This is a genomic window from Taklimakanibacter deserti, assembly GCA_003574785.1.
In genome coordinates this window covers 1-53,225 of record QORU01000028.1, presented here as the reverse complement: position 1 = coordinate 53,225, position 53,225 = coordinate 1, and the positions used below count along the sequence as shown (strand labels likewise).

Sequence of the window (53,225 nt, the reverse complement as noted above, 5' to 3'; positions counted from 1 at the left end):
GGCCTCGATTACGCTTGATGCGATCACCGCCGACAACATCGTCAATGCGGCGGAAGCCGGCGGCACGGTGGCCGTCACCGGCACGGTGGGTGGCGACGTCCAGGACGGCGACACCGTCACGCTGACGATCAACGGCGCGACCTATACCGGTCCTGTTTCGAGCGGCGCTTTCAGCATCGATGTGCCGGGCTCGGCCCTGGCTGCGGACGACAACGTGACCGTCGATGCCAGCGTCACCACTACGGACATAGCCGGCAACAGCACCACGGCGAATGACACCCAGATCTACAGCGTCGACACGACGCCGCCTCCGGCCTCGATTACCCTGGCGCCGATCACCGCCGACAACATCGTCAATGCGGCTGAGGTTGGCGGCACGGTTGCCGTGACCGGCACGGTGGGTGGCGATGTCCAGGACGGCGATACGGTCACTCTGACGATCAACGGCGCGACCTATACCGGCCCTGTCTCGGGCGGCGGCTTCAGCATCGATGTGCCGGGCTCGGCGCTTGTGGCAGACGAGGACGTCACGGTCGATGCCAGCGTCACCACCAACGACACCGCCGGCAACAGCACCACCGCCAACGACAGCCAGAGCTACACTGTAGAGAATTCAACAATCATCGACTTGAGCACCTTATCGCATACGCAGGGCTTTATCATCCAGGGCGATGCAGCGGGTGACTTCGCAGGCGGGAGCGTGTCTTCGGCGGGCGATGTCAATGGCGACGGTTTCGACGACCTGATCGTCGGGGCGCTGCTTGGCGATGATGGCGGCTATAATGCCGGCGAGGCCTATGTGGTGTTCGGCAACGCGTCGGGCTTCGGCACCGTCGATCTCGCCGGCCTGACCGCTTCCCAGGGTTTCATCATCCAGGGCGATGCGGCAAATGACTATGCGGGCTTCAGCGTGTCTTCTGCGGGCGATGTCAATGGCGACGGTTTCGACGACCTGATCGTCGGGGCACCTTATGGCGATGATGGCGGCGGCTATGCCGGAGAGGCCTATGTGGTGTTCGGCAAGGCGTCGGGCTTCGGCATCGTCGATCTCACCAGCCTTACCGCCACCCAGGGCTTCATCATCCAGGGCGATGTTGCATCTGACCGGGCGGGCTGGAGCGTGTCCTCGGCGGGCGATGTCAATGGCGACGGCTTCGACGACTTGATCGTCGGGGCACCCTTTGGCGATGATGGCGGCAACTTGGCCGGCGAGGCCTATGTCGTGTTCGGCAAGGCGTCGGGCCTCGGCACCGTCGATCTCACGACCCTCACCGCCACCCAGGGCTTCATCATCCAGGGCGATGCGGCAAATGACCTGGCAGGCAGGAGCGTATCTTCGGCGGGTGATGTCAATGGCGACGGGTTCGACGACCTGATTGTCGGGGCACCCTTTGGCGACGATGGCGCCACCGATGCCGGCGAGGCATATGTGGTGTTCGGCAAGGCGTCGGGCTTCGGCACCGTCGATCTCACCAGCCTTACCGCCGCCCAGGGCTTTATCATACAGGGCGATGCGGCATATGACCAAGCGAGCTTCAGCGTGTCTTCGGCGGGCGATGTCAATGGCGACGGTTTCGACGATCTGATCGTCGGGGCGTATCGTGGCGATGATGGCGACTATAATGCCGGCGAGGCCTATGTGGTGTTCGGCATGGGATCGGGCTTCGGCACCGTCGATCTCGCCGCCCTGACCGGCGCCCAGGGCTTCATCATCCAGGGCGATGCGGCCGATGACAGGGCGGGCTGGAGCGTGTCCTCGGCGGGCGATGTCAATGGCGACGGTTTCGACGACCTGATCGTCGGGGCGCCCTTTGGCAATGACGGCGGCTATGATGCCGGCGAGGCCTATGTGGTGTTCGGCAAGGGGTCGGGCTTCGGCACCGTCGATCTCGCCAGCCTCACCGCCACCCAGGGCATCATCATCCAGGGCGATGCGGCCTTTGACCGGGCGGGCTTCAGCGTGTCTTCTGCGGGCGATGTCAATGGCGACGGTTTCGACGACCTGATCGTCGGCGCGCGGTATGGCGACAACGGCGGTGGTAATGCCGGCGAGGCCTATGTGGTGCTGGGCGGCGCCTTCGGCCTTGACTCGACGCCGGTCATCACGACCGGCACGGTCGCCGCGGAAATGCTCATCGGCGGTCTCGGGAACGACACGCTGACGGGCGGGGGCGGCGCCGATGTTCTGCGCGGTGGCGCTGGAAATGACATTCTCGGTGTTTCGGATCTTAGTTTCGCCGATGTCGACGGTGGCACCGGCATCGACACTCTGCGCCTCGACGGCGCCAGCTTGGCGCTCGATTTGTCGACTACCCTTCCGGCCGAGGTCACCTCCATCGAGACGATCGACCTCGCCGGCAGCGGCGACAACACGCTGACGGTGGACAAGCTCGGCGTGCTCGACATAACGGAGGAAAGAAGCAGCGGCACTGCAATCCTGACCGTGCGTGGCAACAGTGGCGATAGCGTCAATGTCGCCGACAGCGGATGGTTCTATCAGGGCGGCATTAGCGATGGCGGCGTTAGCTTCGAGCGCTACGTGAATGGCGCGGCCGAGCTCAGGATCGAGAATGGCGTAACGGCGAACTTTGCGCGGACTATCGATCTCACCGGTATTTCCAGCAATCTCAGCTTCATCATCCAGGGCGATACCGCCGTTGACCACGCGGGATTCTCGGTATCCTCTGCGGGTGACGTCAATGGCGATGGCTTCGACGATGTGATTGTCGGAGCGCGGTTGGGTGACGATGGTGGCACCGATGCCGGCGAAGCCTATGTGGTTTTCGGCAAGGCCTCGGGTTTTGGCACGATTGATCTTTCCAGCCTCGCCTCTGCCGAAGGGTTCATAATCCAGGGCGATGTCGCTGGTGACGAGGCGGGCTGGAGCGTCTCCTCGGCGGGTGACGTCAATGGCGATGGCTTCGATGACGTGATCGTCGGGGCATGGCTTGGCGATGACGGCGGGAGCAATGCGGGCGAGGCCTATGTCGTGTTCGGCAAGGGGACCGGCTTTGGCACGATTGACCTGACCGGCCTCACCTCAGGCCAGGGTTTCATAATCCAGGGTGACGCGTCCAATGACTGGGCGGGCTTTAGCGTCTCTGAGGCGGGCGATGTCAATGGCGACGGTTTCGATGACCTGATCGTCGGGGCGCCTCATGGCAACGGTGGTGGCTTCTATGCCGGCGAGGCCTATGTGATTTTCGGCAAGTCTTCGGGCTTCGGCACGATTGATCTTGCCAGCCTGGCCCCTGCCGCGGGTTTCGTCATCCAGGGTGATGTCTCTTTGGACCAGGCCGGCGTGAGAGTCTCCTCGGCGGGTGACGTCAATGGCGACGGCTTCGACGATCTGATCGTCGGGGCACACGGGGGCGATGACGGCGGCAACTACGCCGGCGAGGCCTATGTGGTGTTCGGGGGGGCAAGCCCGGTGAACGTCGATCTCACCGGCCTCTCCGTCGCCCAGGGCTTCATCATCCAGGGCGATGCGGCGGGTGACCAGGCGGGTTACTCGGTATCCTCGGCCGGTGATGTCAATGGTGATGGCTTTGACGATCTGATCGTCGGAGCACGACTGGGTGACGACGGCGGCGCCGACGCCGGCGAGGCCTATGTGGTTTTCGGCAAGGCGTCCGGCTTTGGCACGATAGACCTTTCCGCCCTCACCGCGAGCCAGGGCTTCATCATCCAGGGCGATGAGGCGGGTGACTTCGCGGGCGCCAGTGTCTCCTCGGCGGGTGACGTCAATGGCGATGGCTTCGATGACGTGATCGTCGGCGTGCCTTACGGTGATGGCGGGGGCGCTTATGCGGGCGAGGCCTATGTGGTCTTCGGCAAGGCATCGGGCTTCGGCACGATCGATCTTACCAGCCTCACCTCGGCCCAAGGCTTCATCATTCAGGGTGATGTGGACAATGACCATGCAGGCATTAGCGTTTCGTCGGCCGGCGACGTCAATCGCGATGGTTTCGATGACCTGATCGTCGGAGCACGATTTGGCGATGATGGCGGCACCAACGCCGGCGAGGCCTATGTGGTGCTCGGAGGCGCTTTCGGCCATGGCTCGACACCCGTCACCACAGCCGGCACGACCGCCTCCGAAATGCTCATCGGCGGTCTCGGCGATGACACCCTGACGGGCGGCGGCGGTGCCGACGTGCTGCGCGGTGGGGCCGGCAGTGATGTATTGGGCGTCTCGGATCTGAGCTTTGCCGATGTCGATGGTGGCACCGGTATCGACACGCTGCGCCTCGATGGTGCCGGCCTGTCGCTCGACCTGGCGGCGACCCTTCCGGCCGAGATCACCTCCATCGAGAAGATCGACCTCACCGGGAGCGGCAACAACACGCTGACTGTCGACAAGCTCAGCGTCCTCGACATCACCGAGGAGAGAACCGACGGCACAGGTGTTCTGACCGTACTGGGCAATGCCGGCGATGTAGTCGATGTTGCCGATGCAGGCTGGTTCTATCAGGGGAGCATCAGCGATGGCGGCGTGACCTTCGAGCGCTACGCCAACGGCGCGGCCGAACTTCGCGTCGAGAACGGCGTGACGGCGAATTTCGCGCGCACCATCGATCTCTCGGGCCTGCCTGCTTCGCAAGGCTTCGTCATCCAGGGCGACGCGACGGATGACCGGGCGGGATGGAGCGTGTCCTCGGCGGGCGATGTCAATGGCGACGGCTTCGACGACCTGATCGTCGGAGCGCCCCTTGGCGATGATGGCGGCACCAATGCCGGCGAAGCCTATGTGGTGTTCGGCAAGGCGGCGGGCTTCAGCACCGTCGATCTCACCGGCCTCACCGCTGCCCAGGGCTTCATCATCCAGGGCGATATGGCGGCAGACTATTCGGGATGGAGCGTGTCCTCGGCGGGCGATGTCAATGGCGACGGCTTCGATGACTTGATCACCGGGGCATTCCGTGGCGACGATGGCGGCACCGATGCCGGCGAGGCCTATGTGGTGTTCGGCAAGGCGGTGGGCTTCGGCACCGTCGATCTCACCGGCCTCACCGCTGCCCAGGGCTTTATCATCCAGGGCGATGCGGCGACTGACCTGGCGGGCATCAGCGTGTCTTCGGCGGGCGACGTCAATGGCGACGGCTTCGACGACCTGATCGTCGGAGCGTTCTTTGGCGACGACGGCGGCACCGATGCCGGCGAGGCCTATGTGGTGTTCGGCAAGGCGTCGGGCTTCGGCACCGTCGATCTCACCGGCCTCACCGCTGCCCAGGGCTTCATCATCCAGGGCGATGCGGCGACTGACCTGGCGGGCAACAGCGTGTCATCGGCCGGCGACGTCAATGGCGACGGTTTCGACGATCTGATCGTCGGGGCGACCCATGGCGACGATGGCGGCAACTCGGCCGGCGAGGCCTATGTGGTGTTCGGCAAGGCGTCGAGCTTCGGCACCGTCGATCTCGGCAGCCTCACCGCCGCCGAGGGTTTCATCATCCAGGGCGATGCGGCGGGTGACCAGGCGGGCATCAGCGTGTCCTCTGCGGGCGATGTCAATGGCGACGGTCTCGACGACCTGATCGTGGGGGCGCTATTTGGCGATGATGGCGGCAGCGAGGCGGGTGAGGCCTATGTGGTGTTCGGCAAGGCGTCGGGCTTCGGCACCATCGATCTGACCGGCCTCACGTCCGCCCAGGGCTTCATCATCCAGGGCGATGCGGCAAATGACCGGGCGGGCTACGGCGTGTCCTCGGCGGGCGATGTAAATGGCGACGGCTTCGACGACCTGATCGTCGGGGCGGCCGGTGGCGATGATGGCGGCACCGATGCCGGCGAGGCCTATGTGGTGTTCGGCAAGGCATCCGGCTTCGGCACCGTCGATCTAACCACCCTCACCGCTGCCCAGGGCTTCATCATCCAGGGCGATACGGCAAATGACCAGGCGGGCTTCAGCGTGTCCTCCGCGGGCGATGTCAATAACGACGGCTTCGACGACCTGATCGTCGGGGCGTACTTTGGCGATGATGGCGGCACCAACGCCGGCGAGGCTTATGTGGTGCTCGGCGGGGCACTTGGCCTCGGCTCGACGCCCGTCACAACAACTGGCGGCATTGCTGCGGAGATGCTCATCGGCGGTCTCGGCAATGACACCCTGACGGGCGGCGGCGGTGCCGACGTGCTGCGCGGTGGGGCCGGCGATGACATTCTCGCCATCACCGGCACGGACTTCGCCGATATCGACGGCGGCGCCGGCTTCGACACGCTCCGCATCGACAGCGCCAATGACACGTTCGACTTCTCGGCCATCTTGCCGGCCAGGGTGTCGAGCATCGAGGCGATCGATCTCGGCGCCGGCGGCAACAACAGCCTGATGCTGAATGCGCTCGACGTGTTCGACCTTTCGGACGACACCCAGGGCGGCCTCACCGGCTTCACCATTCACGGCGATGCGAGCGACAGCGTCGCGACCCTTGACAGCGGCTGGGCCAGCACCGGCACCGTCACCATCGGCGCCAACAGCTACACCGTCTTCCAGAACGGCCAGGCCCAGCTTATCATCGACACCGACATCAACAGCGCCGGGATTCTCGCGTGAGTGACAGAAAGCTCCAACCTGCATCCGTGAGCGACGACCGGCAGACGGTAGATACCGTGGCGAAAGGCGATCCCATTTTCGCCGTCAATGCCTCGCGCGGTTTCGCCGCCTGGCTCAAGCAGCACAAGGCAAGCCTCGCCGTCACCACCTACCAGGTCGGCAAGCTCCTGATGTTCGGGGTGAAGGCCGACGGGCAGCTCTGGGTCTTCAACCGCAATATCGGCCGCTGCCTCGGCCTCGCCGTGAAGGGCAACGAGCTCTGGGCCACGGCCGACACCCAGATCTTCAAATTCGTCGATGCGATGGAGCCGGGCCAGCGCAGCAGCGAAGGCCACGACGCGCTCTATGTCCCGCAGATGAGTTTCTTCACGGGCGATCTCGACATTCACGATCTCGCCCTCCTGCCCGACGGCATCCCCTTGTTCGTCAACACCTTGTTCAACGGCCTCGCGCGGCCGAGCGCCACCCACAGCTTCGTGCCCGTGTGGCAGCCGTCCTTCATCACCAGGCTCGCCGCCGAGGACCGCTGCCATCTCAACGGCCTGGCGCTCAAGGACGGCAAGCCCGCTTTCGTGACGGCGGTGGCCAGGAGCGATACCTTCGATGGCTGGCGCGACCAGCGCCAGAATGGCGGCATCGTCATCGACGTGGCATCGGGCGAGGTCGTCTGTTCGGGCCTCTCCATGCCGCATTCGCCGCGCTGGCATGGCGGCAAACTATGGCTGCTCAATTCCGGCACCGGGGAATTGGGGACGGTCGATCTGGCCGCCGGCCGGTTCGAGGCGCTGTGCTTCTGCCCCGGCTATTTGCGCGGCCTCGATTTCATCGGCGATATCGCGGTCGTCGGCCTGTCCAAGCCGCGCGACAACAAGACCTTCTCCGGTCTGGCGCTCGATCAGCAGCTCGCCGACCGCAAGATGGAGCCGCGCTGCGGCCTCTATTTCATCGACACGAAATCCGGCAGCGTCGTCCATTCCCTGACCATGGAGGGCGTGGTGAGCGAGCTCTATGATGTCGCCGTGCTGCGGGGGAAAACGCAGCCCGCGGCCATCGGCCCGCTCGGGCCTGAGCTTAAGCGGACGATCTCGATCGGCGGCGATCGTTCCGGCCAGACGTCGTGACTCTGTCGCTGTTCCGCATAGGGGACCTTTTCTTTCTCTTGACATCGTGGGCCAAAGAGTGATTTGGAAAATATCAGAGTTGAAACCTGTGCCCAGAGTTCATGGCTGGACTTGATCCGGCCATAGCCGCTGCCGGGCACATTGCTTTTGTAATTCCCTGTTCTGGCTCTTGCGAAGATCCGAGAACCGGGCTCTCTCCCCAGAAAGAACCGTCACGTGACCAGCACGCTTTGCCAAAGCCCGGCGCTCGGCCGCATCATCGCGCCATGGGCGGCGAAGATCGTCGCGCTCTTTGCCGTCATCGTCGCAACCATCGTGGCCAATGCTGAAAATGTCGGCAACACCTTGCGTGAGCTTGGCACCTGTTGCCGGAAGGCCGGACGGCGGCTTCCGGCGCTGTGCCCGGGGCCGTCTCGCCCGATGACGCCGAAGCTCGAGATCATGGGCCGGCATGCCGCTCTGCTGCGTCACGGGCAAGGCTTCCTGGCGCCTTCGGCAAGCGCGCTCCATGTCCATGCGCGCAAACGCTCACCCGAAGTCGAGAGGGACGCGGACCCTCGAAGGGCCTGAGGCTCACGATACGGGAAGCGAGCGGCAGGCATGCCCTCACGTAAAAGGCTCGCGCAGGCTGCGCCCGTTGTGAGTTCCTGTGAGCAAACGGAACATTGGGCCGCCGTTGTAGAAATAATACGTCAGCGCATCGTCCGGGGCTGGAATACAGGTGAGCGCTGGAAGCTCTTCGGCACAGGAGTTCCCACAAAGGAGGCGGCGAAGCGACGGTGCCGCTCATTCAACAGGACCATTTGGGCAAGGGTGCATCGCAATATTGTTGCCTTTACGTCAAATCTGTTGTTGATTGGAACTATGAGGCGGGGAAACACAAGAAAGAGATCCAAACCCAATTTGCGGGACTGGGCAGGCCGAAGCGCGCGGGTCTTGCTCCTTGGATCGCTGACGGCGCTTTCGGGCTGCATGGTCGGACCCGACTGGATGAAACCAAACGCGCCTGTTGCAGCGCAGTGGCTTGAAGCGCGCAACCGCACCGTGAACACGAGGCGCCAGGAATATGTCGACTGGTGGACGGTATTCAACGACAAGACGCTGAACCGGTTGGTGCAAGAGGCCTTCGAGCAGAACCTGACGCTCAGGATCGCAGGAGTGCGCGTCCTGGAAGCGAGAGCGCAGCTGGGCCTGGTCGTCGGTGAGTTCTATCCCCAGCAGCAGCAGGCCGTCGGCGAGCTCAACTACAATAAGGATCCGACCTCGTCTCTCGGCCTGTTGCCCAAATACTGGAAAGTCTCGCTCGGCGCGCGGATCGCTTGGGAGCTGGATTTCTGGGGCAAGTTCCGCCGCGCCATCCAGTCCGCCGACGCGGCATTCCTCGAAAGTGTGGCGAATTACGATGACGTGATCGTCTCTCTCATTGGCGACGTCGCCACGACCTATGTCGCCATCCGCACGATCGAGCGGGAAATCGCCATCGCTTATGACAATATCCGCAAGCAGAAGGATGCCCTGGCCATAGCCCAGGCAAGGTACAAGGGCGGCGCTGTCGCGGAGCGCGATGTCTTCCAGGCCAAGAACGTCCTCTATGCTACCGAAGCGTCGATACCGCAGCTGACGCTGCAGCTGCAGCAGGCACGAAACGCCTTGAGCCTGCTGCTCGGCCTTCCGCCGCAACGGCTCGACACGTTGATCGCAGGCCGCCGCCCCATTCCGACCGCGCCGAAGGAAGTGGCTGTCGGCATCCCGGCCGATCTCCTGCGCCGCCGGCCGGATGTCCGTGCCGCGGAGCTTGCCGCAGCCGCGCAGAGTGCCCAGATCGGAATTGCCAAGGCCGATCTCTACCCGTCCTTCACGTTGCTGGGTACTATCGGCACCTCGGCGACGACGCTTGGCAACAACAATCTGGGCAATCTCTTCACCAACAACAGCATTGCCTATTCGGTCGGCCCGTCCTTCCAGTGGAATATCCTGAACTATGGGCAGATCACCAACAATGTGCGCATGCAGGACGCGCGCCTTCAGGCGCTGCTGCTGAACTACCAGAATACCGTGCTGAAGGCGCAAAAGGAGGTCGAGGACGGGCTGGCGCAGTTTCTTCAATCGCGGGCCCAGGCCCAGCTCCTGAGGAAGAGTGTCGCGGCCGCCAATGGCGCGCTCAGGATCGCCATGACCCAGTACCAGGGCGGCATCGCCGACTTTACCACCGTGCTGCTGGCGGAGCAGAATCTTTACGAGGCCCAGATAAACCTCACCGAAGCCACGGGCGATGTCGCTACGGGGCTGATCGCGGTCTACCGCAGTCTGGGCGGGGGCTGGCAGATCAGGCAAGGTCATGACTTCGTGCCGCCGGCAACGCGCGAGGCCATGGCCGACCGGACCGACTGGGGACCGGGCGGCAGCGACTCGGTTCTCTTGCGCCCGGGGGCTCCGGGACTGCCATCGTCGAAAAAGGCCAACAAGGTGAAGATCCCACCGCCCGATTGGTGATCGTGAGTGAGAAGCATCTTGACGAAATCGACTATGCGGCCTGATCGGGTAAACCGGTCCGGATCGGGCATATCCGCGCATGTCCTTGCCTGCCTGATGATGGCCGCGGCGCTGGCGGCATGCGACGAAAAGCAGGCAACCGCACCACCACCGCCGCCCAAGGTTTCCGTGGCGACGCCGCGGGTCGAGACCGTCATCGACTATTTCGAGTTCACCGGCAACACGGTGGCGAGCAACACCGTCAAGCTCGTGGCGCGGGTCGAGGGCTATCTCCAGGAGAACCACTTCAAGGATGGCGCGCCGGTCAAGAAGGATGATCTCCTCGTCTCGATCCAGGACGATCAGTACAAGGCGCAGCTGCAGCAAGCTCAAGCCCAGGTCCTGGCCGCGAAAGCGGCCCTCGTGCACGCCGAGACGGAGCTGAAGCGCTATTCCGATCTCTTCAAGCAGCATGCCGCGCCGCAGACCGACGTCGACCGCTGGCAATATGAGAAGGACAAGTCTGCGGCCGATCTCCTGTCGGCCGAGGCGCAAGTCGTCATTGCCGAGCTCAATCTCGGCTACACGAAGGTCAAGGCGCCGTTCGACGGCCGCATGGGCACCCATCTCGTCGATCCGGGAAATGTGGTCGGCGCCACGGGTCAGACGGAGCTCGCCGAGATCAACCAGATCGACCCGATCTATGTCTACTTCACCATCAACGAGCGCGACCTGCTTAAGATCGTGGCCGATGAAAGAGCCAAGGATCCAGCCAATACGACACCTGTCGTGGAGAGGAACATCCCCCTGGAGTACGCCCTCCTGAACGAGGACACCTACTCCCACAGCGGCCGTCTCGACTTCGCCTCGATCAGCGCGTCGCCCACCAGCGGCACGCTTACCTTGCGTGGCATCTTTGCCAACCCGCACGGTGCCGTGCTGCCCGGCCTGTTCGTGAGGGTGCGGGCGCCTGCCGGGAAGCCCGCGGATGCGCTGCTCGTTCCGGGCGATGCCATCAGCTTCGACCAGCAAGGATCCTATGTGCTGGTCGTCGGCGCGGACAATGTGGTGGCGCGGAAGGGGGTCACGACCGGCGCGCAAAGAGGCAAGGACGTCGTCGTGAAGGACGGCCTCACCCGCGACGACCTGGTGATCATCGAGGGGGCGCTCCAGGCGATCCCCGGGCGCAAGGTCGATCCGCAGCAGGTGCAAAGCGCGCCCGACTCGGCGGACGCGACGAACTCGCAAGGCGGCTGAGGCGAGGCGGGGCTCCGAGGATGTCCAGATTCTTCATCGAACGACCCATCCTCGCCAATGTCCTGGCGATCATCATCGTACTGCTCGGCGTGGTGAGCATGCTCAGATTGCCGATCTCGGAATATCCGGAAATCGTGCCGCCGACCATTCAGGTGGCGGCCAACTATCCCGGCGCCAGCGCCGACGTCGTCGCCGCGACCGTCGGCATACCGCTCGAGCATGCCGTGAACGGCGTCGAGAACTCGCTTTACATGCAATCGACGAGCGGCAGCGACGGCAGCTACATCCTCACTCTCACCTTTGCGGTCGGAACCGACCTCAACACCTCGATCTCGCTCGTCCAGAATGCCGTCAACGGGGCGCTGTCGCAACTGCCGCAGCAGGCGCAGGTGCAAGGCGTCACGGTCCAGAAGGTCAGCACCAATGTGCTGCTGATCGGCAGCCTTTATTCCGACGACGACCGCTTCAGCGAAACCTTTCTCAGCAACTACGCCATCATCAACCTGCAAAGCCCGCTCGCGCGCCTGCCGGGCGTGGGCCAGGTGCAGATCCTCGGCGCCGGCCCCTACAGCATGCGGGTCTGGCTCGATCCGGAAAAGCTCAAGGCCTATGGGCTGACGGTATCGAATGTCCAGAATGCGATCCAGGACCAGAACACTCAAGTTGCCGCCGGCCAGCTCGGCGGGCCGCCGGTCTCTTCCGATCAGATCTTTCAGTTCACCGTCAATGCGCTCGGCCGCCTTTCCGATGTCGAACAGTTCGAGGACATCATCGTCAAAAGCGATCCGCCGCAGGCGACCGTGAAGGAGCCCGGCCAGGCCAGCGACCAGTCGGCGAGCGTCATCCGCATTCGCGACATCGGCCGCGTCGATCTCAGCCAGCAAAGCTTTTCCACCTTTTCGGGTCTGAGCGGCAAGAAGGCGGCGCAGATCAACATCTACACCACCCCCGGCGCCAACGCGCTCGCGGTGGCGAGCGAAGTGAAGAAGCTCATGGACAGCATGAGCGAGAAGTTTCCGGAAGCCCTGCGCTACACCGCGCTGCTCGACAGCTCGGTGTTCATCGAGGATTCCATCCACGGCGTCTACAAGGCATTGATCGAGGCCGGAATACTCGTGCTGATCGTCATCATGGTGTTCCTGCAGAACTTGCGGGCCATGCTGGTGCCGGCGGCGACAGTACCGGTGACGATCATCGGCGCCTTTACCGCCATGGCGCTCTTAGGGTTCACCGTCAATCTGATGACGCTCTTCGCGCTCATCCTGGCCATCGGCATCGTGGTCGACGATGCCATCGTCGTCGTCGAGAATTCCTCGCACTATATCGAGCAGGGACAAAGACCTAAGGATGCTGTCATCAAGGCGATGTCCGAGCTCACCGGGCCGATCATGAGCGTCACTCTGGTGCTGACCGCGGTGTTCGTGCCGGCGTCCTTCCTGCCCGGCATCACCGGACAGATGTTCCGGCAATTCGCCCTGGTCATCGCCGCGACCGCCATCATCAGCGCCATCTCGGCCTTGACCTTGAGCCCCGCGCAATGCGCGCTTTATCTGCGCCCCCACAGCGACAAGAAGCCCAATTGGTTCTATCGCGGTTTCAACCGCGTCTACCAGGCGATCGAAGGCGTCTATATGGGCGTGGTGCGCTTCATGGTGCGCCGTCCGCGCATGATGGTCCTGGTTTTCGTCGGCGCGGTCGCGGCGGCCGGCACGCTGCTCGCGCGTCATCCCACGGCCTTCCTGCCGACCGAGGATCAGGGCTATTGCATCGTTGTCGCGAAGCTTCCCGATGGAGCATCGCAATCGCGCGTGCGTGAGGTTGCCGCAAGCCTCGATGCGATCTTCAAGGAGACACCCGGCGTCAAGGGCTGGGTGACGAGCGGTGGTTTCTCGGCGCTCGATTCGGCCAATCTCGCGACCGTCGTGACGGTCTATGTCATGTACGAGGACTGGGCGAAGCGCCCGGCTGGTCTCACTCAAGATAAGATCGTGGCGGATCTCGAGACGCGGCTGCTCGCGGTTCGCAAAGCCACCACGGAAGTGCTGATTCCGCCGCCGATCCCGGGGCTCGGCTCGGCCGGCGGCTTCCAGCTGATGCTCGAAGACCGCACCGGCGTCGGCCTCGCGGAGCTGGAAAAGACGGCCGATGCGATCTTCGCCAAGGCCAATGCCGATCCGAAGCTCGAAGGGGTGTCGACGACCTTCAGCGCCACCAGCCCGCAGATCTATATCGATATCGACCGGACTATGGCGCGCTCGCTCGGCGTATCCGTCAACAACGTGTTCGAGGCGCTCGAGACCTATCTGGGCTCGGCCTATGTCAATCTCTTCACCAAATTCAATCAGAGTTTTCAGGTCAGGCTGCAAGCCGATGCCGACTACCGGCGCCAGCTCTCCGACATCACCAGGATTACGGTCGCCAACGAGCAAGGCGCCATGGTGCCCTTGGGCTCTCTCATCAAGGTGCGCGACGTCTTGGGTTCCGAGCTGCTCACGCGCTACAATCTCTATCCCACCATACCGGTGGTAGGTTCGGGCGCTCCGGGTGTCAGCTCCGGAGAGGCGCTCGACATCATGGACGGGATCGTCGCGGCGAATCTGCCGCTCGGTGTCGGCTATGACTGGACCGCGTTGTCCTATCAGCAGAAGCTCATCGGCAATCAGGCCTATCTCATCTTCGCCCTGTCGATCGTGCTGGTGTTCCTGGTGCTCGCCGCCCAGTATGAGAGCTGGGTCGATCCGGCCGCCGTGGTGCTGACGGTCCCGATGGCGCTCGTCGGCGTCATTGCCGCGCTCATGGTTCGCGCCTTTCCGACCGATCTCTACACCCAGATCGGGCTCGTGCTGATGATCGCGCTGGCCGCCAAGAACGCCATCCTGATCGTCGAATTCGCTCGCCAGCTCAAGGGCGAAGGCATGTCGGTCGTCGATGCCGCGGTCGAGGCGACCCGCCGGCGGTTCCGTCCCATTCTCATGACCTCTTTCGCCTTCATCCTGGGCGTCGTGCCGCTGATGACCGCCACGGGCGCCGGTGCCGCAAGCCAGCAATCTCTCGGCACCGTCGTCTTCGGCGGCATGCTGGCTTCGACGCTGATCGCCATCCCCTTCGTATCGGTCTTCTTCGTGGCGGTGCATGGCGGCGGGAAGCGGCGGAGGCTCGGACGCTGGGCGCCTCAGGGGCCCCATGAGGGGAAGGCCGAGGCGTTGAGATGAATGTCTAAGTTCTTCATCGAGCGGCCGATCTTTGCGAATGTAATCGCCATCATCATCGTGCTGCTCGGCGCCGTCTGCCTGTTCAATCTGCCGGTCGCGCAATATCCCAACATCGTGCCGCCGACCATCCAGGTCACCACCAGCTACACCGGAGCGAGCACCGATGTGATCGCCAGCACCGTCGGCATCCCGATCGAGCAGGCGGTCAACGGGGTCGAGCATTCGGTCTATATGCAGTCGTCGAGCGGCAGCGACGGCAGCTACACGCTCACCGTCACCTTCGAGATCGGGACCGACCTCAATACCTCGCTCGCCCTCGTGCAGAACGCCGTCAACGCGGCGCTGCCGCAATTGCCGCAGCCGGTGCGCGCGCAAGGGGTCAACGTCAAGAAAGTATCGACGAACATCCTGCTGATCCAAAGCCTCTACAGCGACGACGACCGCTATGACGACAAGTTCCTGAGCAACTACGCGGTCATCAATCTGCAATATCCGCTCGGGCGTCTGCCGGGTGTCGGCCAGGTCACCGTCTTCGGCGCCGGTCCCTACAGCATGCGCATCTGGCTCGATCCCGATCTCTTGAAGACCTATGGAATCTCGGTAGCCGAGGTCCAGCAGGCGATAGAGGAGCAGAACATTCAAGTCGCCGCGGGCAGCATCGGCGGCGCGCCGTCCCCCGACGGCCAGCTCTATCGGCTCACCATCAATACGCTGGGCCGGCTCTCCGACATCGCCGGGTTCGAGGACATCATCGTCAAGAGCCTGCCGCCATCGACCGAGGGCGAAGAGGTTGCGGCGGATCAATATCGCCAGACCGCGGCACTGGTCAGGATCAGGGACATCGCCAAGGTCGAGCTCGACCAGCAGGTCTATACGATATTCTCCACGGTGAACGGCCGAAAGGCGGCCAATGTGGCGATCTTCGCCCTGCCCGGCGCCAATGCGCTCGAAGTCGCGGGCAGCGTGCGCTCGCTGATGGACGAGGCGTCGAAGACCTTTCCCGAAGGTCTCAAATATTCATCGGTCTACGACACGACGCTGTTCATCAACCAGTCGATCAATGCCGTCTATTCGACGCTGCTCGAGGCCGGCGTGCTGGTGCTCATCGTCATCATCATTTTCCTGCAGAACATCCGGGCGATGTTCATACCGGCGCTGACGGTGCCGGTGACCATTATCGGCGCTTTCTCGGCCATGGCGCTCATGGGGTTCAGCGTCAATCTGATGACGCTGTTCGCGCTCATCCTGGCCATCGGCATCGTGGTCGATGATGCGATCATCATCGTCGAGAACACGTCGCACTATATCGAGCAGGGGATGACGCCGAAGGACGCCACCATCACCGCCATGCGCGAGCTCACCGGGCCCATCATCGGCGTGACCCTGGTCCTCGTTTCGGTGTTCCTGCCGGCGTCGTTCATGCCGGGCATCACCGGCCAGATGTTTCGCCAGTTCGCTCTCGTCATGGCGGCGACGGCCATGATCAGCGCGCTCAACGCCTTGACGCTGAACCCCGCGCAATGCGCGCTGCTGCTCCGGCCGCGCAAGCAGGGCCGTCCCAACATCCTGTTTCGCGGCTTCAATGCGGCCTATGGCAGGATCGAGGCCCTCTATGTGGTGCTGGTGCGCTGGATGACGGGCCATTGCCGCTCCATGGCCTGCCTGTTCTTCGTCCTGGTCGGTCTCGGCGTGTTCGGGCTCATGAAATATCCATCGACCCTCATGCCGCTCGAGGATCAGGGCTATTGCATCGTGACCGCAAGGCTGCCGCCCGGCGCCGCGCAGCGGCGCGTGGGAGAGGTCTCGGCCGAGCTCGACAAGATCTACAAGGACATACCCGGCCTCAAGGGCTGGGTGACGATCGGCGGCTATTCCGCGCTCGATTCGGCAAAACTCTCGAACGTATTGACGACTTTCGTCATCTACGAGGATTGGGGCAAACGCCCCAAGGGCGTCACCCAGCTCACCATCATGGCGAGCCTGCAGGAGCGGGTGAAACAGATTCAGTCGGCCACTGTCGCGGTGCTGCCGCCCTCGCCCATACCGGGTCTCGGCGCCGCCTTCGGCTTTTCGATGGTGGTCGAGGACCGCGGCGGCCGCGGCATAACCACTCTCGACAAGACCGTTCAAGCCATGGTGAACGACGCCACGAGCCAGCCCGACCTCCTGCGCACCGGCTTCACGACCTTCAGCGCCAGGAGCCCGCAGCTCTTTCTCGACATCGACCGCAACATGGCGCGATCGCTCGGTGTTCCGGTCAACAACGTATTCGAGGCGGTGCAGATCTATATCGGCTCGGCCTATGTCAACATGTTCAACATGTTCAATCAGAGCTATCAGGTCAGAATTCAGGCGGGCGGCGACTACCGCCGTCAGATCCCCGATATCGGCCATCTGACGGCGCCCAATCAATCGGGCCAGATGGTGCCCTTGGGCTCGTTCGTCTCGGTCCGCCAGGTTCTGGGTGCGGAGCTCCTGACCCGCTACAATCTCTATCCCGCAGCGACCATCATCGGCGTCCCGACGATCAAGCACAGTACCGGCGAGGCGATGGGCATCATGCGCGAGATTGCGGCGCGCACGCTGCCGCAAGGCATGGATACCGACTGGACCGGCGTCTCTTATCAGGAAGAGCTCGTCGGCAATTCCATGTTCATCATCTTTGGTCTGTCGATCACGCTCGTGTTCCTGGTGCTCTCCGCCCAGTATGAGAGCTGGACCGATCCCGTCGCGGTGATCCTGGTCGTGCCGATATCGCTGGTCGGGATCATCATCGCGCTCGCCGCCAAGAAGCTGCCGGTCGACCTCTATACGCAGATCGGCCTCGTGCTGATGGTGGCGCTGGCGGCGAAGAATGCGATTCTGATCGTCGAGTTTGCCCGCGAGCTGACGGAGCAGGGCTCATCGCCGCGCGATGCCGCGATCGAAGCCACGCGCCGGCGGTTCCGCCCCATCCTCATGACCTCTTTCGCCTTCATCCTGGGGGTGGTGCCGCTGATGACGGCCGATGGCGCAGGGGCTGCGAGCCAGCAGTCGATCGGGGCCGTCGTCTTCGGCGGAATGCTGGCCTCGACATTGATCGCGATCCCCTTCGTGCCGGTCTTCTATGTCGCCATTCACGCCATTGCCGGCAGGGCGCGACGCTCCGTGCGAACCGCCGCTTGAAATCCGTTAACGGTCGTCAGCCGGCTTGCGCGGCCTTGTCGGCACGCGGCGGCTTCGTCTTGATGGCGGCGAGCCCAAGCCCCGCGACGATGAAGGCCGCTCCGGCGAGGTCATAGCCATGCAGGCTCTCGCCGAGGAGCAAATAGGCGAGGACGGCGATGAAGATGGTCTGCAGATAGAGCATCATGCTGGCGCGGCCGGCGCCGAGCGACTCGACGCTGTGATTGTAGAGATAATACATCAGCGCGCCGCCGGGGCCTGCCACATAGGCGAGCGCCAGCAGGCCATTCGTCTCGAGGGCCGAATGCTTGCCGGAAAGGAGCTCCCACAGGAAGAAGGGCAAAGCGGTGAGCGCGCCCGCCGCCAGCAGGAGCACCAGCAGCGGCATGAGCTCGAGGCCGAATTTGGCCCGGCGCAGCAGCACCGTATAGATGGCAAAGCACAATGCGCCGGCGACGATGAACAGTTCGCCGAGATTGAACTCGAGCCTGAGCAACGCGCTGATATCGCCGTGACCTACGATCACCATCATTCCGATGAGAGCCAGGAGCGCGCCGAGCGCCTTCCACAGGCCGAGCGTCTCGCCGAGCACGAAATGCGCCAGCACGACCGTCATGACCGGGGTGAGCGCCATGATGATGCCGGCGGTGGTCGCATCGGTGAAGTTGAGGCCGGTATAGATCAGGCCCTGGCAGAAGGCGAGGCCGAGGGCGCCGACGATAATGAGCTCGATGGCCCGCGACCGTAAGAGCGCGATCATTGTCCCGTAATGGTGGCGCACGAACGGCAGAAGGATCGCGCAGGCGATGAGCAGCCGGGCGAAGCACAGCGTCCAGGGCGGCATCTCGGGGCCAACCCATTTGGCGGCGATATAGACGCCGGCCGACAGCAGCCAGCACAGCACCGCTATGGTGTAAGCGGTCGGTGTCGCCGAGTCTGTCTTGGGTCTCGCCTCATCCGGATGCATTGCGGCAGCCTCCCATTTCCCTCGAATGCTATGCGGCCTTCTCGGCGCGTGGCGGCTTCGCCTTGATGGCGGCGAGCACCAGACCGACGACGATGAAAGCCGCTCCGGCGAGGTCGTAGTCGTGCAGGCTCTCGCCGAGAAACAGATAGGCGAGCGCCGCGACGAAGACGGTCTGCAAATAGAGCATCATGCCGGCGCGACCGGCGCCCAGCGCCTGGACGCTGCGGTTATAGATATAATACATGAGCGCGCCGCCGGGTGCTGCCATATAGGCCAGCGCCAGAAGTCCTTCGAGCTCCAGCGAAGTGTGCTTGCCGGAAAGGAATTCCCATATGGCGAAGGGCAGGGATGTGAGCGCCCCTGCGCCAAGCAGGAGGACGACCGTGGGCAGGAGGTCGAGTCCGAACTTGGCCCGGCGCAGCAGGACCGTATAGAGAGCCCAGGACAGGGCGCTGCCGACGATCCACAATTCACCCATGTTGAACTGGAGTTTGAGCAGCGCGGCCAGGTCGCCATGCGCGACGATGACCAGCATTCCGGCGAGAGCGATGAACGCTCCGACGACCTTCAGCAGGCCGAGCGGCTCGTCGAGCACGAAGCGGGCGAGCACCACGGTCATGACCGGGGACAGCGCCATGATGATGCCGGCGGTAGTCGCATCGGTATAGGTGAGGCCGACAAAGAGGGTGCCTTGGCAGAAGGTCAGGCCGATCGCGCCGAGGGCGAGCACCGCGAGCGGCCGGGTCTTGAGCAAAGCGATCATCTTCCCGTGATGCGGGCGCACCACCGGCACGAGGATGAGACAGGCGAGCGCCAGCCGGGCGAAGCAGAGCGTCCAGGGCGGCAATTCGGGGCCGGCCCATTTGGCGGCGATATAGACGCCGGCCGACAGCAGCCAGCCCGACACCGCTATGGCGTAAGCGAGCGGTGTCGCCGTAACCGCCGCGGCCTTCGCTTCATCCGGATGCGCTATCGGCAGCGAGTGAATGACCGTCCCCTCCCCCTATCCGGGCAACCTTAGCGCGCGGGCGTGGCCGGGAAAAGTGGATAGCGAACCGGAACTTCCTCCTTCTCCCGCGACCTTGCTGCGCCGAAGCGAAGCCTGGGCTTCGCGAAGGCGAGAGCGGGGGAAGCCAAGGGGGAAGGAGGAGTTGCGTGCCGGCCGAATATCCCGCGAAGCGAAAGAGCCCCGAAGCTCGCGCTGCGGGGCCCTCAAGGGCGCGCTTGTTCACATCCGGGGGGTCGTGGTTGGGCGCGCCGAAGATGATCAAAGCGGATGCGTCACCCGCGTCATAGCACCAGTTATCTTTTGTGGTGAGGCCAGAGCCTGGCTGAATGTACAATCAGGAACCGATCAAGCCATGGATTTGGGTGCAATGGCGCACGAGCTTTGCGCTGGAGGCCACGAACTTCTTCAGCGGAGTCCCAATCGGATAGAAATGGATATTGGCGATGAAGCCGTAGATGGCGGCATCGACGCTGCCTGGCTTCGCCCCATGCACATATCCGGTCGCCGGGACGAGATTGGCCAGCACCTCGAGATCGGCGATGCCGCGCGCATAGGCGGCGGGTGGCTGAAAGCGGCCGATGCCCTGGAAATGATAGCGCTTGAAATTGAACTCGCGCGCCTTGCCGAGATCCGCTTCGCTGAGGGGGATGCTCATGGATGAGCGCGTCGCGGAACTGCGGCCAGAACGCCTCGTCCTGCCAGCGTGAGTAGGACATCACCCAATAGAGATCATCGAGCAGCCGCGAGACTAATAGATTGGTATCGCGCTCCGCCGTGCCGAGCCCTTGATCGATGGGCGGATCATATTTGTGCTTGAGATGGGCGATGATCGTGTCGCTGTCGCCGATCGTCTCGCCGTCATCAACCATATAGGGCAGCTGTCCGCGCGGCGCCTGCGCGGCATCGAAGATGTTCTGATGAACGAAGGGTATTTGGGCCAGCTTCAGAAACGCATAGACCTTGAGGCCGTAGCCGTTGTTGTCGGCGACTCCGAAAAGCTTCGGGTAGGAGAAGAGCGTGATCATGGGAACCCCCTCAAAAGGCCATAGCACAATCGCAATCCTTGCGAAACGAAGGCGCCTTATTCGCGCGCCGTGAGGAAGTCGACCGGCGCGGTCTCTCTCGCCGTGAATACCGCCGCCGTGAGCACGCCGCCATAGACGCAAGCGGTATCGATATTGATGCGGTTGGGCCTGACCTCCGGCCGTCCGTTCCTCGTCGGCGTGTGGCCATGCACGATGAGCCGGCCATAATCGCGATCGCTGTGATGGAAAGGCCCGCGGATCCACAGCAGCGCCTCGCGCGGCTGCCGGTCGAGCGGATGATCCGGATCGACGCCGGCATGGACGAAGAACCTTTTGCCGTCATCGAAGGAGAGGCCGAGCGACCTCACCCAGGCAATGTCGTCTTGCGGCAGTCCCGCGGGATCGCGCGTGCCGTAGCTGAGCAGCGTCTGCATGCCGCCATTGTTGAACCACCAGCTGGGATCGCCGCTGTCGATCGCCCCGAGCATCAGCTCCTCGTGATTGCCCATCAGGCAGACGACGTCGCCAGGCATGCGCTGCTGCAAAGCGCGGAGCGTCGCGATGGCGGACCGGCTGTCCGGGCCGCGGTCGACATAATCGCCGATGAAGACGAAGCGATGCGCCCGCCCGGAAGCGTAGTCGGTGCACAGGCGCAAAAGCTCGAGCAGGGCGCGCTCGCATCCATGGATGTCGCCGACGGCGAAGGTTATGGCGGGAATCATTGACGGCACCTTAGCGTTTTAAGCCGGGAAGCCAAGCCCGGACGTTTGCCATGAGAAGCCGAGGAGTAGAGTTGCAAATATAAAACAGGATCGGGAAACCTGTAGGGCGGTGAGATTTTCGGGTGACTGGTTTCTATCTCACAGCTTGTTCCCACTGCGAGGGAACCTTTGCCATCCGCATAATTATTCCGTATCGTCAAGTTCCTTCTTTACAATTCTAACAACTTTGTTATCGTGTTTCCTCATCAAGTAAGGCTTTGCGTGTAGGTACCGCGCGTAAACGCGGGGGAGGTGAAGTGGACTTGAGTCCATCCCCCTGATCGAAACTCAGCAACAGTCACGCCTGTCGCTACGGATGCTGAGTATATAAATCCCGAAAAAGTGACCTTCTGAAGCCCAACAATTCCGTCCCTCTTTGCGCATGCCGGATCGATCGGCGGCGAAGGGACGAATTTTGCTTTTCATCTGACATGACTGACGCAGCGGGGGCGAAAAACTGTGAACGCAGATTTCGCATGGGAGGACATTACGATGGCTACAGGAAAGATCAGCAAGGTCTACCAGCACTGGGCCGATGAGGTTGGCGCGTGGAACAACAACATCCTGTCGGCGAACAAATCCGAATATTCCGAGGGCGAGGTGATCCCTCATGTCTTCGTCTTCAAGGCCTCCAATCAGGCCCCACTCGTAAATGGACAAGAATATACATTCACGATCACCTACAATTTCTACCAGGCGAACACCAATGCGGGCGGTTTTGCCTTCATTACCGACTTTAACACAAGCCGGACTCCGGGCTCGCTACCGGGTGCGTCCCCTGGTCAAGACCCCGTGATAGACAGCACGTTCGCCAACGGCGGCGGCATCCAGGGCAGTTTTTACACGGTCGACGCCGATATCACGGAGGTCAGTGATGTGACCTTCACGGGAACCGGCACCAAAGATGGGCAAGTTACGGTTACCTTCATCTACACCGGCCCCACCACGACGAACGGGATTGCCGAGATCTATTACGGCCTGCAGATTGCCGCTCCCGGAGATGTGCCGGATCAGGGATCAGGACCGACGAATGGCGCTTCGGCCTGGACCGGCGGTTCCTTGCAAACGACTGTCGACATCGGCGGTTCCGGCGCGACGTCGATTCAGCTCTCGCCGGCAGCGATCGTGGTGCCGGATGACCCGGCGATCGAGATCGTCAAGACCGGGACGTTCAACGATGCGAACGGCGACGGCAATGCCGATGTCGGCGAGACGATCACCTATGCCTTCGCGGTCAGCAACATCGGCAACGTGACGCTGAACGGCGTGACGGTAACCGATCCCAAGGTGACGGTGGTTGGCGGACCAACCACGCTGGATGTGGGCGAGACCGACACGACGACCTTCACCGGCAGCTACGTGGTTACCCAGGCCGACATCGATGCCGGCCAGGTTGACAATCTGGCGCTGGCGACCGGCACGTCGCCGGCGGGCGACAACGTCACCGACGACGACGACGAGACGGTGCCGCTGGCGCAGGTCCCAGGGATCGCTCTGGTCAAGACAGGGGCGTTCAACGACGAGAACGGAGACGGCAATGCCGATGCCGGCGAGACGATCACCTACGCTTTCGCGGTCAGCAACACCGGCAACGTGACGCTGAACGGCGTGACGGTAACCGATCCGTTGGTGACGGTGGTCGGTGGACCGACCACGCTGGATGTGAACGAGACCGACACGACGACCTTCACCGGCAGCTACGTAGTCACCCAGGCCGACATTGATGCCGGCCAGGTTGACAATCTGGCGCTGGCCACCGGGTCCCCGCCGGCGGGCGACAATGTTACAGACGACGACGACGAGACGGTGCCGCTGGCGCAGGTCCCGGGGATCGATCTGATCAAGACAGGGACGTTCAACGACGAGAACGGTGACGGCAATGCCGATCTCGGTGAGACGATCACCTATGCCTTCGCGGTCTCCAACACCGGCAACGTGACGCTGACCAATGTGACGGTGACCGACCCCAAGGTGACGGTGGTTGGCGGACCGACCACGCTGGATGTGGGCGAGACCGACACGACGACCTTCACCGGCAGCTACGTGGTTACCCAGGCCGACATTGATGCCGGTCAGGTTGACAATCTGGCGCTGGCCACCGGCTCCCCGCCGGCGGGCGGCGACGTCACTGACGACGACGACGAGACGGTGGACCTGGGGCAGGACCCGGGGATCGCCCTGGTCAAGACAGGGACGTTCAACGACGAGAACGGTGACGGCGATGCCGATGTCGGCGAGACGATCACTTACGCCTTCGCGGTCAGCAACACCGGCAATGTGACGCTGACCAATGTGACGGTGACCGATCCCAAGGTGACGGTGGTTGGCGGACCGACCACGCTGGATGTGGGCGAGACCGACACGACGACCTTCACCGGCACCTATGTGCTCACCCAGGAAGACATCGACGCCGAACAGGTCGACAACCTGGCGACGGCGGATTCCGACGAGAGCGATCCGGCGAGCGACGACGAGACGGTGCCGCTGGACGACGATGCTCCTGTGGTTGGCGAGCTTGGCGTTTTCGTCGACGAGGACTTCCTCGCCGCCGGCAATCAAGACCTGCCGAGCCCATCGCCGGGCGACGACGGTGGCTCGGACAGTGTGACCGACGACTTCCCGATCGACTTCGAATCGGATTTCGACGGGGCGACGATCAGCTTCGCCGCACTGGACGGTCAAGCGGTCACGGACACCTCGAGCAATGCGGTTATGACGTCCGATGGCAATCTTCCCCTGACCTACGTCTGGGACGGGGCGACCAATACGCTCTATGGCTCGACGGATCCGACTGATGCCGCGGCCACCGCGGCATTTACGCTGCAAGTCACCAATCCCGGCATCGGCAATGAAAGTGGCTCTTTTGTCTTCACGCTGCAGCAAGCGCTGGAGCATGGGCAAGGAGTCACACCCAACACCGAGAATCCGAACATCGACCTCGCCTTGGGCTATGTGGCGACGGATGTCGACGGCGATGAGGCGCTCGGTACGCTCGGGATCACGATCGACGACGACATCCCGATCCGGGCCGCTGACGCGACACCAATCGCGGCGACGGTCTTGGAGGACGGCATGTCGATAGTCGGAGGTGATCCGGGAGGCCTGAACGGCGCCGACCAGTCGGAAGGCAACAAGGAGTCAGGCGAGACCAACGACGACGACCAGAAGTCGAGCCTCGTCGCAGGGTCGCTGGCAGCGCTGGTGGCCGTGGGAGCGGATGCACCGGCTGCCTTCGGCCTTGACAGCGACACGTCAGCGCTGCCGGAGCTCTTTTCGAAGGGCGACGCTGTCACCTATGCGACGAGTGACGAGAACTTGGATGGGACCCTCGACACGCTTGTGGCCACGGCCGACGGACGTACCGTCTTCACCCTGGTGGTAAACCCGGATGGGACATGGGAGTTCGATCTCGACGACCAGCTCGACCATGTGGATGACGGGGCCGACGATGAAAACGTCGATCTGGTCACCACGGGCACGTCGGTTCCTGCCATCGACTTCTCCTCGATCATCCAGGTGACGGACGCCGACGGCGACACAGTGAATGTGCTGGTGGCGGACGACTTCACCATTGCGGTGGAGGACGACATCCCCGAGCTCACCGGCGCCGAAGACCTGAGCGTAGAGAATGTCGTGGGATCGGCGGGAACGGCAAGCGGTCAGGCCACGTTCTCGGTCGGTGCGGATGAGGCGGTGAGCTTCATCATCACCGAGGCGACGGGCGAGGAAGGGGTCGACTACACCATCAGTCTCGACGGCAAGACCGTAACTGGTCACATGGATCTCGACGGTGACGGGACTATAGAACCTGGTGAAGACCTCTATACGTTCACCATCGACGACACAGGTGCTTATACTTTTGAGCTCCTGGCCGAGCTGCCGCCACCCGACCCAGTGGTCTTCAGCGCGGCGGGGATTGCCTCCGGCGATTACCCCGACCTGACTCTCTCGAATAGCGGGTTGCAGCTGGTTATCGATGCCGAGACCGCTGCCGGGGCCGATACCACTCTTCAGGTGAGCCAGGCCTCGGGCGGTGGAATTGGTGTTGTCCAGAACACCATCGAGAACGAGGAATCGGTGACGTTTTCGTTCGAGGACTCGGGCGGAAACGAGGTCGCCGCGTCTCAGTTCACGGTGACCATCAAGGACGACGCGGGCAATCCAGATTACGTCTGGTCCGCTATCCTGGAAGACGGGACGGTGGTGGCCCTACTCGACGATGGCGGCGCGAACAATCCCGGCGGCGCCGACGTGACCTATACCGCAGTCGGAAGCGGCGATCTCATCGCCACTGTGGAGCTTGCGAGCGGCGAGCGGTTCACCGATATCCAGCTGCAAGTGGTGGGCAACCAGAACGACAAGGCCAAGCTTGGATTGGAGGGCTTCTCGTTCACGCCCGATACGCCGGACGTCAACCTGGCCTTCGACATCGAGGCCACGGACGCCGATGGCGACACCGCGACCTTGCAACTGGCCGACTCCGATACCGACGGGGACCTTGATTCGCTTCAAGTGCACATCGAGGCTGACGGCGATCCGACGACACTACTGGCGGACGCCGCCATGCAGACTTACCTGCAGTCGCTGTCGAGTTCGGTGTAGGAAGTGAATGCGTCTTCCGTTCGAGGCGGCCCTCGCCCGCCGGGCGAGGCCGCGCTCGCTTTGCAGCAGATCCGACCCTGGCTTTACGGGGTCGGTCTCTTCTCGGTGATCATCAATCTGCTGATGCTCACCGGCGCGCTCTATATGCTGCAGCTGTATGATCGCGTATTGACCAGCCGCAGCCTGGCGACGCTCGTGGCGATCTCTCTGATCGCGCTCGCCGCCTTCGGCGCGCAAGGGGTTCTCGATGCCATCCGCGCGCGGATGCTGGTGCGCATCGGCGCGCGGTTTGACGAGATGCTGGCGCCGCGCGCCTTCGACGCCGTCACCATGCTGTCGTTGAAGGGCGCGACATCCGGCCAGTCGATCCAGCCGGTGCGCGATGTCGAGAATATCCGCGGCTTCCTCTCCGGTCTCGGACCGACGGCCTTGTTCGATATGCCGTTCATGCCGTTGTTCCTCGCCGCCTGCTTCCTGCTCCATCCGGGGCTCGGCTGGCTGGCGCTTGCCGGCGGCGTGGTCATCATCGTGCTGACCCTTTCAGTCGACCTCCTCTCCCGCATCGCCGCGAAGGAGACGCAGTCGCATGCGCTGGAGCGCCATGTCGTTGTCGACATGGCGCGGCGCAATGCCGAAGCCATCGCCGCCATGGGCTTCCGGCATGCGGTGCAGAGCCGCTGGAGCGACATCAACGCCCGCTATGTCGCGGGCTCGCTCAGGGTCGCCGCCACGGCGGGCTCCTTCGGATCGGCGGCCAAGATCTTCCGGCTGATGCTGCAATCGGCGATCCTCGGGCTTGGCACCTATTATGCCATTCACCAGGAGATCTCGGCCGGGGCCATCATTGCCGCCGCGATCATGTCATCGCGCGCCTTGGCGCCGATCGAGATCGCCATCGCCCACTGGCGGTCATTCGTGGCCTCCCGCCAGAGCTATGTGCGCTTGCGCGAAAACCTGGAAAGCCTGGCCTCCGTCGCGCCACCCCTGGCCCTGGCGAAACCACGTCGAAGCTTGGCGGTCGAGGGAATCTACGTGGCTGCACCCGGCGGGAAGCGGCCGATCCTGCAAAATATCAGCTTCAGGCTCGCGGCCGGTTCGGCGCTCGGCATCATCGGGCCGAGCGGGGCCGGCAAATCGACGCTGGCGAGGACGCTGGTGGGCGTGTGGCCCGCGGCCTCTGGCACTGTCCGTCTCGATGGCGCGGCACTCGACCAGTGGGAGGAGACCCAACGCGGCCGCTTCATCGGCTACCTGCCTCAGGATGTCGAGCTCTTCGACGGCTCGGTCGCCGAGAACATTGCCCGCTTCGACCCCAACGCATCGCCCGATGCGATCGTCGCGGCGGCGCAGACGGCGGGTGCCCACGATCTGATCGTCAGGTTCCCCCAAGGCTACGATACCCTGATCGGCGAGGGCGGAGCGAAACTGTCGGGCGGACAGCGCCAGCGGATTGCTCTGGCACGCGCGCTCTACGGCGACCCGTTCCTGGTGGTCCTGGACGAGCCCAATTCCAACCTCGATGCCGAAGGCGAGCGCGCTCTGGCGAGCGCGATCCAAGCTGTGCGCCGGCGATGGGGCATCGTCGTGATGATCACGCATAGCGGCCACGCTATCGAAATCGCCAATGTCGTCGGCCTCATGCGCGACGGAGGCTTCGTGGAGTTCGGGTCGAAGGATGAGGTGGCGAATAAGCTTGCGCGCCTGGCCCCGGCGGCACGCATCGCGCCGGCACGCGCCGCCTCGGCACCTCGGGCAAAACCGGAGGATACCGTCGTGGAATTCAATAGACCGGAGCGACAAGTGTCATGACCATCCAGAAAAAGCCGGCAACCGAACCGGCATCTCACCACCTGCGTTCGCTCCGGCGCCAGAGCGTCTTGGGGATCGGCACAGCGACCGTGCTCCTTGTCGCGCTCTGCGCCTGGGCCACGACCGCGCAGCTTTCCGGCGCGGTCGTGGCGGGTGGCCAGTTCGTCGTTCAGTCAAACGTCAAGAAGGTGCAGCACCCGGCCGGCGGCATTGTCGGCGAGCTCCTGGCCAAGGAAGGCGACCTCGTCCAGGCCGGTGACCTCCTGATCCGGCTCGACGAAACGGTGCTGCGCGCCAACCTCCAGGTCGTTCTGAAGCAGGCTGACGAGTTGCGTATCCGCGCCGCGCGCCTCACCTGCGAGCGTGCCGGCTGTGACGAACCGCAGTTCCCGCCCGATCTCATGGCCCGTTCGGATGATCCGGAAGTGACTCAGCTCATCGTCAGCGAGCGGGCGCTTTTCGAAGCACGCCGCGATGCCCGCACCAGCGTCAAGAAGCGGCTCGAGCAGCGCATCCTGCAGCTCGGCAAGGAGATCGAAGGCCTCGAGGTGCAGAAGAAGGCGCGCACAAAGCAGAGCGCCATTGCTGATGAGGAGCTCGAGGGCCTGAAGAAGCTGAAGGCGCAAAAGCTCATCCAGACCCAGCGCTTCAACAGCCTGGAGCGGGAATATGTCGATCTCGAGGGCCAGAGGGGCCAGCTCGAGGCCTCCATCGCGCAGTCGCAGGGCAAGGTCGTCGAAACCGAGCTGCAGATCGTCAATATCGACGAGGACTTCCGCGCCGAAACCTCGAAGGAGTTGACCGAGGTCCAGCCGAAGATCGCCGAGCTGGCCGAGCAGCGCATCGCCGCCGAAGATCAGTTGAAGCGAACCGAGATCCGGGCGCCGCAGACCGGTTATGTGCATCAGCTGGTGGTCCACACCGTCGGCGGCGTCATCATCGCCGGCGAACCGGTGATGCTGATCGTTCCGATGAACGATCCGCTGCGGCTCGAGGTCAAGGTCGCGCCTCAGGACATCGACCAGCTCTTTGTCGGGCAGGAAGCGATTGTCCGGATCCAGGCCTTCAATCAGCGCACCACGCCTGAGCTCGCTGGGCAAGTGGCCCAGGTCTCGGCCGACGTGACCACCGATCCGGAGTTGCAAATCTCCTATTATGTGGTCCGCCTGTCGCTGTCGGAGAGCGAGATCAGCCGGCTCGGTGGTCTCCGTCTGGTGGCCGGCATGCAGGCGGAGGCTTTCATCAAGACGACGGAGCGGTCGTTCTTTGAATACCTTCTGAAGCCGCTCTCTGAACAGATGTCGCGCGCGTTCAAGGATCGCTGAAGCTCATCATCGTCCACAGCCATGAAAAGCACACTTTACGATACAGCACTCATCTCCATCAGACGGCAGATGGAGCGCTCGATCAGCTTGGCAGAACCATGCGTCACCGCTGATTACTCTTGCGAAGCAGTACCTCGCGCGGCTGGTCTGGACGGATCCGGCCTCGTCGCGGGCAGTCTTCGCCGCCGCCCTTCTCTTGATGTTGGGCGGCGTCTTCCTTTTTCTGATGCCCGGCATGCCGGCGGAAGTGATGATCTTCACCGGCAAGCAGACGGTGCTCGACTACATCATCCGCCCGCTATCGGAATCGGTGCGCCGGAGTTTCAGGGATGAGTAGGCGCAGGTTGCAACAGTTGCTGCTAGAGCAGTTTATCCCCCTCTCCCGTTGCGCAGCAATGGGAGAGGGTGCCCGAAGGGCGGGTGAGGGCTCTTATCGGGCCTCGGGAAGTTTATGCTCCAGTGCAAGAAGGATCATGTCCATGACGTCGTCGAAACGGCGGTAAACATCGTCGTTCATCACGCGCAGAATCCGATAGCCCTGCGATCTGAGATATGCCGTACGCCGTTCGTCGTAGTCGATCTCGTGATCTTCCGAATGAGTGGCGCCATCGACCTCGATGATCAGGCGGGCTTCACGGCAGAGAAAATCGACAGTGAAAGGCCCAATCGGATATTGCCGGGTGAACTTGTGACTCTGCAGACGGCGGCCGCGCAGGCCTGACCACAGACGCTCTTCCGCCGGAGTCTGGCTGTGGCGGAGGCGGCGGGCCTGCTCAAGGCGCTTCTGCTGAGTGATGGCCATAGGAGTCACTTTATCGCGTGTGGGAAAGCTGCGCCAGTAAGAGCCCTCACCCGGCCTTCGGCCACCCTCTCCCATCCTTCGGACGGGAGAGGGGGATAGATTGAGAGAGCGGGGATGAAATCATCACCTCCGCTCGAACAGCCCGCCTTCGCCGACATGCATGTTGGTGAGGAGGCGCTCCTGGTTGACGAGGCGCCAGGAGAGGAGGCGCTTGGCGTAGCGCAATTCGGTGTCGCGATGCTCAAGTCTGCCGGCGAGATTGATGAACTCATGCGGATCGTTGGCGATGTCGAAGAGGAGCGGCGGCAGAGCGGCGAAATGCACATATTTGTATTTGTCGTCGCGGATGACGGCATAAGAGCATTCGTCCGATGCGATGCCGAGCGCCGTTTCGACGCGCTGGCTCCGGACATTGCGGAAGTCGTGCTCGAAGAACACCGCATCGCGCCAAGCCGCGGGGGCCTCGCCTGAAAGGAAGGACAGCAGCGAGCGCCCGTCGCAGCTGCGCGGGATCGGGGCGCCCAGCCAGTCGAGGATCGTCGGCATGACGTCGATCGCCTCGCTGAACTGCGCAACCTTCGTGCCGCGCGCCGCCTTGGCTTGGGGCCGCGGATCGCGGATCACCATGGGCACATGGAAGGAGCCGTCGAAATAGATCTCCTTGCCCCATATATAATGATCGCCCAGCATCTCGGCATGGTCGCTGGTGACGATGATGAGCGTACGCTCATACTGCCCGGTCTCTTTCAGGCGGGCGATGATGCGGCCGAGATGATGGTCCATCTCCTGGATGAGGCCCAGATAGGTCGCCTTCATCTGGCGGATCTCGAGATCCGGGGCTTTGACGAGATCGAGCGGATTGTGCTCGTCATAGCTCCCCGGCCGCGCCACATTCGCGATCTCATGCGCGAGCAGCGGATGCTGCGATCCTTCCGCATCCGGGCTCGCCTGGCGCTTCGGAAAATCGACTTCGGCCGGATGGACGCTTTCGTTGTAGGGCTCGGGCGCGATGATCGGCGGATGCGGGCGCAAGAACACGAAATGCGCGAACCATGATCTGTCGCGCTTGAGCGTCAACCATTTCAGGAATTCTTGCGTGAGAAAGGCGGTCTCGCTGTGCTCAGCCTTGTATTGCGTGGGAATGAAGCGGAAGCCGCGGTCTTTCGGCTGCGGAAAACCTTGGCGCGGGCGGAATACGTCCGCGCGGCCCTTGGGCAGGTCGTAGCCGAGAGCGATCAATTCCGCCACCCAGCGGCCCATATCCTCCGGCAGATGCAAGGGCGTGATGAAGCCCGGCAGCACGCCTTCGTCATAGGCGGTGAGCGCCGGGTCTTTCGGCGCAAGGCCGCGCGGATCGGGCGTCGTGTCGGTATAGCCGAAAAGCGCGGGCTCGTAGCCAAGCTTGCGCGCCTCGAGCGCCAGGTTGGTGTGGCGCCTGTCGAGCGGCGTGCCGTTGCGGCCCGAGCGGTGGTTCATCAGATACATGCCGGTGAGGAGGCTGGTGCGCGACGGACCGCAAGGCGTGCACTGGCCGAAATGCCTGGTGAAGGTGACGGCATCCCGCATCAGCGCATCGAGATGCGGCGTCTTCGCCTGCCTGTGGCCAAGGCCTGAGATGCAGTCGCCGCGCCATTGATCGGCGCAGATGAGAAGGATGTTAGGTTGTTGAGGATTCATTGAACACTGTTCCAGTCTATGCATCCCCTCTCCAACCATTCCCCTTCTCCCGCGCGTAGCGTGGGAGAAGGTGGCCGAAGGCCGGATGAGGGCTCTTTCGCGCAATGTGTTCTGATCTCAGCGAGTATTCCTTGCTGAAGCAAAGAGCCCTCACCCGCCCTTCGGGCACCCTCTCCCATTGCTTCGCAACGGGAGAGGGGGGAAATTCGCAGAGGGAGCGAACCACGCCTCATTCCTTCATCTCGGCGATGGCGCTTTTGGCGATGTGGATCTCGGCTTTGTCGCCGATATGGAAGCGGGGCGCGTCGGGCTTGTTCACCATGTCGGCCTTGATCGTGACGTCTTGGGCGCTGGTATAGAGCCGCACCATGGCGCCCAGCACTTGCACGGCGGTGACGGTGACCTCGGCGGCAAGCCCGTTGGCCTTGCTGCCGGGGGGCAGCGGCAGCTTCAATATGTCGATCGCCTCGGGCCTGATCGCCCAGGCATGGTCGGGGCGGATGGCGAAGAGGCGCTCGACCGCGGATGGCTCGATGATGTTGAAGTCGCCGATGAAATTGGCGACCGCGAGGCTCTTCGGGCGGTTGTAGATGTCGGCCGGCGCGCCGATCTGGGCGAAGCGGCCCTGCTGCATGATGGCGACGGTATCGCCCAGCATCATCGCCTCTTCCTGGTCATGGGTGACGAAGATGGCGGTGAAGCCCACATCCTGCTGCAGGCGCTTCAGCTCATCGCGCAGGCGCTTCCTGATCTGGGCATCGAGCGCCGAGAGGGGCTCGTCGAGGAGCAGGAGCTTGGGCTCGAGCACGAGAGCGCGGGCGAGCGCCACGCGCTGCTTCTGGCCGCCCGAAAGGGCCGCGGGCCTCGCCTTGGCGCGGGGCTCGAGGCCCATGAGCGCGATGACGGCCGCGACCTTCTTCGCGATCTCAGGTCTCGGCAGCTTCTTCTGCTCGAGGCCGAAAGAGAGATTCTGCTCGACCGTCATATTGGGGAAGAGCGCATAATGCTGGAACACCATGCCGACGCCGCGATGCTTCGCCTCGAGATGGGTGACATCGCGCCCGTCGATATGGATATGGCCGCTGTCGGGGCGCGCGAGGCCCGCCACGGCGCGCAGCAGCGTGGTCTTGCCGCAGCCCGAAGGCCCGACCAGCACGCAGATGCGGCCCTGCTCGACATCGAGGTCGATATCCTCGAACACCGTCGTCGTGTCGAAGCGCTTGGTGAGCTTGCGGATCTCGACATAGCTCATGCTTCGGTTCTCCGCGATGTCGCCCAGACCACGATCGCGGTCGCGGCGAAGATGACGATGAAATAGGTCGAGATGAGCACGCTCAGTTGCCGGCCCGAGCCGCCATTGAGCACCGCCATATGGATCTGGAGGGTGGGGAAATGGCCGCCGACCAGGAGATTGGCATAGACGAAATCGCTGATTGCCAGCGTGAAGTTCATGACGAGGCCGATGATGAGGCCCTGCCGGATCGAGGGCAGCACCACGCGCCAGAGGATGAGGGCGTCGGACGCGCCCAGGAGCCGGCCCGCTTCGAAGAGCTCGGTGACGCGAAGTGCCCTGAGATTGTTCTTGATCGGCACGTAATAGAGAGGAGCGGCGAGCGGCATGTAGCCGAAGATGAGCACCAGGGGCGAGCCGGTGAGGACGATGCCGTGATTGCCGGAATAGAGGCGCAAGAGCCCGAGCGCCAGCACGATGGTCGGCACCGCATAGGGGAGGATGACGAGGCCGGCGATGACGCGGTCGAGGGTTGGGAAATAGCAATGGGCGACGAGGATGGCGGGCACGACGATGAGCGGCGTCACCACCAGCGAGCCGAAGCCGACGATGAGCGAATTGATGATCGCCTGGGTGAAGCGCGGGTCCTGGATGATCTTGGCGATATGCGCGAAAGTGTAGCCGTCGGGCAGGATGGTGCCGGCCCAGTCGACCGCCAGGCTGTTGAGGAAGACGGCGACGATCGGCAGAAGCTGCAGGATGGCGAGGAGGCCGATCCAGAACCAGTCCTGTCTGCTGCGCTCAAGCATGGGCGGCGCTCTTTACCCTCGCCCCGCGAAGCGGGGAGAGGGTAGGGGCCCGCCGCTGAGCGGCGGGAAGGGTGAGGGGCTCTTTGCAGGCAATGTGCTTCGCCACGCATGTGCTCGCGTCCTTCGACGACCTGCTGATTTCTGCGCCGTGGCCCCTCACCCTCCCATTGCTGCGCAATGGGCCCCTCCCTCTCCCCGCTTTGCGGGGCGAGGGTGAAGGGCGAATGGTGCGGACGTTCAGCATCTGACGCACCTCACGGCTCCGGCTGCTTCGGCTTGAGGAAGAGCTGCTCGACGATGATCGGGATGACGAGGCTCACCACCAGCAGCATGGCAAGCGCGTCGGCGAGGTTGGGATCGGAGAAGACATCGCCCGCGGTGAGCTCGCCGATGCGGATGGTGACGACATTGGCGCTGCCGCCGACCAAGGCCCAGGCGGTCGCATAGGTGCCCATGGCATTGGCGAAGAGGAGGAGGAAGGCGCCCAAGAGGCTCGGCATCAGGATCGGCAGGCCGATGCGCCGCCAGAAGGCGAAGCGGCTGGCGCCGACGATATGGGCCGCCTCCTCGAGATCGGAGGTCAAGGCGGCGAGCGCCGGCAGCACCAGGAGGATGGCGAAGAGGATCTGGAAATAGGAATAGGCGATGACGAGGCCCGTCGTCGAATAGACGTTGAAGTCCTCGAACAGGCCCATGCGCTGCATGAGGAGCGTGAAGGAGCCCGAGACGCCGAGCAGGATGACGAAGGAGAAGGCGAGCGGGAAGCCGGTGAAATTGGCGCCGATATTGGAGCAGATGACGACGAATTGCTGCACCTTGCCCGGCATGCGCTTGAGGATCACCGCGGCGGGGAGGCCGATGCCCAAGCCAATGAGCGCGGTCGCGATCGAGATGGCGAAGCTCACCTTGAAGGAGCCGAGATAGAAGCGGCTGGTGAGGATCTCGAAATAATTGCCGATCGAGGTCGCGTCTTCCTTCATGAGGCTGTTGGCGGCGACCGCGATCAAGGGCAGGAGCTCGAACATGAAGATGACGATGAGGAACGGCAAGGCCGCGAGCCAGGCGAGGAGCTTCGTTTTGGCGGAGATGTCGATCATGCGGCTCTTACCGCCCTAGCCAGGTTTCCCCTTCTCCCGCTTGCGGGAGAAGGTGGCCGACAGGCCGGATGAGGGTGTTGGTGCCGCTGATAGATCGCGGTGAATTTCATCGCATGTAATTCTCCACCGTGGTGCAAATCAGCCACAGCTCTCATTGTCACGAACACCCTCATCCGCCCTTCGGGCACCTTCTCCCGCAAGCGGGAGAAGGGGAACGATGGCGGAGTGCGAGGGGAAGAAAATTTCCCCCTCTCCCGCACCAAGATGCGAGGGAGAGGGGGACCGAGAGGCCGGAGGGCGCGTTGCGGCCTATCGGTATTCCGTCGCATCGGACCGGTTTTCGGATAATCCGATGCGCAGCAAAAAGACCTCACATTTTCGACAGCACTTGCTCCTGCCATTGCCGGCCGAGCTGCTTGGCGGCGTCCATCCACAAGTCGGAATTGACCGGGCGCGCTTTGGCATATTGCTCGGACGGCAGCACGTTCTCGGCGACCTCGGGCGGCAGCGTGATGTGATCGATCAGGATGGGCCTGGCAAAGCCCTTGGCGAAATTGATCTGGCCCTGTTCGGTGAAGATATATTCGCGCACCACGCGCGCGATATTGGGGCGCTTGCTGAAAGCGTTGATCGTCGTCGTATAGCCCGAGACGACCGAGCCTTCCGAGGGGATCCACACGTCGAACTTGTCCTTGCCGACGAGGTTGCGATAGTTGAGCGCATTGAAGTCCCACACGATGCCGACCTCGATCTCGCCCTTCTCCATATTGCCGGGATTGGCGCCGATGGTGAGGAGGCGCTTCTGCTCGGCGATCTTGGCGAAGAGGTCGATCGCCGGCTGCAGGTTCTCCTCGCCGCCGCCGAGCGCGATCGCCGCGGCCAGCACCAGCGCATTGGATTGCGCCGCCTTGCCGACGTCGCCCACCGCCACCTTGTAGTCGCCTTGCAACAGATCGCTCCAGGTCTTGGGCGGGTTCTGCACCTTCTTCGAGACGATGAAGGAGATCGTGCCGGTATAGCCCAGCATCCAGTGGCCGTCCTTGTCCTTGGCCCAGTCGGGGATCTTGTCCCAGGTCGCGGGCTTGTAGGGGGCGGAGAGGCCCTTCTTCAGGGCGATCGGCCCGAATTCGATGCCGACCTCGGCGATATCGGCCGAGGCATTGGCCTTCTCGGCCTCGAACTTGGCGAGCTCCTCGGCGCTCGACATGTCGGTGTCGGTGTGGGTGACGTTGTACTTCGCCATGATGTCCTTCCACTGGCCGCCCCAATTGGCCCAGTTGTCGGGAAGGCCGAGGCTCACCACCTGGCCTTCCTTGCGCGCCGCCTCTTCCATTTCGGCGAATGATTCGGCGAAGGCGGGTGATGGGGCGGAGGCGAGAGCGGGAATGATGGCGAAACTTAAGAGAAGTCCCTGAGTGAAGGTCCTGCGGGTGATCGGCATCTGAGTGACTCCGGTTGAAGCGGTAAGACCCTGTTGCCGGCACATGTCGTCCATGTGCCGGTTCGGTGACGGTGACTCGTGATGCCGCCGATCCGGTTGCGGTCGTGCTTCAAGAAGTGTGGAAAGCGATTGCCGGCGAGTCCGGATCTCTGCGGGCCAAAATTTCGCCCGCTGTGATCGAACTCGTCGCCGGCGGGCCTCACCCCCCGTTAGCGACTGCTCTCGAGATCGGCGACGGCAAGCCGCCGCTTTCTGTAGTCGGTATTCGCCCTCAGGCCGGTGAGTGAATGCCCAAATGGTCGCCGCGTCAAGCCCGAAATGACTATTCGGTCATAATTAAATTGACTGGATGGTCATAAGCCTGTCACCGAACGCTGCCTCGCGGCCGCGCCGCCAGCCCGCTGGCGGGTGCAGTCCATCGGGGAGAGTCGCGAATATCAGGGATTTTCAGGGATTATCAGGGATTTTTCGGAAAAAATTGGCGGTCTGAGCAATATCAAGGGGTTAGGAAAACGAGCAGGGATTTATCGATCCGCGAGCAGGGACTTTCACGAGGCGCCGCTTTGCCCGAGGCTCGATCCTCCATGCTGAGATTTCCCAAATCTCACGGCCTGGCCCACGATAGCAAGGGCTTTTTGCAGCCGGTCCTGCGAAGCGCCAAGCGCGTAGCAGGACGCCTAAGCCGCGTCGTCCTCGGCGATGATGATCTCGACGCCCGCAAGCGTCAGCAGGCTCGCCAGCGTCGGCTCCGGCGCCTTGTCGGTGACCAGCCGGTCGATCCGTTCCGGCCCGCAGATCTGGATGAGCGCATTGCGGTTGAGCTTGCTCGAATCGGCGAGCACGGTCACGGTGCGGGCCGCATCGATCATGGCGCGCGAGACATAGGCCTCATCGACATTGTAATCCATGAACTTGGCGGCGCCGCTGAGGCTGCCGATGGTGAGGACGGCGTGATCGGCATGGATCTCGCGCACCTGCTCGACCACTTGCGGCCCCAACGTCTCGAAGGCATCGCCGAAATAGCCGCCGCCCAGGAGATGGATCGGCCCGCGATGGTTGGCGTTCCACAATTCCTGCGCCACCATCGTGGCATTGGTGATGACGGTGAAGGGGCCGTATCGGGCGAGCTCCTCGGCGAAGAAGATGGTGGTGGTGCCGCAATTGATGAGGAGGCTGTCGCCGGGCTTGAACAGCTTTGCCGCCGTCCGGCCGATGCGGATCTTCTCCGGCCGGGCGCTGGCGCGCCTTTCGCCGAGCGTGCCTTCCTGGGCCGTCTGCGCCTGCTGCTGCGCCGCCTTGGCGCCGCCATGGACCTTGCGCAGGAGCCCTTGCTCCGACAAGAGGGAGAGGTCCCGCCTGACCGTCTCGCGCGAGGTTTTCAGGCTATCCGACAGGTCGTCGACCGTCACCCGGGCGGTCTGGTTCACCAGCTCCAGGATCTTGCGCCGCCGCTCCGCGGGTCTCATGGATACCTCCCCTCTGCCTGTTCGGGCAATCTCACAGGGACCGAGAGTGCCCATATGGGCAAGAGAGTGTCAACGGGATCCGCTAGGAGGATTATGTTCGGCGCCGATTGGAGGGGGCCTGGTTCAACATTTGGAATCCGCCAGTCGCGCCTATTCAGGGTGCTGAAGAAAGAGATTATAAAAACCTGTGGACAATTGTGTTGTCCGCTAGCGGCCAATACGCAAGCAAAATCATGATACCGTATACTGAACAAGATTGACTGGAGTGCGAGCGATCTGCCGTTCCAGATTTCTGTTGCCGCAGTATTGGACAAGTTCGATCAAGCTGCTGAACTGATGCTAAGAATTGGCAAGAATGGTTCTGTTGAGAAAAACGACTATCATGAATGGCCTGTTTTCGAAACATTTCGCAAAACGGATCAATTCAAAAATGCATACAAGAAGATATACGGTGCTGTCTTTGAGGTGAACGACATAGCGCTTCGGAAAGGGCAAGATACAAACATTACTCCCATGGAAATTAGAAGTGCCAAATCAGCATTGCATTGAGGGAGTGGTTGCTCGTTCGATCGCCTAATTTCGCCATTCGTAGCGTACTTTTAACCGGTTCATCTGGTTATAGTTCAGTACTTTGCGGTGCTGAAGTTGTCCGACGATGATGCCAGGTGCCACCCCAAGCGATGATGCGAACCGCATTACTTCCTCTTCGGCGTAAGTGAAACGCGTTATAAACCGCGTCATTTCCTGTGTTGGGACCAGAAAATCTGCGGCCCAGTCATTTGCTTGCGCTTCCAACTCTGGACCCGCATTCCCTTTCCCCTCTTCGTCTAAGAATACGGACTTGCGACTATGCAGAATGAGGTGGGCACACTCGTGGAAAAATGTAAACCAAAAATGATCATTCGAGCGATGTCTAAGTGTTTGTTGAATTAGTGCTCGACGAGGACTCAACCAGCGCGACACACCGCTCAAGGCTACTTTTGGTAGGGCGCGCTCGAGAACGAATACAACTCCAGCCTCGGCGCATAGGTTCGTTATTATTGGTATGAATCTTTCGATTGGTTCAGTTGTCTGTGTTCTAATGATTTTCAGTGCCTGCACGAACTTTGCCCGATCAAAATCGGTCGGGTTTAGTCGATCGGCCTCTATATCGCCCAAACGCAACCATGCGGCAAGCGCGTGGGAGTCGCTGCTGAAACTCGGTGAATGGCGATATGTGCCTGTCAATAATTCGTCAAATCGTTCCTTACAGGCATCAATGCTACCAGCACCAAAAAACTGTAGAAGTTCGCGCACCTGAACAGCTGGCTTGTTACTTACGTTAAGATGACCGCGCTCACTAAGCTCCTTGAGTGGAAAGGATTTTGCCCAACTGATATAGCTTGCAAGCTTCTCATCTTCCTCAGCACGCGCTAAGTACAGACGGTATTGGGCCTCCATTGTCAATGAGATGACGGCTGGAATTTCAAGGACCCGTTCCAGCTGCAAAGCAGTTTCGGGCTCTATGGCCGCTTTCCCCGAAATAACTTCAGCTATGAGCTTCGCTGACCGTCCGCATCGACGTGCTAATTCGCGTCCTGAAATGCCAAGGTGATCCAGATGCTCTTGAATCAATTGACCAGGGGCAGCGGCGTGGTCAGGATCATACTTATGCCGAATGGTCATCTTGGGAATGACCAGGTTTTCAGATCCAAGTTGCTACTGAATTGCATCAGTCTCGACTCCAAGAATTTCAATTTCAGAAATGAGACCGAGATCAATTAGCACTGAGCTATTTTCTTTGGCTATCGGCTGAAACCGCAAACGTCGGGATCGGGCGAGGTTCACGGTAAATGTCGGGGGTTCCGTCTTTAAGCTAATTGGCGGTTTGCTAGGAACGGCCTTCAAGCTCGGGGCTGCTTTCAAGACTCCCATACGCACTGAAATGGATTGTGCGACGACAGGCCCATATTGGGCTTTAAGGAGTTTGAAGCTGTTGAACACCGCGCAAAGCCGGGCGTCACAGAAGCTTATGTCCACTCTTCCCGGCACCCATAATTGGCGAATCGTTTCGCGAATGGTAACACTATTGTGCTAGGACATGCAACCCAATGTGCTGCTACTCGATCTGATTTGCTCGATCAAGACGAGCATGTTCGATATTTTTTGACCTCGTAGTACAGAGGCAATTTGCATGCCGGCTCTCAGGATAAAGCTCGCCTCGCGCTGGGCCCCAAAGTAAACTGAATTGGAAGCGCGGGCTTACTTCGGTCCTACGTTCGGTCAAATATCTCACAAGCTCGGTTATCATCATGCAAGCGCTCATCGTAGCAACGAATGGAACTGATGGTCTGAAACCAGACCGCTGCTTTTCGTCAGAAAGCCCATAGGCCTCTTCTAGGATTGAGCAAATCGGCTTACCAATACGCTGTCGAAGCCACTCTTGACTCTCAGGTGTCGCGTCAATGAGGTGCGCTTCGTTCAGAGGCGCCAACAAATTGTCGAGGGCGCTGGCGGCGAGGCCGGTCAACCTCTGCTGAACGACTTCAGCGCGCTCACCTTCTCTATTTTCAAATAGACATCGCAAACAAGCGACATCCTGTCCCCAAGGATGGCAGCTAACTTGACACTCAAGCATCCCGCCAATTGCCCCATCGATGATTAGATCAGGCCACAGGTCTTGAGCTGCATGACGAGCCTCAATGCTGTCGAAACCACAAAGTATTATAGGTGCCATTTGCCAATGCTCATCCAATTCGACAAATTCGATTAGCGTCTTGTGGGGTCTGACCACAAAATTGCTTAAGAGCGTGGCAATGAAGCCTGCTTTCGACTTTGGAACTGCATCACGTGTCACTCTAAAGCCGGTACCCCAGTTCTCTTCACCGTAATCTTGATGATCGATAACCTCGGCTCAAGGAGATCGTCTGCCAATTGTTGTGCGGTGGCTGTCGTCCGGCTAAAGCGGAGCTCTTCATGCATTAGTCTGTCATCCCACGACCTGGATTATCCTTGTCGGCTCATCGACCAATTGAATCCTGGACCAGACCTCCATTGTGCTAAGCCGATGCCACTTTCCTTCCTGATAGAGATGAAAGCCGCAATCTCCTATGCGAGTATTTGGTCGCATGGCATAATCGGGGGCCACCGCAGAAAGGTATCCGGGCACTGAAAAGCCATGGCGTTTATCGGTGTCCGATAGATTTACCCCGTAACCCTCGCCATGCGAGTGGATCTGCCCGACCAGAAAGGCGTTGTTGTTCAAGGCTGCGTCAGCTACCTCATTTATTAGGTCGGTGGAAATGGACAGGTAGGCAGGTTCTTTTCGAATGCCGGGGCCCCGCAATGTTACGACGTGGCTCACCGTGACCACAGATTTTGCCCTTCTGCCAAGCCAAAGCGCTACACCCTCACAACCTCGAGCGCCATCAATGGCCATTTCTTGGAACGAAACGACCAGGGCCTCACGCGGCAGGCGCCAAGTTTTCGGTATTGGGAATTGGCTCATTGCCTGAACCTGCCTGCGAAACTCCGATCAAGCTCGTCCTGAAGAATGCGTATAATCAGCAGCAGGACGTTGCCTCGGATGATCAATCTCTTGCTTTTATCTCCGACCCATTCGGGATGGGCGACATAGCCCTCCGCGGTCCAGGTGGCACAAATATCGTTTGGAGGTCGAAAACCAGCTGCAATCGGCCATGCAGAGGGAACGCCTAGGCTTCCATTCGTCGGGTCAACGAACAAGACCGAGGGGGGAAGATCGCCTGGATAGGTATTCCAAAGCAGCCGAGCAGTGAATCTTTCTTCCGGGTGGTCGCCGGGTGAAAGCGTTATCCAGACTTCCAGATCTCCCTCCCGCCCTAGTTCCCAACGCCCAGCATCTTCGGCGCGAAGTGCCGCAGCAAAATCGTCGTCGAGATTGAGCTTTGAGAGCTGCTTCACTGGCCTTGTTCGATTTGCTGGGCCAACTTGAGTGACAACGCTTGAGCATGGCCTGCAATCGAACCGAGGGTGACGGTCAGATCGTTCAGCGGGTCTTTGCCTTTGTAAAGCCGATATGTGATTTGGTTTCCGTCACTGCTGCCCTCTTGGATACTAAAGAAAGCAAGCACCCGGGCTTTCAGCGCCGCCAAGGTTTCTGTCAGAGATGCGTGATGGTCATGAAACGGCTTTTCGGCCGCAGGATAAGCAACGGTGACGTTCAGGTGGTCGTGACTGCCCATGGCAACACTCCTTTTGTTCATCGAAAGTCTGCCTGGTGAGGCGCGACAGAGTTCCCATAAAGGAGCACCAGAGATTCGTCAATAAAGTCGTTTCGCGTTAGGAAGCATATTATTAAAAAATTTTCCACTAACATGTTACGAAAAGAGAAACAGAAAAGAGAGCAGGATCTGGCTCTTCGATTCCCGATCGATCCACTCGGTGAATGGCCCTCGGTGATGAAGTCGGCCAAGGCAGCTTAGGTGATGAGCGGCGCGAGCTGGCCGCAAGCATTGAGCGCGGCGTGCGGTGGTCGCACACCTCGATCGATACCATCACGTGGCCGAGACGCATCCCGAAAATAGGATCTTGGCGAAAGCGCCGACGAGACCGCGTGACATGCCGGCGCCAGCAGGCGTTGCTTAGCTCCATTCGGAACGGAACTCGGTGAGGGGCATTCCACAAATCCGTGTCGCATGGTCTCCCGATATCCGCTGACGTTTCATGGACCACCCGTCTATAGGAGCTCCTTCTTTTGCAGTCGGAAGGAATTCGTCATATTCTCAGCCGGCCTCTTGTTCCAAGGGGTCCGGAACCCTGGAACATTCTGAAATCTGATCTCGCTTGACGAACCGGCCAAACTATCAGAGCGTCGCAGGCCGAGAGGGGGACCACATACGGGGACTGCACAGATGAGCACACTTGGCTTGGCCTATCGCGCCGCCCGCTTTTTGGCCGCGGCTCTTGCGCTTTTGACCGTCGTCGGACTATCCGCGCCGCGCTCGCACGCCGCGAGCTGTCCCGGGGCGGGTACTGTGACGAGTGCCGGAAATGCCTTTATCGCGGCCGCCGCGCGGAACACCGCGGCCGCCTTCTCCTCCGCCCTTGCCCGGCATACGGATACGCGAAGCGCCGCCCTGTTCGCGCTCGGCCAATATCGCAAGGATCTGCCGCGCGCCCGCCAGGGCGAGTTCCTGAGCGGTGCCCATGCCTTCATGGCGCGGTTCCTGTTGCGATATTCCGGGCCCTTCCGCACTCAGCGGGACCTGATCATCGAGAGCTGCCGGGGCGCCCTTATCGAGACGTCTCTCGGCGGCCGATCGAAGATGGTGTGGCGCCTGACGGGCGGAAGGATCAGGGACGTCCGGGTCAGCGGCGTGTGGCTCTCCATCCAGCTTCGCTCCAAATTCACCGGCATCATCCGCCGCAATGACGGCAAGGTCGACGCTCTCCTGGATTTCCTCCGCTCGGGCAGCAACTGATAGCCGGGTACATGGCCGGGTTAACCCGCCATCCAGCCCGGCCATGGAGCCGCCAAGGGATCGCCGGTGGAGATGATAAGACCGTCTCCGCCGGGAGATGTTCAACGAATGGCCTGCGGAGACTGCAAGCACTTTAGCTTGGGAGACCTCCCTTCAGGCGGCACCCACCCGTCGCGCTGACGCGCGCCACCTTCCCCACGCCTGCGGCGTGGTGGAGGGAGGGTGAACGAAAGCCGCGTGCAATGTCTTATCCTGGAAATGACCCCTCGGCCGGTTACCGGGCCGTGCTGAAGGTCAACCGAGGGGCTAACCCCTAAGGGTACAGGCTACGCAACGCAACTAACACCCAGTAACGGAACCCAACCCCGGGGAAACCGCGAAGGTTCCTAAATCGAGCGGCCCGCGGCGTGGCGTTGCCGTCCACGGACGAGCGCCATTCCGCCGGCGGCGGATGCAAGGGAACCATCGGCTTGCCCGCTCATTTCTCCAGATCAAGGAGAAGCGAGGCGAGCCATGAACGACATTTCGCGCCCCGTCCGCGGCGCCGATCGCGACAAGGCGCTCGCCCTCGTCAAGGCGAGCTACGCCGCCTATGTCGCCAAGGATCGCGCCGCGCTCGAAAGAATTCTCGCGGATGATTTCCATTTCACCAGCCCGCTCGACAACCGGCTCGACCGGAAAACCTATTTCGCGCGCTGCTGGCCCAACAGCGAGAAGATCCGCGATTTCGAATTCGTCAATCTGGTGAGCCTCGACGGTGCGCAGGTGTTCGTCACCTACATCGCCACGAATGCGGACGGACAGCGCTTCCGCAACACCGAGATCATGACGCTGCGCGGCGACAAGATCGCCAATGTCGAAGTCTATTTCGGCTGGTCATTGCCGCATGAGGCAAAGCCGGGGGGATTCGTCGAGAAGTGAGACGGAGGTCGACCAGCTCCCTCACCCTGAGGTGCGAGCGAAGCGAGCCTCGAAGGGTGTGTTTCAGTACTCTCGCTCCATCCTGATGGATGCTTCGAGGGCCGCTACGCGGCCACCTCAGCATGAGGGTGTTGAGAGATGATGCCGCGGATGAGCGGCGCTCTGTGCAGAAATGATACAGGAATCAGGCGACGCGCGGGGCAATTCCGGCAACTTTTCCTGGAGTTAGCGCGGCGTCTGCCTTAAGGTAAGCGTGAGGGCCCTGGTGCTGGTGTTGCAGCGGGAAATCTGCAGGCAATCCGTTCCCACGTAGCTGTCGACGGCTGAAGGTCGACTGAGCGAGGCCTTTGATGAACCACACAGACTTTGGCGCCCTGGCGCGCAAATCAACGATGAGCCGGCTCGAGGCGCAGAGCCTTTGGGGCGAAGCGCGCCAGTATGACGGCACGCTCAGCCCATCGCCGGCGCTGATCGACAGGCTGGCGGCAAAGCGCCTGCTGCCCATGGACTTCTCGCGCACGCAGCTGTTCAGCCGCATGGAGCGCTGCCAGCCGACGCTGTTCTCCAACTTTCCCATCAGGCAGCGAAAGACCGGCCGCGCTGGCGCCGCCCTGTCGCTGGAAGAGTCGATCGAGCTCGGTTTTCCACGGGCGAAGCGGGCCCGGGTCAGGACGCGCGGCACGGTCACCTATCTTCCGATCCCTGAGGTGCTGGCCAAATGGCGGGCCGCCCGGTCGGTCTTCGGCGTCACCGATCTTCACTATATCAGCACGCGCTTCGACCGCATTGTCGATACCAGCGGGCTCAATGACTTCAACCTGCTGCCGCGCGGCACCGACGGCTTCCAGTCGCAGGATTCGCTGGTCATCAGCTCGAAGGGCGCCATCACCGATTCCCATTCGGACGACCACAGCGGCAGCAATCATTCCTTCACTGGCGCCAAGATCTGGCTCCTGTGGGACACGGTCGAAGGCTTCGAGCATGGTCTCGAAGACGTCGAGCATCAGAATGTGACGGGCGAGCGGGCGGCTTTCGATCTTGCCGCCTTCGCCCGCCTGGCGAGCGCGTGCTGGATCCTGATCGGACCGGGACAGACGATGTTCATTCCCGCGCATCTGACCCACAAGGTGATCACGCTGGAAAAATATGTGGGTCTCGGCAGCTTCCATGCCGGACTGCCCGGCTTCGTCGATCTGCTGATGCGCTGGCAGCAGCTTCGGCCCCTCTGGCTTTCGGGCCCGAGCGGCGACAAGCGCGGGACGGTCGAATTCCTGACGCGCCGCGCCATCCGCAAGATCCATCAGCTGCGCAGCGCCGGCCGCAGCGAGCAGCTTCACTGGGGCCTGCCCTATCTCAAATCGCGGATCAGAAGTCCCGATGTGGCAGCGGTGCTGCGGAAATCGGGACCGGATCGGAATCTCCGGGCATTCGTCGCCGCGGCCCAGCTCGCGTAGTCGGGTCGACCACTTTCGCCAATTTCTCGATTGCCTTGCGCGTCGCCTTCGCATCCGCCGCGGCGAAACCCATCAGCAGACCGCGAAGCTTCGGCTCGAAGCGATACTGCAGCGACAGCGGCGAGACATTGACGCCCTGGCGCTTCGCCTCGCTTGCGATCGCCGCATCGTCGCGCGACTGGTCGCGGAACAGGCCGACGAGCTGGATGCCGCTGTCGGTGCGGCGGAGCTCCATCCACTCCGAGAGATGCTGGTCGAACTGCTCCATGAAATATTGCCGGCGCTCGGCATAGAGCCGGCGCATGCGGCGCAGATGGCGGGTGAGATGGCCTTCGGTGATGAAGTCGGCGAGCGCGGCCTGCGTGATGAGCGGGGCGAACTGGCCGGTGGTGCTGAGCGCGGCGGTGAGCCTTTCGCGCATGTCCTGCGGCACGACGATGTAGCCGAGCCGCATCGCCGGAAACAGGATTTTTGCGAAAGTGCCGACGAAGATGACGCGCCCGTCGCGGGCGATTCCCTGCAGCGCCGGAATGGGCTGGCCCTGGAAGCGGTACTCGCTGTCATAATCATCCTCGATGATCCAGGCATCCGCCTCCGCCGCCAGCCGCAGCAGATTGAGCCGCTGCTCCATCGCCATGGTGAGGCCGAGCGGCTGATGGCAGGAGGGCGTGACGAAGATCACCCTCGGGCGCGCCGCGGGGGCCGAGAGATCCCAGCCGCGCTCACTGACCCTGAGCGGCACGAGCCTGGCGCCGGCCGACAGGAAGGCGGCGCCGGCGCCGTAATAGCCGGGCTCTTCCATCCATACGGGCTCCCCCGGATCGGTGAGGAGCCGCGCCAGGAGATCGAAGGCGGCACCGGCGCCGGTGGTGATGATGATCTGCTCAGGCGCGCAGGCGACGCCGCGCGACGCGGTGAGATAGCGCGCGATCGCCTCGCACAAAGGCGGATAGCCCATGATGTAATAGGAGCCGAAGAGATCGGCGCGCGCCAGCCTGGTGCGCCGCGCCACGAGCTTCGACCAGGTGTTGAACGGGAAATTGTCGGCATCGGGGAGCCCCGGGTGAAAGGCGGTGATGCCCGGCACGCCGTGATGAAAAGGCAGCGCGCTCATCACCCGCCCGCGCTCCGACAAGGCGCTGCCGCCCTTGGGACTCTCAGGGCCGCGCGAGGGCGGCGCGGCCGGCAGGCCCTTCACCACCGGCGCCGAGCCCCGCGCGATGGCGACGAAGCCTTCGAGCGCCAGTTGCTCATAGGCCGCGATCACCGTATTGCGGCCGAGCCCCAGGTCGCGCGCCAGCATGCGGGTCGAGGGCAAAGCGCTGCCTGAGGTCAGCATGCGCCGCTCGATCAGGTCGCGAAGGCCGAGATAGATCTGCCGGTCGAGATTGATGCCGGAAGCGCGGTCGAGCGGCAGGGTCTCGAGGCGGAAGCCGACGGCCATAGGTGGTTCCTCAAAATCTCATCTGCCTGGTTCTCTACAGGGAACCACTTTAGCGCTAGTTTACGCCGTCGTCATCCTTCCCCCTTTGGGAAGATGGCGAGCATAGCGAGCCGGATGGGGGTCTTTGGCCCACTCTGATCCCCACCCCGGCCCTTCGGGCCGACCCTCCCCGCAAAGGGGGAGGGATAAGAAGCCGGGAACTCAGGGATGGGACGCATCAGGATCGGCGTGATCGGCGCTGGGCATATCGCCCAGATCGAGCATGTGCCCAATCTCCTCCGCCTCAAGGACCGATTCGAGGTCAGAGGCGTGTGCGATCCTTCGAAGACGGCCCGCGCCTTCATCGCCGAGCGCTACAGCATCGCCACCTTCGAGAGCGTCGAGCAGTTGCTGCATCAGCCGCTCGATGCCGTGGTCATCGCCTCGCCCGACGCGTTGCACAAGGAGCATGTGCTCAAGGCCTTAGAGCGCGGCCTGCATGTCTTCTGCGAAAAGCCGCTCTGCTACTCAAGCCATGACATCAAGGAGCTGATCGCCGCCCGCGACAAGGTGGAGCGCGTGCTGCAGGTCGGCTATATGAAGCGCTTCGATCCCGCCTATGAGGCAGCGCTCGACCTTTTGCCCAAGACACCTTCGACCTTGCGCCATGTCTCGGTCGAGGTGAACGATCCCGACGCCTGGCCCTTCATCCGCCATCACGACTGGCGCAAGGCCGAGGATGTGCCGAAGACGCTGATCGCCGAGGTGGCAGAAAAGCAGAAGGCGCAAGTCATGCGCGCCATCGGGCCGGGGGCCGATCAAACGACCTTCCGCGGCTTCTGCACCGCTTATGCATCGGCGTTGGTGCATGACGTCAATGCCGTGCATGGGATGCTCGACCGGCTGGGCGTCGCCGAGGGTGAGATCGTCGGCGCCTGCCTCTATGCCGGCGGCGATGGCGGCCATGGCAGTGTGAGATTGCTCGACGGCCAGGCGCTCCTGACCATGACGCATCTGACCGTGCCGCATCTCCCCGATTATCGCGAGCGCATCACGCTCTATTTCGACGATGCGGCGATCGAGCTCGAATTCCCCTCGCCGTGGCTCAACCACCACACCACCAGGCTCACCGTCAAGCGTGGCAGCAAGCATCGCCTGCATGTCGAGGATATCCGCGTCGGCTATGCCGAGGCCTTCATTGAGGAACTGAAAGGTTTCGCCGACGCGGTCGCGCAAGGGAAAGCGCGGCGCAACAGCGCCGAGGAAGCGGCGCAGGATATGGATCTGCTGTGCGGGCTGGCGCGGTGGCGGTCTAGGCCCTCGCCCCGCGAAGTATCGAGGAAAGCCTATGAGACGACGTGAGCCACATCCCAACTCTTCCCCCTCTCCCGTTGCAAAGCAATGGGAGAGGGTGCCCGAAGGGCGGGTGAGGGCTCTTTGCTTCAGCAAGGAATACTCGTCGACGTCGGAATACGTTGAGCGAAAGAGCCCTCATCCGGCCTTTGGCCACCTTCTCCCACGCTGCGCGCGGGAGAAGGGGAAAGCAGGAAAGAGGGGCGAGGGTATGCGCAGCGGAGCATCCCCGTGAACGTCCGCATCGGCATCAATCCCATCACCTGGACGAATGACGATGTGCCGGAATTGGGCGGCGACACGCCGCTCGAGACCTGCCTTTCGGAGACGAAGCAGGCGGGCTATGCCGGGAGCGAGCTCGGCGGCAAGTTTCCGCGTGACGCGCAAGTGCTGAAGCCCATCATGGCGCGCTATGGGCTCGCCGTCATCTCGGGCTGGTATGACGGGCGCTGCGCCGAGAAGGACGTCGAGGACGAGATGGAGGCGATCGGCCCGCATCTCGCTTTGCTGAAAGAGATGGGGGCGAGCCACGTCGTCTATGCCGACACATCGCTGGGCCGCCATGGCGCCATCTGGGGGCCGATCTCGCAACGGCCGTCATTGAGCGCCGAGGAATGGCCGGCCTATGGAAAGAAGCTCACCGACCTTGCCGAGCGCATGGAAGATTTTGGCGTCAGCATGGCCTTCCATCATCACATGGGCACGATCGTCGAGACGGATGAGGAAGTGGGCCTCCTGATGCGCCATACCGGCCATGCGGTCGGCCTTCTCTATGACACCGGCCATTCGATCTTCTCGGGCGGCGATCCCCTGGCGCTCATCAGGAAACATGTGAAGCGCGTCGTCCATGTCCATTGCAAGGATGCGCGCAAGGCCGTGCTGGAGAAGGCTAGGGCCGAGGATATGAGCTTCATGGGCGCGGTGATGGCGGGCATCTTCACCGTGCCGGGCGACGGCTGCATCGATTATCGCGCCATCCTGAAAGTGCTGGCCGAGAACGACTATTCAGGCTGGCTGGTGGTCGAGGCCGAGCAGGACCCGAAGAAGGCGCATCCGCTGACTTACGCGACGATGGGCTTCAAGAACCTGTCGCGTCTGGCGAAGGAGGTGGGTTTTAAGGTGATGGAGTGAGGACCAATACTACCCTCACCCTGAGGTGCCCGGCGAAGCCGGGCCTCGAAGGGTGGCAAGCGGCAGGACCTTTGTACCTGGATCATGCTTCGAGGCTCGCTACGCTCGCACCTCAGCATGAGGGTATGCATAGGGGGTTACATAAAGAGAGAAGGAGGAACCATGCTTAGGAAAGTGCTGAAACCCGTGCTCGGCCTCATGGCCGCGCTCACGCTGATGTCGGCCGCGGCCAGTGTCGCCGCGGCGGACGAGACCCGCGTCGTCTTCGTCACCCATGGCCAGTCGGGCGATCCCTATTGGTCGGTGGTGAAGAACGGCATGGACGATGCGGCGAAGACCTTAGGGGTAAAGGCCGAGTATCTGGCGCCCGAGACCTTCGACATGGCCAAGATGGCGCAGATGATCGACGCGGCCGCGGCCTCGAAGCCCGACGGTCTCGTGGTGTCGATCGCCGATCCCGCCGCCTTGAGCGGGCCGGTCAAGAACGCGGTCGCTTCCGGCATCCCGGTGATCGTGATCGATTCGGGCGGCGGCAAGCTGACGAAGGAGCTGGGCGGGCTGCTCTATCTCGGCCAGAGCGAATATGAAGCGGGCGTGCTGGCGGGCGAGCGCGTCGCCAAGCTCGGCGTCAAGAAGGCGGTCTGCGCCAATCACGAGGTCGGCAATGTCAGCCTCGATGACCGCTGCGCCGGCTTCGCCAAGGGCTTGGGCGTCGAAGTGCCGGTGCTCAACGGCGTGATGGACCCGACCGAGATGAAGAACCGCCTCATCGGCTTCCTCAATGCCAATCCGGGCACCGAGTTCATCCTGACCGTCGGCATCGGCGGCGCCGAGCCCGGCCTCATGGCGCTCGACGAGCTGGGCCTCACCGGCAAGGTGAAGATCGGCACCTTCGATCTGTCGCCGACGATCCTCAAGGCGACGGCCGACGGCAAGATGGAATGGGGCATCGACGCGCAGCAATATGCCATGGGCTACATCCCGGTGGTGATGTTCGACCTGTGGAAGAAATACAAGATCGCCCCGATCGCCGATTATCCGACGGGCCCGGGCTTCGTGACCAAGGAGACCGCGGCTTCGGTGATCGACCTGGCGAAGCAGGGGAAGAGGTAAGAAACGCCACTGCCCATCGGGGTTCCCTTCTCCCGCTTGCGGGAGAAGGTGCCCGAAGGGCGGATGAGGGTGTTGGTCAGTCTTGCGGCAGCTTATCCGTGAGCGCCAGGAGGATCATGTCCATCACATCATCAAGGCGGTGATAGATGTCATCGTTCAAAATGCGAAGGACTCTATACCCGTGCAATTCGAGATAGTGAGTGCGGCGCTGATCATAGGCGATGTCGTAGTCGTTGGAATGGGTCGCCCCATCGACCTCGATAATGAGCGCTGCTTCGCGACAGATAAAATCGACAGTGAAGGGCCCGATGGGATGCTGGCGTACAAACTTATAGTTGGACAAGCGCCGGCCGCGCAGTCCGGACCACAACCGGATCTCAGCCGGCGTCTGTTCACGGCGCAGACGGCGAGCCTGCCTCAGACGCTTTGGCTCAACGATGCGCGTTATCATCGTCCCAACACCCTCATCCGGCCTTCGGCCACCTTCTCCCGCAAGCGGGAGAAGGGGAAAATGATGCACGACCCGGACAAACGGAATCAAGAGCCATGACCACCCAGACCAGCGACGAAAGGGTCCGCTCCGTATCGAGCCTGAGCCGGCTGCTCGCCCGGCCGGAGCTCGGCGCGATGGCGGGAACGCTGCTCGTCCTCGTCTTCTTCGCCGTGACCGCCGGCGGCTCGGGCCTCTTCAGCGCCAAGGGCATCGTCAATTTCCTCGAAGTCTCGGCCCAGCTCGGCATCCTCGCGGCACCGGTGGCGCTGCTCATGATCGCCGGCGAGTTCGATCTCTCGGTCGGCTCGATGATCGGCTTTGCCGGCATCGTCATCGCCATACCGACGGTGGTGTGGGGCTGGCCGATCGAGCTCTCGCTGTTGCTCAGCTTCATCGTCTGCGGCTTCTTCGGCTATCTGAACGGCCTCATCGTGGTGAAGACCGGATTGCCCTCCTTCATCGTGACGCTGGGCAGCCTGTTCATGCTGAGGGGCCTGACGCTCGGCATCATGCGCGGCGTCACCGGCCGCACCCAGGCTTCGGGCATCCATGAATATTCCAAGGATGCCTGGATCACGCCGCTGTTCTCGGGGCAAATCTTCCAGACGCCCATAGCCTGGCTCGCCGAACTCGGCATCATCGGCAAGCGCGCCGACGGCCTGCCGATGATCTCCGGCATCCCCATGTCGATCATCTGGTGGATCGCGCTCACGCTCGTCTGCACCTGGCTCCTCACCCGCACCCGCTTCGGCAACTGGATCTTCGCCTCGGGCGGCGATCAGAATGCGGCCCGCAATCTGGGCGTTCCGGTGGCGCGCACCAAGATCACGCTCTTCGTCTTTACGGCACTCGCCGCCTGCCTCTTCGCCGCGATCCAGGTGCTGGTGACGGGCTCGGCCGACACGCTGCGCGGCAATCTCAAGGAATTCGAGGCCATCATCGCGGTGGTGATCGGCGGCACGCTCTTGACCGGCGGCTATGGCTCGGCCATCGGCGCCATGTTCGGCGCGCTCATCTTCGGCGTCGTGCAAATGGGCATCTTCTATACCGGCATCGATACCGACTGGTTCAAGCTGTTCATGGGCGCCATGATGGTGACGGCGGTGCTGTTCAATTCCTATGTGCGCAACCGCGCCATGCGGAGCCGCTGATGACGGCGCCCCTGATCGCGCTCGAAAGGGTGAGCAAATATTTCGGCACCGTCATCGCGCTGAAGGACGTGTCCTTCGATCTGGAAGCGGGCGAAGTGCATTGCCTCCTGGGCGACAATGGCGCCGGCAAATCGACCTTGATCAAGATCCTGTCGGGCGTGCACCGCCCCGATGAAGGCACGATCAGCGTCGGGGGTGTGCCTGCAAGCTTCGGCTCGCCGCGCGAGACGCTCGATAAGGGCATCGCCACCGTCTATCAGGATCTGGCGCTGGTGCCCTTGATGAGCGTGGCGCGCAACTTCTTCTTGGGACGCGAGCCGGTGAGGCGCGTCGGGCCCTTCACGCAGCTCGATGTCGACTACGCCAACAAGACCGCCTATCGCGAATTGCGCGACATGGGCATCGAGCTCCGCGATGCCGAGCAGCCGGTCGGCACGCTGTCGGGCGGCGAGCGCCAGTGCCTCGCCATTGCGCGCGCCATCCATTTCGGCGCCAAGGTGCTGATCCTCGACGAGCCGACCTCGGCTCTGGGCGTGCACCAGGCCTCCATCGTGCTGAAGCTCATCGTCCAGTCCAAAGCGCGCGGCATCGGGGTGATCTTCATCTCGCATAATGTGCATCATGCCTATGTGGTGGGCGACCGCTTCACCATTTTGAAGCGCGGCAAGAGTGCCGGCACCTATGCGAGAGCGGACATCAGCCGCGACCAGCTCCTGAACCTGATGGCGGGCGGCAAAGAGCTGGTCGATCTCGAGGCCGAGATCGCGAAACTCAATCATAAGAAGAAGAACGGAGCCTAAGTCATCGATGAATGCGCGAACACTGAAATCTCCCTCCGCCGCGCGAAGCGCGGGGAGCGACTATCTGGGGTGTCAAGTTGCATTTGCATATTGCGCTCGCGCATCGCGTGCTTTGGCATTGAGGCGGACGAGAAGCTTGTGAGC

Annotated in this window: 34 protein-coding genes and 1 pseudogene; 18 read left to right on the top strand and 17 right to left on the bottom strand. The window is 62.2% G+C overall.

The window, feature by feature from the left end; translation table 11 throughout:
• The 7 genes from DS839_RS34960 to DS839_RS34930 all read left to right on the top strand — a co-directional run.
• Positions 1–6,553, top strand: a 6,553-nt coding sequence (locus tag DS839_RS34960; RefSeq protein WP_368912098.1) for an Ig-like domain-containing protein, incomplete at its 5' end; no start/stop codon positions are given.
• Positions 6,550–7,674: a TIGR03032 family protein gene (locus tag DS839_RS34955; RefSeq protein WP_368912097.1), complete on the top strand. Its 1,125-nt coding sequence runs from the start codon at positions 6,550–6,552 to the stop codon at positions 7,672–7,674. The genes DS839_RS34960 and DS839_RS34955, both read left to right, overlap by 4 nt.
• 216 nt (positions 7,675–7,890) lie before the next feature.
• On the top strand, positions 7,891–8,244 hold the full coding sequence (locus DS839_RS34950; RefSeq protein ID WP_119275187.1) for a hypothetical protein: 354 nt from the start codon (positions 7,891–7,893) through the stop codon (positions 8,242–8,244).
• A 30-nt stretch (positions 8,245–8,274) separates the two neighbouring features.
• Complete coding sequence (locus DS839_RS34945; RefSeq protein ID WP_368912096.1) at positions 8,275–10,167, top strand: efflux transporter outer membrane subunit; 1,893 nt, start codon at positions 8,275–8,277, stop codon at positions 10,165–10,167.
• Between the two features lie 18 nt (positions 10,168–10,185).
• A complete protein-coding gene (locus tag DS839_RS34940; RefSeq protein WP_368912095.1) occupies positions 10,186–11,403 on the top strand; it encodes an efflux RND transporter periplasmic adaptor subunit in 1,218 nt (405 codons plus the stop codon).
• A gap of 20 nt (positions 11,404–11,423) precedes the next feature.
• Positions 11,424–14,615, top strand: coding sequence for an efflux RND transporter permease subunit (locus tag DS839_RS34935; protein ID WP_119275184.1), 3,192 nt, complete (start codon positions 11,424–11,426; stop codon positions 14,613–14,615).
• On the top strand, positions 14,616–17,780 hold the full coding sequence (locus DS839_RS34930) for an efflux RND transporter permease subunit (RefSeq protein WP_119275183.1): 3,165 nt from the start codon (positions 14,616–14,618) through the stop codon (positions 17,778–17,780).
• Positions 17,781–17,796: 16 nt separating this feature from the next.
• On the opposite strand, the gene DS839_RS34925 is transcribed toward DS839_RS34930, so the two are convergent.
• From DS839_RS34925 to DS839_RS34910, 4 genes and pseudogenes are all read right to left on the bottom strand, one after another.
• Positions 17,797–18,747, bottom strand: a complete 951-nt coding sequence (locus DS839_RS34925; protein WP_119275182.1) for a DMT family transporter — start codon at positions 18,745–18,747, stop codon at positions 17,797–17,799.
• A gap of 28 nt (positions 18,748–18,775) precedes the next feature.
• On the bottom strand, positions 18,776–19,735 hold the full coding sequence (locus DS839_RS34920) for a DMT family transporter (RefSeq protein ID WP_162919008.1): 960 nt from the start codon (positions 19,733–19,735) through the stop codon (positions 18,776–18,778).
• A 355-nt stretch (positions 19,736–20,090) separates the two neighbouring features.
• Positions 20,091–20,781, bottom strand: a pseudogene (locus DS839_RS34915) (glutathione S-transferase family protein).
• A 56-nt stretch (positions 20,782–20,837) separates the two neighbouring features.
• Entirely contained in the window at positions 20,838–21,503 is a 666-nt protein-coding gene (locus tag DS839_RS34910; RefSeq protein ID WP_119275180.1) for a metallophosphoesterase family protein, read from the bottom strand.
• 531 nt (positions 21,504–22,034) lie between these two features.
• Here DS839_RS34910 and DS839_RS34905 point away from each other — a divergent pair.
• From DS839_RS34905 to DS839_RS34895, 3 genes are read left to right on the top strand one after another with little or no spacing between them, the layout of a single operon-like run.
• On the top strand, positions 22,035–26,144 hold the full coding sequence (locus tag DS839_RS34905) for a CLIPPER-2 domain-containing protein (protein WP_119275179.1): 4,110 nt from the start codon (positions 22,035–22,037) through the stop codon (positions 26,142–26,144).
• 3 nt (positions 26,145–26,147) lie between these two features.
• On the top strand, positions 26,148–27,953 hold the full coding sequence (locus tag DS839_RS34900; protein ID WP_119275178.1) for a type I secretion system permease/ATPase: 1,806 nt from the start codon (positions 26,148–26,150) through the stop codon (positions 27,951–27,953).
• Positions 27,950–29,278: an HlyD family type I secretion periplasmic adaptor subunit gene (locus DS839_RS34895; RefSeq protein ID WP_119275177.1), complete on the top strand. Its 1,329-nt coding sequence runs from the start codon at positions 27,950–27,952 to the stop codon at positions 29,276–29,278. Before DS839_RS34900 ends, DS839_RS34895 begins: the two co-directional genes overlap by 4 nt.
• 430 nt (positions 29,279–29,708) lie before the next feature.
• On the opposite strand, the gene DS839_RS34890 is transcribed toward DS839_RS34895, so the two are convergent.
• The 11 genes from DS839_RS34890 to DS839_RS34845 all read right to left on the bottom strand — a co-directional run bounded on the left by DS839_RS34890 (position 29,709) and on the right by DS839_RS34845 (position 42,003).
• Positions 29,709–30,080, bottom strand: coding sequence for an endonuclease domain-containing protein (locus DS839_RS34890; protein ID WP_119275176.1), 372 nt, complete (start codon positions 30,078–30,080; stop codon positions 29,709–29,711).
• A 123-nt stretch (positions 30,081–30,203) separates the two neighbouring features.
• Entirely contained in the window at positions 30,204–31,757 is a 1,554-nt protein-coding gene (locus tag DS839_RS34885; RefSeq protein ID WP_119275175.1) for an alkaline phosphatase family protein, read from the bottom strand.
• Positions 31,758–31,986: 229 nt separating this feature from the next.
• Entirely contained in the window at positions 31,987–33,009 is a 1,023-nt protein-coding gene (locus DS839_RS34880; protein ID WP_162919007.1) for an ABC transporter ATP-binding protein, read from the bottom strand.
• Entirely contained in the window at positions 33,006–33,797 is a 792-nt protein-coding gene (locus DS839_RS34875; RefSeq protein WP_119275174.1) for an ABC transporter permease, read from the bottom strand. Before DS839_RS34875 ends, DS839_RS34880 begins: the two co-directional genes overlap by 4 nt.
• 254 nt (positions 33,798–34,051) lie before the next feature.
• A complete protein-coding gene (locus DS839_RS34870) occupies positions 34,052–34,894 on the bottom strand; it encodes an ABC transporter permease (RefSeq protein WP_119275173.1) in 843 nt (280 codons plus the stop codon).
• Between the two features lie 370 nt (positions 34,895–35,264).
• Complete coding sequence (locus DS839_RS34865; protein WP_119275172.1) at positions 35,265–36,335, bottom strand: ABC transporter substrate-binding protein; 1,071 nt, start codon at positions 36,333–36,335, stop codon at positions 35,265–35,267.
• Positions 36,336–37,012: 677 nt separating this feature from the next.
• Complete coding sequence (locus tag DS839_RS34860) at positions 37,013–37,801, bottom strand: DeoR/GlpR family DNA-binding transcription regulator (RefSeq protein ID WP_162919006.1); 789 nt, start codon at positions 37,799–37,801, stop codon at positions 37,013–37,015.
• A gap of 573 nt (positions 37,802–38,374) precedes the next feature.
• A complete protein-coding gene (locus DS839_RS34855) occupies positions 38,375–39,466 on the bottom strand; it encodes an ImmA/IrrE family metallo-endopeptidase (protein ID WP_119275170.1) in 1,092 nt (363 codons plus the stop codon).
• Between the two features lie 433 nt (positions 39,467–39,899).
• Positions 39,900–40,685 carry a ThiF family adenylyltransferase gene (locus DS839_RS37225; protein WP_119275169.1) on the bottom strand — a complete coding sequence of 262 codons (786 nt, stop codon included), beginning with the start codon at positions 40,683–40,685 and terminating at the stop codon, positions 39,900–39,902.
• Positions 40,686–41,284: 599 nt separating this feature from the next.
• On the bottom strand, positions 41,285–41,722 hold the full coding sequence (locus tag DS839_RS36795; protein ID WP_162919005.1) for a hypothetical protein: 438 nt from the start codon (positions 41,720–41,722) through the stop codon (positions 41,285–41,287).
• The gene (locus DS839_RS34845) at positions 41,719–42,003 is read right to left on the bottom strand and encodes a hypothetical protein (protein WP_162919004.1); all 285 of its coding nucleotides are present in this window, start codon (positions 42,001–42,003) and stop codon (positions 41,719–41,721) included. Before DS839_RS34845 ends, DS839_RS36795 begins: the two co-directional genes overlap by 4 nt.
• A 669-nt stretch (positions 42,004–42,672) precedes the next feature.
• On the opposite strand from DS839_RS34845, the gene DS839_RS34840 reads away from it, so the two are divergent.
• The 3 genes from DS839_RS34840 to DS839_RS34830 all read left to right on the top strand — a co-directional run bounded on the left by DS839_RS34840 (position 42,673) and on the right by DS839_RS34830 (position 45,617).
• On the top strand, positions 42,673–43,242 hold the full coding sequence (locus DS839_RS34840) for an ABC transporter substrate-binding protein (protein ID WP_119275167.1): 570 nt from the start codon (positions 42,673–42,675) through the stop codon (positions 43,240–43,242).
• A gap of 513 nt (positions 43,243–43,755) precedes the next feature.
• Positions 43,756–44,163: a nuclear transport factor 2 family protein gene (locus DS839_RS34835; protein WP_119275166.1), complete on the top strand. Its 408-nt coding sequence runs from the start codon at positions 43,756–43,758 to the stop codon at positions 44,161–44,163.
• A gap of 350 nt (positions 44,164–44,513) precedes the next feature.
• Positions 44,514–45,617, top strand: a complete 1,104-nt coding sequence (locus DS839_RS34830) for a hypothetical protein (RefSeq protein ID WP_119275165.1) — start codon at positions 44,514–44,516, stop codon at positions 45,615–45,617.
• Here DS839_RS34830 and mocR read toward each other — a convergent pair.
• Positions 45,529–47,061 carry a rhizopine catabolism transcriptional regulator MocR gene (gene mocR, locus DS839_RS34825; RefSeq protein ID WP_119275164.1) on the bottom strand — a complete coding sequence of 511 codons (1,533 nt, stop codon included), beginning with the start codon at positions 47,059–47,061 and terminating at the stop codon, positions 45,529–45,531. The two genes, DS839_RS34830 and mocR, sit on opposite strands and share 89 nt — an antisense overlap.
• A gap of 207 nt (positions 47,062–47,268) precedes the next feature.
• Here mocR and DS839_RS34820 point away from each other — a divergent pair, with 207 nt between their 5' ends.
• The 3 genes from DS839_RS34820 to DS839_RS34810 all read left to right on the top strand — a co-directional run bounded on the left by DS839_RS34820 (position 47,269) and on the right by DS839_RS34810 (position 50,637).
• Positions 47,269–48,402 carry a Gfo/Idh/MocA family protein gene (locus DS839_RS34820; protein WP_119275163.1) on the top strand — a complete coding sequence of 378 codons (1,134 nt, stop codon included), beginning with the start codon at positions 47,269–47,271 and terminating at the stop codon, positions 48,400–48,402.
• A gap of 222 nt (positions 48,403–48,624) precedes the next feature.
• On the top strand, positions 48,625–49,524 hold the full coding sequence (gene iolE, locus DS839_RS34815; RefSeq protein ID WP_119275162.1) for a myo-inosose-2 dehydratase: 900 nt from the start codon (positions 48,625–48,627) through the stop codon (positions 49,522–49,524).
• A 162-nt stretch (positions 49,525–49,686) separates the two neighbouring features.
• Positions 49,687–50,637, top strand: a complete 951-nt coding sequence (locus DS839_RS34810) for a rhizopine catabolism ABC transporter substrate-binding protein (RefSeq protein ID WP_119275161.1) — start codon at positions 49,687–49,689, stop codon at positions 50,635–50,637.
• A gap of 76 nt (positions 50,638–50,713) precedes the next feature.
• On the opposite strand, the gene DS839_RS34805 is transcribed toward DS839_RS34810, so the two are convergent.
• Complete coding sequence (locus DS839_RS34805; RefSeq protein ID WP_119275160.1) at positions 50,714–51,088, bottom strand: endonuclease domain-containing protein; 375 nt, start codon at positions 51,086–51,088, stop codon at positions 50,714–50,716.
• A 95-nt stretch (positions 51,089–51,183) separates the two neighbouring features.
• On the opposite strand from DS839_RS34805, the gene DS839_RS34800 reads away from it, so the two are divergent.
• Both DS839_RS34800 and DS839_RS34795 read left to right on the top strand, forming a co-directional pair.
• Positions 51,184–52,281, top strand: coding sequence for an ABC transporter permease (locus DS839_RS34800; RefSeq protein ID WP_119275159.1), 1,098 nt, complete (start codon positions 51,184–51,186; stop codon positions 52,279–52,281).
• A complete protein-coding gene (locus tag DS839_RS34795; protein WP_119275158.1) occupies positions 52,281–53,081 on the top strand; it encodes an ATP-binding cassette domain-containing protein in 801 nt (266 codons plus the stop codon). Before DS839_RS34800 ends, DS839_RS34795 begins: the two co-directional genes overlap by 1 nt.
• Positions 53,082–53,225 lie beyond the last annotated feature (144 nt).

Excerpts from the sequence above, each read along its gene's own strand:
- DS839_RS34945 (WP_368912096.1), top strand. The coding sequence starts at position 8,275 with ATGCCCTCACGTAAAAGGCTCGCGCAGGCTGCGCCCGTTGTGAGTTCC.
- DS839_RS34930 (WP_119275183.1), top strand. The coding sequence starts at position 14,616 with ATGTCTAAGTTCTTCATCGAGCGGCCGATCTTTGCGAATGTAATCGCC.
- DS839_RS34800 (WP_119275159.1), top strand. The coding sequence starts at position 51,184 with ATGACCACCCAGACCAGCGACGAAAGGGTCCGCTCCGTATCGAGCCTG.
- DS839_RS34835 (WP_119275166.1), top strand. The coding sequence starts at position 43,756 with ATGAACGACATTTCGCGCCCCGTCCGCGGCGCCGATCGCGACAAGGCG.
- DS839_RS34885 (WP_119275175.1), bottom strand. The coding sequence starts at position 31,757 with ATGAATCCTCAACAACCTAACATCCTTCTCATCTGCGCCGATCAATGG.
- DS839_RS34795 (WP_119275158.1), top strand. The coding sequence starts at position 52,281 with ATGACGGCGCCCCTGATCGCGCTCGAAAGGGTGAGCAAATATTTCGGC.
- DS839_RS34905 (WP_119275179.1), top strand. The coding sequence starts at position 22,035 with ATGGCTACAGGAAAGATCAGCAAGGTCTACCAGCACTGGGCCGATGAG.
- DS839_RS34805 (WP_119275160.1), bottom strand. The coding sequence starts at position 51,088 with ATGATAACGCGCATCGTTGAGCCAAAGCGTCTGAGGCAGGCTCGCCGT.
- DS839_RS34870 (WP_119275173.1), bottom strand. The coding sequence starts at position 34,894 with ATGATCGACATCTCCGCCAAAACGAAGCTCCTCGCCTGGCTCGCGGCC.
- DS839_RS34925 (WP_119275182.1), bottom strand. The coding sequence starts at position 18,747 with ATGCATCCGGATGAGGCGAGACCCAAGACAGACTCGGCGACACCGACC.
- DS839_RS34860 (WP_162919006.1), bottom strand. The coding sequence starts at position 37,801 with ATGAGACCCGCGGAGCGGCGGCGCAAGATCCTGGAGCTGGTGAACCAG.
- DS839_RS34875 (WP_119275174.1), bottom strand. The coding sequence starts at position 33,797 with ATGCTTGAGCGCAGCAGACAGGACTGGTTCTGGATCGGCCTCCTCGCC.
- DS839_RS34855 (WP_119275170.1), bottom strand. The coding sequence starts at position 39,466 with ATGACCATTCGGCATAAGTATGATCCTGACCACGCCGCTGCCCCTGGT.
- DS839_RS34895 (WP_119275177.1), top strand. The coding sequence starts at position 27,950 with ATGACCATCCAGAAAAAGCCGGCAACCGAACCGGCATCTCACCACCTG.
- DS839_RS34935 (WP_119275184.1), top strand. The coding sequence starts at position 11,424 with ATGTCCAGATTCTTCATCGAACGACCCATCCTCGCCAATGTCCTGGCG.
- DS839_RS34840 (WP_119275167.1), top strand. The coding sequence starts at position 42,673 with ATGAGCACACTTGGCTTGGCCTATCGCGCCGCCCGCTTTTTGGCCGCG.
- DS839_RS34810 (WP_119275161.1), top strand. The coding sequence starts at position 49,687 with ATGCTTAGGAAAGTGCTGAAACCCGTGCTCGGCCTCATGGCCGCGCTC.
- DS839_RS34890 (WP_119275176.1), bottom strand. The coding sequence starts at position 30,080 with ATGGCCATCACTCAGCAGAAGCGCCTTGAGCAGGCCCGCCGCCTCCGC.
- DS839_RS34865 (WP_119275172.1), bottom strand. The coding sequence starts at position 36,335 with ATGCCGATCACCCGCAGGACCTTCACTCAGGGACTTCTCTTAAGTTTC.
- DS839_RS34845 (WP_162919004.1), bottom strand. The coding sequence starts at position 42,003 with ATGGGCAGTCACGACCACCTGAACGTCACCGTTGCTTATCCTGCGGCC.
- DS839_RS34880 (WP_162919007.1), bottom strand. The coding sequence starts at position 33,009 with ATGAGCTATGTCGAGATCCGCAAGCTCACCAAGCGCTTCGACACGACG.
- DS839_RS34830 (WP_119275165.1), top strand. The coding sequence starts at position 44,514 with ATGAACCACACAGACTTTGGCGCCCTGGCGCGCAAATCAACGATGAGC.
- DS839_RS34910 (WP_119275180.1), bottom strand. The coding sequence starts at position 21,503 with ATGATTCCCGCCATAACCTTCGCCGTCGGCGACATCCATGGATGCGAG.
- DS839_RS34820 (WP_119275163.1), top strand. The coding sequence starts at position 47,269 with ATGGGACGCATCAGGATCGGCGTGATCGGCGCTGGGCATATCGCCCAG.
- mocR (WP_119275164.1), bottom strand. The coding sequence starts at position 47,061 with ATGGCCGTCGGCTTCCGCCTCGAGACCCTGCCGCTCGACCGCGCTTCC.